This is a genomic window from Trinickia sp. LjRoot230 (assembly GCF_964253315.1).
Classification (GTDB): domain Bacteria; phylum Pseudomonadota; class Gammaproteobacteria; order Burkholderiales; family Burkholderiaceae; genus Trinickia.
This window is the reverse complement of the sequence record NZ_CAXUQX020000001.1, coordinates 1307948-1365618: the sequence shown is the minus strand read 5'-3', so window position 1 is coordinate 1365618 and position 57671 is coordinate 1307948. Positions and strand designations below refer to the sequence as shown.

39 protein-coding genes (2 of these 39 running past the window's edge) are annotated in these 57671 nt (G+C 62.8%); 11 read left to right on the top strand and 28 right to left on the bottom strand.

Annotated features, from left to right (window positions below):
• A protein-coding gene (ltrA, locus tag ACSQ20_RS06390; protein ID WP_436018321.1) for a group II intron reverse transcriptase/maturase crosses the window boundary here: on the bottom strand, positions 1 to 809 show its 5' portion. Its footprint begins 724 nt before the window's first position; 809 of the gene's 1533 nt are visible here — the first part of the coding sequence; its start codon is at positions 807 to 809; its stop codon lies off the left edge, out of view.
• 636 nt (positions 810 to 1445) lie between these two features.
• On the opposite strand from ltrA (ACSQ20_RS06390), the gene ACSQ20_RS06385 reads away from it, so the two are divergent.
• The gene (locus ACSQ20_RS06385; RefSeq protein WP_436018320.1) at positions 1446 to 2348 is read left to right on the top strand and encodes a helix-turn-helix transcriptional regulator; all 903 of its coding nucleotides are present in this window, start codon (positions 1446 to 1448) and stop codon (positions 2346 to 2348) included.
• 28 nt (positions 2349 to 2376) lie between these two features.
• Here ACSQ20_RS06385 and ACSQ20_RS06380 read toward each other — a convergent pair whose 3' ends face one another.
• Positions 2377 to 3168, bottom strand: coding sequence for a LuxR C-terminal-related transcriptional regulator (locus tag ACSQ20_RS06380; RefSeq protein WP_436022947.1), 792 nt, complete (start codon positions 3166 to 3168; stop codon positions 2377 to 2379).
• A 127-nt stretch (positions 3169 to 3295) separates the two neighbouring features.
• Here ACSQ20_RS06380 and ACSQ20_RS06375 point away from each other — a divergent pair, with 127 nt between their 5' ends.
• The 5 genes from ACSQ20_RS06375 (at position 3296) to tssF (ending at position 10892) form a co-directional block, all read left to right on the top strand.
• Positions 3296 to 4216, top strand: a complete 921-nt coding sequence (locus tag ACSQ20_RS06375) for an autoinducer binding domain-containing protein (protein WP_436018319.1) — start codon at positions 3296 to 3298, stop codon at positions 4214 to 4216.
• Positions 4217 to 4567: 351 nt separating this feature from the next.
• Positions 4568 to 6535 carry a TonB-dependent receptor plug domain-containing protein gene (locus ACSQ20_RS06370; protein WP_436018318.1) on the top strand — a complete coding sequence of 656 codons (1968 nt, stop codon included), beginning with the start codon at positions 4568 to 4570 and terminating at the stop codon, positions 6533 to 6535.
• A 10-nt stretch (positions 6536 to 6545) separates the two neighbouring features.
• Positions 6546 to 7070: a YfiR family protein gene (locus tag ACSQ20_RS06365; RefSeq protein ID WP_436018317.1), complete on the top strand. Its 525-nt coding sequence runs from the start codon at positions 6546 to 6548 to the stop codon at positions 7068 to 7070.
• The gene (locus ACSQ20_RS06360) at positions 7067 to 9019 is read left to right on the top strand and encodes a putative bifunctional diguanylate cyclase/phosphodiesterase (protein WP_436018316.1); all 1953 of its coding nucleotides are present in this window, start codon (positions 7067 to 7069) and stop codon (positions 9017 to 9019) included. The genes ACSQ20_RS06365 and ACSQ20_RS06360 overlap by 4 nt, the downstream gene beginning before the upstream one ends.
• Before the next feature lie 49 nt (positions 9020 to 9068).
• Positions 9069 to 10892 (top strand): type VI secretion system baseplate subunit TssF, encoded by a 1824-nt coding sequence (gene tssF / locus ACSQ20_RS06355; RefSeq protein ID WP_436018315.1) that lies wholly within the window; start codon positions 9069 to 9071, stop codon positions 10890 to 10892.
• A 32-nt stretch (positions 10893 to 10924) separates the two neighbouring features.
• Here the strand turns inward: tssF and ACSQ20_RS06350 are convergent, their stop codons facing one another.
• The 5 genes from ACSQ20_RS06350 to ACSQ20_RS06330 all read right to left on the bottom strand — a co-directional run bounded on the left by ACSQ20_RS06350 (position 10925) and on the right by ACSQ20_RS06330 (position 17358).
• On the bottom strand, positions 10925 to 11776 hold the full coding sequence (locus ACSQ20_RS06350; RefSeq protein ID WP_436018314.1) for a carbohydrate ABC transporter permease: 852 nt from the start codon (positions 11774 to 11776) through the stop codon (positions 10925 to 10927).
• A gap of 20 nt (positions 11777 to 11796) precedes the next feature.
• On the bottom strand, positions 11797 to 12777 hold the full coding sequence (locus ACSQ20_RS06345) for a carbohydrate ABC transporter permease (protein WP_436018313.1): 981 nt from the start codon (positions 12775 to 12777) through the stop codon (positions 11797 to 11799).
• A 75-nt stretch (positions 12778 to 12852) separates the two neighbouring features.
• On the bottom strand, positions 12853 to 14127 hold the full coding sequence (locus ACSQ20_RS06340) for an ABC transporter substrate-binding protein (RefSeq protein ID WP_436018312.1): 1275 nt from the start codon (positions 14125 to 14127) through the stop codon (positions 12853 to 12855).
• A gap of 76 nt (positions 14128 to 14203) precedes the next feature.
• A complete protein-coding gene (locus ACSQ20_RS06335) occupies positions 14204 to 16189 on the bottom strand; it encodes a beta-galactosidase (protein ID WP_436018311.1) in 1986 nt (661 codons plus the stop codon).
• Between the two features lie 11 nt (positions 16190 to 16200).
• Positions 16201 to 17358: an ABC transporter ATP-binding protein gene (locus ACSQ20_RS06330; protein WP_436018310.1), complete on the bottom strand. Its 1158-nt coding sequence runs from the start codon at positions 17356 to 17358 to the stop codon at positions 16201 to 16203.
• Positions 17359 to 17558: 200 nt separating this feature from the next.
• Between ACSQ20_RS06330 and ACSQ20_RS06325 the strand changes: the two genes are divergently transcribed.
• The gene (locus ACSQ20_RS06325) at positions 17559 to 18587 is read left to right on the top strand and encodes a LacI family DNA-binding transcriptional regulator (RefSeq protein ID WP_436018309.1); all 1029 of its coding nucleotides are present in this window, start codon (positions 17559 to 17561) and stop codon (positions 18585 to 18587) included.
• A 144-nt stretch (positions 18588 to 18731) separates the two neighbouring features.
• Here the strand turns inward: ACSQ20_RS06325 and ltrA (ACSQ20_RS06320) are convergent, their stop codons facing one another.
• Positions 18732 to 20072: a group II intron reverse transcriptase/maturase gene (ltrA, locus tag ACSQ20_RS06320; protein ID WP_436018308.1), complete on the bottom strand. Its 1341-nt coding sequence runs from the start codon at positions 20070 to 20072 to the stop codon at positions 18732 to 18734.
• A 569-nt stretch (positions 20073 to 20641) separates the two neighbouring features.
• Here ltrA (ACSQ20_RS06320) and ACSQ20_RS06315 point away from each other — a divergent pair.
• Together ACSQ20_RS06315 and ACSQ20_RS06310 are read left to right on the top strand one after the other, a co-directional pair.
• Positions 20642 to 21184 carry a low affinity iron permease family protein gene (locus ACSQ20_RS06315; RefSeq protein WP_436018307.1) on the top strand — a complete coding sequence of 181 codons (543 nt, stop codon included), beginning with the start codon at positions 20642 to 20644 and terminating at the stop codon, positions 21182 to 21184.
• A gap of 128 nt (positions 21185 to 21312) precedes the next feature.
• Positions 21313 to 21717, top strand: a complete 405-nt coding sequence (locus ACSQ20_RS06310) for a lysozyme inhibitor LprI family protein (protein WP_436018306.1) — start codon at positions 21313 to 21315, stop codon at positions 21715 to 21717.
• A gap of 38 nt (positions 21718 to 21755) precedes the next feature.
• Here ACSQ20_RS06310 and ACSQ20_RS06305 read toward each other — a convergent pair whose 3' ends face one another.
• From ACSQ20_RS06305 to ACSQ20_RS06280, 6 genes are read right to left on the bottom strand one after another with little or no spacing between them, the layout of a single operon-like run.
• Positions 21756 to 22694 (bottom strand): GNAT family N-acetyltransferase, encoded by a 939-nt coding sequence (locus ACSQ20_RS06305; protein WP_436018305.1) that lies wholly within the window; start codon positions 22692 to 22694, stop codon positions 21756 to 21758.
• Positions 22691 to 23536 (bottom strand): formyltransferase family protein, encoded by an 846-nt coding sequence (locus ACSQ20_RS06300; RefSeq protein WP_436018304.1) that lies wholly within the window; start codon positions 23534 to 23536, stop codon positions 22691 to 22693. Before ACSQ20_RS06300 ends, ACSQ20_RS06305 begins: the two co-directional genes overlap by 4 nt.
• A 32-nt stretch (positions 23537 to 23568) precedes the next feature.
• Complete coding sequence (locus ACSQ20_RS06295) at positions 23569 to 25785, bottom strand: TonB-dependent siderophore receptor (RefSeq protein ID WP_436018303.1); 2217 nt, start codon at positions 25783 to 25785, stop codon at positions 23569 to 23571.
• A gap of 41 nt (positions 25786 to 25826) precedes the next feature.
• Positions 25827 to 27239, bottom strand: a complete 1413-nt coding sequence (locus ACSQ20_RS06290) for a SidA/IucD/PvdA family monooxygenase (protein ID WP_436018302.1) — start codon at positions 27237 to 27239, stop codon at positions 25827 to 25829.
• A gap of 5 nt (positions 27240 to 27244) precedes the next feature.
• The gene (locus tag ACSQ20_RS06285) at positions 27245 to 32347 is read right to left on the bottom strand and encodes an amino acid adenylation domain-containing protein (protein ID WP_436018301.1); all 5103 of its coding nucleotides are present in this window, start codon (positions 32345 to 32347) and stop codon (positions 27245 to 27247) included.
• A gap of 10 nt (positions 32348 to 32357) precedes the next feature.
• The gene (locus ACSQ20_RS06280) at positions 32358 to 42185 is read right to left on the bottom strand and encodes an amino acid adenylation domain-containing protein (protein WP_436018300.1); all 9828 of its coding nucleotides are present in this window, start codon (positions 42183 to 42185) and stop codon (positions 32358 to 32360) included.
• Positions 42186 to 42409: 224 nt separating this feature from the next.
• Between ACSQ20_RS06280 and ACSQ20_RS06275 the strand changes: the two genes are divergently transcribed.
• Positions 42410 to 44182: a cyclic peptide export ABC transporter gene (locus tag ACSQ20_RS06275; protein WP_436018299.1), complete on the top strand. Its 1773-nt coding sequence runs from the start codon at positions 42410 to 42412 to the stop codon at positions 44180 to 44182.
• Positions 44183 to 44193: 11 nt separating this feature from the next.
• Here ACSQ20_RS06275 and ACSQ20_RS06270 read toward each other — a convergent pair whose 3' ends face one another.
• From ACSQ20_RS06270 to tauA, 12 genes are all read right to left on the bottom strand, one after another.
• Positions 44194 to 45159 carry an ABC transporter substrate-binding protein gene (locus ACSQ20_RS06270; RefSeq protein WP_436018298.1) on the bottom strand — a complete coding sequence of 322 codons (966 nt, stop codon included), beginning with the start codon at positions 45157 to 45159 and terminating at the stop codon, positions 44194 to 44196.
• Positions 45160 to 45209: 50 nt separating this feature from the next.
• Positions 45210 to 46100, bottom strand: coding sequence for a siderophore-iron reductase FhuF (gene fhuF / locus ACSQ20_RS06265; protein ID WP_436018297.1), 891 nt, complete (start codon positions 46098 to 46100; stop codon positions 45210 to 45212).
• A complete protein-coding gene (gene fhuB, locus ACSQ20_RS06260) occupies positions 46097 to 48184 on the bottom strand; it encodes a Fe(3+)-hydroxamate ABC transporter permease FhuB (RefSeq protein WP_436022945.1) in 2088 nt (695 codons plus the stop codon). Before fhuB ends, fhuF begins: the two co-directional genes overlap by 4 nt.
• Before the next feature lie 17 nt (positions 48185 to 48201).
• The gene (locus ACSQ20_RS06255; protein ID WP_436018296.1) at positions 48202 to 49050 is read right to left on the bottom strand and encodes an ABC transporter ATP-binding protein; all 849 of its coding nucleotides are present in this window, start codon (positions 49048 to 49050) and stop codon (positions 48202 to 48204) included.
• Positions 49047 to 50108: a TauD/TfdA family dioxygenase gene (locus ACSQ20_RS06250; protein WP_436018295.1), complete on the bottom strand. Its 1062-nt coding sequence runs from the start codon at positions 50106 to 50108 to the stop codon at positions 49047 to 49049. Before ACSQ20_RS06250 ends, ACSQ20_RS06255 begins: the two co-directional genes overlap by 4 nt.
• A 4-nt stretch (positions 50109 to 50112) precedes the next feature.
• Entirely contained in the window at positions 50113 to 50370 is a 258-nt protein-coding gene (locus tag ACSQ20_RS06245; RefSeq protein ID WP_436018294.1) for an MbtH family protein, read from the bottom strand.
• Between the two features lie 66 nt (positions 50371 to 50436).
• Complete coding sequence (locus ACSQ20_RS06240) at positions 50437 to 51093, bottom strand: RNA polymerase factor sigma-70 (protein ID WP_436018293.1); 657 nt, start codon at positions 51091 to 51093, stop codon at positions 50437 to 50439.
• A gap of 109 nt (positions 51094 to 51202) precedes the next feature.
• Positions 51203 to 52273 (bottom strand): hypothetical protein, encoded by a 1071-nt coding sequence (locus tag ACSQ20_RS06235; RefSeq protein WP_436018292.1) that lies wholly within the window; start codon positions 52271 to 52273, stop codon positions 51203 to 51205.
• A 152-nt stretch (positions 52274 to 52425) separates the two neighbouring features.
• On the bottom strand, positions 52426 to 52683 hold the full coding sequence (locus tag ACSQ20_RS06230; RefSeq protein ID WP_436018291.1) for a hypothetical protein: 258 nt from the start codon (positions 52681 to 52683) through the stop codon (positions 52426 to 52428).
• The gene (locus ACSQ20_RS06225) at positions 52683 to 53549 is read right to left on the bottom strand and encodes an ABC transporter permease subunit (RefSeq protein ID WP_436018290.1); all 867 of its coding nucleotides are present in this window, start codon (positions 53547 to 53549) and stop codon (positions 52683 to 52685) included. The genes ACSQ20_RS06230 and ACSQ20_RS06225 overlap by 1 nt, the downstream gene beginning before the upstream one ends.
• A 3-nt stretch (positions 53550 to 53552) precedes the next feature.
• Positions 53553 to 54335 carry a taurine ABC transporter ATP-binding protein gene (locus ACSQ20_RS06220; protein WP_436018289.1) on the bottom strand — a complete coding sequence of 261 codons (783 nt, stop codon included), beginning with the start codon at positions 54333 to 54335 and terminating at the stop codon, positions 53553 to 53555.
• A 26-nt stretch (positions 54336 to 54361) separates the two neighbouring features.
• Positions 54362 to 55369, bottom strand: coding sequence for a taurine ABC transporter substrate-binding protein (tauA, locus tag ACSQ20_RS06215; protein ID WP_436018288.1), 1008 nt, complete (start codon positions 55367 to 55369; stop codon positions 54362 to 54364).
• Between the two features lie 259 nt (positions 55370 to 55628).
• Between tauA and ACSQ20_RS06210 the strand changes: the two genes are divergently transcribed.
• The gene (locus ACSQ20_RS06210) at positions 55629 to 55862 is read left to right on the top strand and encodes a hypothetical protein (protein ID WP_436018287.1); all 234 of its coding nucleotides are present in this window, start codon (positions 55629 to 55631) and stop codon (positions 55860 to 55862) included.
• A gap of 52 nt (positions 55863 to 55914) precedes the next feature.
• On the opposite strand, the gene ACSQ20_RS06205 is transcribed toward ACSQ20_RS06210, so the two are convergent.
• Both ACSQ20_RS06205 and ACSQ20_RS06200 read right to left on the bottom strand, forming a co-directional pair.
• Entirely contained in the window at positions 55915 to 56658 is a 744-nt protein-coding gene (locus tag ACSQ20_RS06205; RefSeq protein ID WP_436018286.1) for an SDR family NAD(P)-dependent oxidoreductase, read from the bottom strand.
• A protein-coding gene (locus ACSQ20_RS06200) for an FAD-binding oxidoreductase (protein ID WP_436018285.1) crosses the window boundary here: on the bottom strand, positions 56655 to 57671 show its 3' portion. Its footprint extends 330 nt past the window's final position; 1017 of the gene's 1347 nt are visible here — the last part of the coding sequence; its start codon lies off the right edge, out of view; it ends in the stop codon at positions 56655 to 56657. Before ACSQ20_RS06200 ends, ACSQ20_RS06205 begins: the two co-directional genes overlap by 4 nt.

Genomic DNA, 57671 nt, shown 5'->3' with positions numbered 1-57671 from the left:
AGCAGCGGCGAGATGACAGACCCTTGCGGTGTCCCCTCGTCGGTGGGCTCGATCACCCCGTCTTCCATCGCTCCCGCCTTCAGCCATTTGCGGATCAGTCGAATCACGCGCTGGTCGCCTATGCGGTGCTCAACGAATCGGGTCAGCCAGTCGTGGTTGACCGTATCGAAGAACCTGCTGATGTCGGCGTCCAGTATCCAGCTCACGCTCGTGCGAGCGATTCCCGTTGCGAGTGCATCCAACGCATCGTGCTGGCTGCGTCGCGGACGAAAACCGTATGAGAAGCCCAGGAAGTCCGTCTCGTAGATCGCATTGAGGACCGCCACCAGCGCGCGCTGGACGATTTTGTCTTCCAGTGCGGCAATGCCCAGCGGTCGCTGTTTTCCATCCGCTTTCGGTATGTACCGCCTGCGACTGGGCAGCGCCCGATAAGCCTGCCGGTGGAGTCGGCCATGCAGGTCTTCGAGATTTCGATCCAGATCTAGCTCATAGTCGTGCCACGTCACGCCATCAACCCCGGCTGCCGCCTTCCGTTTCAGCCAGAAGAACGCCGTCGCCAGTAGGTCGAAGTCGATCAGGTGGAACAACGCCGTGAACCTCTCCTTCTTCCTTTGCCTTGCGGCTTGTCGCACACGGTCCAGCCTCTGGGACACGCTTATCCGGCTCTGCGTCCGGCGCATGCGCGACCAGCCCGTGTTCCCCTTGGCCCCGCCCCTTCGCTCCGCCGGCTCCGCGTCTGGTTGCCCGGATTTGTTCGCCAGCTTCTTCGCTACTATGGGCGAGTCCGACTTCTCCCATTCGTTCGTCATCGGCTTTGGCTCCTCACCTTCCCGATGCGGACCGCTCGACGACACCTCCGTCCGCGGCCAAATAGGAGATCTCCCGGTTCCCGCATAGAGATCGTACTGACATGCCAGGGTCTAAGACCGCGCCGAGTCCGCATGGCGCTTGCGATGGCGCGCCCCGCGGTATTGCCTTCCGCATACAGTAGTACGTCAGCACTCGGGAATGTATCCATTTCGTGGCTCGATGGCTGGCCTATCAGCACCCCTGTCAACGCTTCGCAGCCCGCCTCGCGGCTGACCACGCATGACTCGGGGACATCGTGAATCGCTAGTTCTTGCAATGTCGGGGACTTTCACCCCTTGATCTCTACCGGTCTCCCGGCGCACACTGTATAAAAATACAGTATCATCACAACCATGGTACGCGGCACACACCAGTCGTTTGTGCCGCCCACGGTATTCCGTAGATCTCTGGCAACTCATTCATCAGTCAGTGCCAATCACTACGAAATGCCGGGCTTTAAGTATCAGGCAGGCTCAATACAATTATTCCATTCAGCATGGCAAGTCTCTTGTTGGCGAGCCGTCTGAGCTCGCGCGTATCCGCGCGCTGTGCGGCTCGATGCCACAAGCGACGTGCCAGCAAAAAAGGAACTCCGCATGTCTTACCTGGATTTAGTGGAAGAGGGCGAAGATCTGCATTTACTCGCGCCGATCGCCGCGTCGAACGCCGCAGCACCCGCGCCCTGGCACCATACGCGCTGTAAGACGCGCTATATCGACGAAGCCGCGCTCGCGCCGCTCGTCCGAACCGAGGAGGTCGGCGACACCACATTTCTCGCCGCCGAGTTGAGCGCTGCGCGCACACCCGAAGAACGTATCCGGATGATTCGCGGCATCCTCCACATCGTCGGCTTCAAAGGGCTCGGCTATGCAGCCATCAAACTGAATGCCTACGGCCAGCCCGAGCGCGCCTATCTGCTGCGCGATTACCTGTCGTGCGACCTGTTGCCGAAAGCGCTGGAAGGCGGCTACTTTCTGCTCGACCCGCAGATGCGGCAGGCATTCGACTCCAGCCGGCTGCATGTCTGGGATATCCGCTCGCTCGTTCAAGCCTCCCGCAAGGAAGGCGTCGACGAGCCGCTACGGCGCCATTTCGACGGGTTGCGTGCGAACGGACTGTCGAGCGGGCTCGCATTCAGCTTGCCGATATCGCAAACGCCGCTGCGGGCACTGATCGTTTTCGCGGGTGCGCCCGAACACTGCGAATGGATTACCGACAGCGTGATCGCGCAGGCCATCGGGCTCGGCTTATCGCTTCATCAGCGGTGCTCGGCCTACGTCCAGGCAATGTGCCGGCGCGAAGGCGCAAATGGTTTGTCGGAGTTGCAGCAACGCATTCTGTCGGCAGTCATCGCCGGTATGCCCGATAAAGCGATTGCCGCCCGCTTTAACACGACCGTGCACAACGTCGATTACCACCTGCGGCAACTGCGCGAAAAGCTGGGCGCCCGCAACCGCAGCCAGCTCGCCTTTCTGGCAGGCAGGATGCAAGCAGTGTGATTGTTGTCGAAAACCGGTTCGCAGCCTCTCATCCGCTCCATCCCCAGCGCGCAGCACGGTAGACGAGCTGCGCGCGGTTTTCCACATTGAACATTTTTTGCAGCGCCTTCACGTGCGAACTCACCTTGTGCAGCGAAGTCGACATGGCGGTCGCGATCTCCTGATCGGAGAGGCCTTTCACTAGCCGCTGCAGCACCGCTGCCTGCTCGTTGGTGAGCACCATCTCGCGATTGCGCCGCGCGCATTCGTCGACGTATGGCTGAACCAATCGATGCACAGTGAGCGCGATGGTCAATGCGCCGCCCACGACGCGGTCGTTGATCCACCCCACCTCGTGCGTTTCGGCCGTCAAGTTGACGGCCACGCGCAAATCCTGTCGCGGTGCTGGCAGGCTCAACATCAACCCCGCGTTCATCGAACGGGATCGAAGGCTATTTGAAAGAATTCGCACCCGGGGATCGCCACTGTGCTCGGCGTGCGCCTCGATCTGCGTGGCTTGCCAGCGCGCAGGCAGCCCGTTCTGCCGTAAAGCGACAAACCGTGGATCGCTTTCGTACAGCCGGTGCTTCCAATAAAGGCGCGAAAAAGACACGTCGGCCAATTCGCTCATCGCGTGCGCACGCAAGACCCTTCGGCCGATCGTTTCAAACGCAACGTAATTGAGTGTGCGAAAACCCATCTGGCGCATGCGTTCGTGGCAGGCGAGCAACTCCGAACCAGGGCGCTCGATGTCGGTGGCCGCATCCATTTGGTGCAAGTATGCAAGCGCTTCCGTTTGCGAAAACCATATAAGTGCTGGAAATTCGTCCACATCTGTCATCAGGGTATCGCCTCTCATGCTGACCGCTTTTTCTGATTATGATTACAATATGTTACGTGCGCGAACCGTGGCTCCATCTCGCCGCCTTGCGTGGCGCGTAACGTGAATCTCGACCGGAGGCTCATCGATGCATCACGCCGCATTGCGCGAGGACGCGTCGCTGTTCGCGTCATCATATCGCTCGCCGGAAGGTAAGCAGTCCGAATTAACGCAACAGCAAGAAGAAGAACGCCCGATCGAAGTTGTCTGGTGCAACGATCCCAAGCAGGTCAGCGCCGCGGAGCGGCCGTGTCCGTCGCTCGGCATCGCTGCGTCCTTGGCAAGCGCGCGTAACGCGGCCGAACGCAATCGAATGGTCAACGGTCTGCTGCATTTGGTCGGCTTTTCGACCTTTGCCTATTTCGCGCTCGAAAGCGGCTCCGATCAAATCGAACGGCTCTTCTTGCACGAAGCGTTCGTACCGCCCACCTATCGTGGCGATTATGTACGTCGCGGCTATCACGAAATTGATCCGCGCACGCTGGGCGTGCGCCGCGTCAATGCACCGATGGTGTGGGACCTGCCGCATCTGCGTGAGCAAAACGCGGGAAGCATCGAAAGCGCCGGTGAATCGCCAACCCATCACGCGTTCGACGGTTTTCTCTCCACTATGCGCGAAGACGGCATGTGCAGCGGGCTCATGTTCGCCATGCCTATTCCAGGCACGCGTTTGAATGCGTTCATGAGCTTCACCGCGCCGCGCCGCAACCGTGACTGGATCACGCCGGCCACCGTCGAGCAATCGTTGTCGATTGCGTTGTCGGTGCACGCATTCGCGTCCCCGCAATTAACCGCCGCGTTGCGCGAGCGCGCGGCCGACGACTTGACACCCTTCGAGCGAGAGTTGTTGATCGGCATCGCGGAAGGAGCTTCCGACAAGGAGATCGGCCGCCGTCTCGACACGAGCGCGCATAACGTCGATTACCACTTGCGCAAGCTGCGCAAACGTTTTGGCGTCGGTAATCGCATCGAGTTGACCTACCTGACCTCGAAGCTCGAACTCATCTGATCAAAACGCCCTACCCGTGTGGACCAGTGCAGCGCATCATGCTGCGCTGCAGCGCGCCCACGCAATTATTCAGGACTCCGAAGCATCTCGCGATGTCGCAGTGATTGCCGGTGACTGGCGGTGAACGGCTGCAATCATGCAGGAATAGCCCCAATAAGCTCCCGATCAGCAACGCCTACCGCACTTCGTCATTACCCCGATTCTCAAGAACTACATGGAACTTGCCGATAAGCAGAGGCTGGCGCGCATCCACTCGTGGCCACTTTGTGAACCTGCCCCATGTATCCGGAACAAACCAGTCGCGGGCGCGTCCCGCACCTTCTTTGTTGTGCTTTGACCGTTGTGCCGCTTGTGATCGGCCCCAACGCACGTGCAGCCGCGCCTGCGCAATCTGGCCCCGACCCCTCAACCTGGTCGCCCGACACGCTGGCGTCGATGCCGCTGGAAGCGTTGATGGAAGTGAAGGTGGTCAGTACCGCCTCGCTTTTCGCTCAGCCGGTGTCGGATGCGCCGGCAGCCGTCGTCGTCTTGACGGCAGACGATATCCGCAACTACGGATGGCGCACGCTAGCCGACGCGCTCGGCTCGTTGCCAGGCCTTTATACGTCGAACGACCGCACCTACGCTTATCTCGGCGCCCGCGGTTTTCGCCGGCCGGGCGACTACAATAGCCGCTTCTTGCTGCTGATCGACGGCATGCGCATTAACGACGCCGTGTACGATCAGGCGCCGATAGGCAGCGACTTCCCGCTCGACTTGGATCTCGTCGAGCGCATCGAGTACGTGCCGGGCCCCGGTTCGGCCGTGTATGGCTCGAACGCGCTCTTCGGTGTCATCAACGTCATCACGAAGAAGGGTGCCGCGTTCAACGGCGCGCAAGTGGCGACGTCGGTGGGCAGCTTCGGCGAGAAACGAGGGCGCGCGACCTATGGCTGGCACGGCAGCAGTGGTGCCGACCTCGTGCTGTCGGCAACGTCGTACGTCCGCAGTGGCCAGGATCTTTACTACCGAGAGTTCGACACACCCGAGCAGAACAACGGCGTTGCCAAAGGGCTCGACTATGAGCGCGCGCAGTCTTTCTTTGGCAAATTCGCCTACCGCGATTTCACGTTCAGTGCAGGCCACGGCAATCGCACGAAGGGCGCGCCGGATGCACCGTACGGCGCCGACTTCAACACGCCGTTCAGCACGACCGATACGCATAGCTTCGTCAATGCGAGCTATCGCCATGCGGTGACGGACGGGCTCGAGGTTGCGTCCGAGGTGTTCTGGGAGCGCTACGACTATCGCAGCCCATCTTACTTCAGCTCGGTACTGAACATCGACGGCGACAAAGCGATCTGGTACGGTGCCGACGTTCATGCGACGTTGACCGCCATTGCACGCAACAAGATCGTTATCGGGATGAACGCCACCCGCGATGCAAGCCGCGATCAATACAACTTCAACGTCGATCCGTATCAGTCGTTACTCGATGATCATCACAGTGCCAATCTCTTCGGCATCTATGCAGAGGACGAAATACAACTCACTCGCCGCCTGACACTCAATGCAGGCGTTCGATTCGATAAGGAAAGCGTGTCGGGTCCGAATGTGAGCCCGCGTCTCGCACTGATTTTCAAGGCAACACCAAACGACACGTTCAAGCTCGTCTATGGGCGCTCGTATCGCGCGCCGAATGCATACGAGCTCTACTACGCCTATCCAGGCACCGACGGGCAAGCAGGTAACGCATCGCTTAAACCCGAACACATCACGACGACCGAGTTCATTTACGATCGGAAGGTGGGCAACTCTGGCCACGCGACTGTATCGCTGTTCCATAACGACGTACGCAACCTGATCACTGAGACGCTCGACGCGGCCGGCCTCTTTCAGTTTCAGAACATCGATCACGTCCAGGCAAATGGTGTGGAGCTGGCCTACGAGCAACAGTTCTCGAGCGGCGCTTCGGTTCGTGCAAGCTACTCCTGGCAAACCTCGCGCAACGTCGATACGGGCGCGGCGCTGCAAGATTCGCCAAGACACCTCGGCAAACTCAATGTGTTCGTGCCGGTCTTTCATCACAATGCGCGCGTGGGCGCGGAATTGCGCTGTGCGTCATCGCGCGTTGCGCAAGCAAACACTTCCGCAGCCGGCTATTGTCTAGGCAACGTGACGCTTGGCACCAATCGACTGATACCGCATGCCGATCTTTCGTTTTCAGTCTACAACGTGACCGACAAGCGTTACGCCGATCCAGCCGGTCCGGGGTTTACGCAGAATGTCATCGAGCAGCAAAGCCGGACATTCCTCGCCAAACTCGTCTACAGTTTCTGACGGTATAGGCATGAGACGAAGCCTATCCGCCGGCGCTGTCATCCTGGCCGCAGCCGCCAACCTGCACGGAACGGCGCATGCGCAGGTCGACCTTTTCTCGCTCGAAGCCGCGTATATCTTCAATTTCACCGCGTTCACCGAGTGGCCCGTCGCCCGCGCGCGTTCGTCCGCGCTGGTCGTCTGCGTGAACCCGAAAGCCGAAATCAGTGCGCCACTTGCCAAACTCGAAGGCCGAGCCGTGGCGACGCGCCACTGGCGCGTGCAGCCAATCGTCGATAACAACATCGACCTTACGTCCTGCGACGTGCTGGTCGTCGACGGCGACACGCAATACACGCCACCCGTCAAGGCCGCGCTTGCATCGGACTCGCCGCTGCTCGTCGTGCGCACACAAGAGGCAACGCCCGGCCCTTACGTGATCATGCTGGTTCGCCAAGGCGACCAGTTGCGGTTCGATATCGACAACACGGAAGCCTCTCGTCGCCACCTTGGCTTGAGCTCGAAACTCCTTCGCTTGGCAAGGAGCGTCACGTGATACGCAAGAAGCGCGAAACACCGAGCCCGACGCGGGAAATGGCGCGCATCAAGATGCTTCGCGTCGGCGTCGCGCTGTTGGTCGCGAGCCTCGTGTTGCTCGTTTATCAGGCAGCGACGCTCAGGGCGTCGTTGACCGACGATGCCAATATGCTCGCCGAGATGATCGCGGACAATTCCGCCGCGTCGGTCATGTTCAACGACAAAACTGCCGCGGGCGAAGTGCTGCATTCGCTGACCAATGTGCCTTACGTCGAGAGCGCGACAATTTATACGACCACCGGTGCGATGGTTGCGAGCTACCTCAAAGCCGGGTTGGATGACGCCGAGCGAGCCGACAGTTCACTCGCCAATGCGCGCGTCAAGACCGGGCCATGGTCGCTCAGAGATGTCGTGGCCGAATCGGCGATCGAGGTCAAAGGAAAATCGGTCGGCACTGTCGTGCTGGTCGCGGCGACCGGCGCCATGCTCGCTCAGTTGATGCACTACGCGGGCTTTTTGGCCGCCGCATCGCTGGCCGCGATCTGGCTCGCATTCGCCGTCACCTCGCGCATGGGTGCGCGCGTCGCGCAAGCCGAAAAGGAACTCGAATACCTGGCCGCAACCGATCCGCTCACGGGCTTGCCGAACCGGCGCGAATTCTACGACGAGCTCGACCGCCGATTACATCGCCCGCATCATGCGGACTCGCGCATGGCGCTCGTGCTCGTGGATCTCGATGATTTCAAGACCGTCAACGACACGCTTGGGCACGGCGCGGGCGACGAGTTGCTCAAGCGGGTGGCCAGCGCCTTGCGTCAGGCGGTCCGAACCACAGACGTCGTGAGCCGAATCGGCGGAGACGAGTTCGCCGTGTTGATCGAAATACGCGAAGAGAAAGCGGAAGCACGGTTGGCCGCCGAGCGTATTGCACGCACGTTGGCGCGACCTTTCAATTTGCCGCGCGCGAGCGTCGTCGCATCCGCCAGCGTGGGGGTCAGTGTGTTCCCCGACGATGCGACCGATGTGGCCTCGCTCGTCAGCAGCGCCGACATCGCCCTTTATGCCGCAAAAAGCCGCGGCAAGCACACAGCCGTCGAGTTCCACCCGAGCATGACGATCGCAGCGCGCCGGCGCGCGCGGCTAGAGGCCGAATTGCGCAAGGCCATCGATGCGGATGTGCTCGATCTCGTCTATCAACCACAGTTCGATTGCCGCACCGGCGCGATCATCGGTGCCGAGGCGCTCCTTCGCTGGGTGCATCCTGCGGATGGTGCGGTGTCGCCCGCCGAATTCATTCCGATTGCCGAAGATAGCGACCTGATCGTCACGCTCGGGCAGTGGGTATTGCGACGCGCATGCCGCGACGCTGCTCGCTGGAACGAGCATTCGGGATCGGGCATTTACGTGGCCGTCAATGTATCGGCATGTCAATTGCGGAAATCCGAATTCGATCGCGACGTGCAATCGGTACTCGAGCAAAGCGGCCTTTCCTCGCATCTGCTCGAACTCGAATTGACCGAAAGTCAATTGATGGCGAACATGTCCACCGGCGTCGAGTCGATGCTGCGCTTGCGCGCATTGGGCGTGAGGCTCGCACTCGACGACTTCGGCACAGGTTATTCGTCGCTCTCGTATCTTCAATCGTTCCCGGTCAATAGCCTCAAGATCGATCGCAGCTTCATTCATCCGTTACCGCATTCGGGTCAGCCGATCGTCACGGCCATTATTTCGATGGCGCACAGCTTCGGTATCGCGGTGGTGGCCGAAGGAGTGGAGGAGCCGACGCAACTGGCATGGCTCAGCGATGCGGGATGCGACATCGTGCAGGGGTTTCTGACGGGCCGCCCGATGTCGTTCGACCAGCTCATGCATCTGTTGGGCGATGCATTGGCGCATCCCGACGCGGGTGCAGATGCAGGCCCGGACCCCGATCCGAGCACCGGATTGGCGTCGGACTCGCTTTACTGATCGGATCGCAGATAATAGGCGCTTGACCGGCTATATCGACCCTCCGCACATGGAAGAACTGCTTCCGCATTACGAACGCGAGCTCGCCCTGTTGCGCCGTTCCTTGCAGGATTTCGCGGCGCGCTATCCGAAGATTGCCGCGCGGCTTGCCATTGCGGGCGAACATTCGGAAGATCCGCATGTCGAGCGAATGCTGCAATCGTTCGCGCTGCTGGCAGCCAGGATAGACGTCAAGCTCGAGGACGATTACCCGGATTTCACCGAAGCGCTGCTGGAAGTGCTTTATCCGCAGTATTTGCGTCCGTTCCCTTCCTGCTGCATCGCGCAGTTTCGTGCGCAAGCGCTGCACGACAAGCTGACAGCGCCCGTCACGATCGAGCGTGGCACGACGCTCGTCGCGAAAGCCGCGGACTGCCGTTTTCGTAGCGCGTATGACGTCACGCTCGCGCCGTTGTGCATCGCGCACGCGGGCTACATGACTTCGCCAGTCGCACCGACCGGCATCACACTGCCCACCGATACGAGCGGCCTGATCTCGCTTGCGATTGCGTCGACGAAGCCGCCCACCCGGCTCGACGCCGCCGCGCCAAGCGTGTTGCGCCTCTATCTGAACGGCACGCGCGAGACGGCGGCCGCACTGGCCGACGCACTCTTGCTGAGCGCGAGCGCCGCTTTCGTGGAAGCGGACGGTTCAGGCAAATGGAAACGGCTCGAGCAGTTGCCGATTACGGCAGTCGGCTTCGACGATGCGGACCCGCTGATGGCCGGGTTCGACGATACGCCCCCCGCGTTCCGTTTGCTGATGGAGCATTTTGCGTTTGCACAGAAATTCGACTTCGTCGATATCGACCTCTTAGCATTGCTGCGCGCAGCCGGCCCGTGCCAGCGCGTCACGTTGCACCTCGCGCTGCAAGGCGTTCATCAGGATGGCTGGCAAGCGCAACGGCTCGCCAAAATCGGCGCAGATGCATTCCAACCGTTCTGTACGCCCGTCGTCAATCTTTTCAAGCGCGAGCTGCTGCCGATCAAGATCAACCCCGAAGCACGCTCTTACCCATTGAGCAGCGCTGCGCCAGGTGGTTCGGAGTCCGAAGTATTTTCGATCGACGCCGTCTATACGGTAGAACCGGCGCCGGCGCGCAAGACGATGCTGCTGCCGCTTCATTCGCTGATGCATGGGGGTGCTGCCAAACCATCGGAACCATACTGGGTAGCCCGGCGTGATCGGTGGCACGTCGATCCGTCGAGCCGCTCGGCTGTGCAGCTCGCGTTCGTCGGGCTGGACGGCGCGCCTGTTGCTACCGCCTTCGGCCAGGTTGGTGTCGACGCGACCTACACCAATGCGGACCTGCCTGCGTCGCTGCCGATCGGCATGCCGGGCGGCGATCTGCAAATCGACGGTGGGGAATTTGGGCGCAACGTGGCGATGTTGTCACGGCCGACGCAAAGCGCGCGCCTGCCGCGCGGCAACGGCGCGCTGTGGCGCTTGATTGCGCATATGACGCCGCACGCGTTGCACCTGAGTCAACCCGGGCTCGATGCGTTCAAGCAGCTGTTCCGGCAATTCACGGTGCTGGCGCCATCGCAGACGCGGCATATCGACGGCATCAGTTCGCTCGACTACCGCACGACGATGCAGTGGCTCGCAATGGAACCCTCCCCTGCGTTCGTACGCGGCATCGAGCTTGCCATAACGGTCGACGAACACGCATTCGCCGCGTGCAGCCTGCATACGTTCGCGTCCGTGATGGAGCGCTTGTTCGCACCGTACGCGCCGGCAAACAGCTTCGTGCAAGTGGTGCTCGTTTCGAAGAACACCGGCGCCGAGATTCGACGTTGCCCGCCGCGCGAAGGCGTAACGCCATTGCTTTGAGTTTTGCGTGTTTGCTTCGTTGTACTAACTACTTACCCCTTGCTTGCACCGAACGTCAGGCCCACGACGAAGTGCCGCTGCATCGTGAAGAACATCACGACCGATGGCAGTGCCGCCAAAATCGACCCTGCGGAAACAAGGTTCCACGCGGTCGTCCACTGTCCTTTGAGCGCTGCCACGCCGACGGTGATAGGTGCTGCTTCATCGCCTTGCGTCAAGCATAAGGCCCAGAAATAGTCGTTCCAGACGAACGTAAAAACGAGGATGGCCACCGCGGCAAGGGCCGGCCGAATCAGCGGCAGCACGATTCGGAAAAAGACGGTCCACTCCCCCGCCCCCTCGACGCGCGCGGCTTCGATCAATTCGAACGGCAACTGCTTGATGAAGTTGCGCAAAAAGAGCGTGCAAAACCCGGTTTGAAACGCAATGTGAAACAGCACCAGTCCTTCGACGGAATTGAAGAGCCCAAAGCGTAATGTCAAGTCGCGCACCGGGATCATCAATACTTGCACCGGCACGAAGTTGCCTGCGACGAACGTCGCGAAAAGCAATGCATTGCCGCGAAAGCGATATGTCGCAAGTGCAAAGCCCGCCATCGACGCCAGCACGATCGCACCGATGACGGACGGCACCGTGATCAACACGCTGTTCCAAAAGTAATGGAGCATCGGTGAGGTCGTCAGCGCCTCGCGATAGTTGGCCAACAGCGAAAGATCGCGAGGCCAGCCCCAATAGTTGCCTTCACTGAGCTCGTTGGTCGAACGCACCGAAGTCAGCAATACCGCCAGCATCGGCAACATCCACACGACGAGCGCAATCGGAATCGAGATTTTGTAAAAGCGCCGCGACAGCGGTTTCCATTTATCGACAGGCAGCGGATACATGGCGATGCTCCTCCTACTTCCTACTGTTCGGCCCGCAACGTGCGCCGCAGTTGATAAACGATATAGACGAGCATGATCGCGAACAATACGACGGCAATCGATGCGGAGTAGCCGAGACGGTAATACTTGATGGCCTGGTCATACATGTAATACGCCAACACGGTCGAGCTTTCAAAAGGCCCGCCGCCTGTCATCACGGCAATCAGATCAAAGCTGCGTAGCGCACCGATGACGGTCACCACGACAGCCATGAACGTCGTGGGCCGCAATTGCGGCAACACGATATGCCAGAGCATCGACCAGCCGCGCGCGCCTTCCATTCTTGCCGCCTCAAGCTGCTCGCCGTTCAAGGTCGTGAGGCCGGTCAGGTAAAGGATCATGCAGTACGACGTCTGCACCCACAGCGCGGCAATCACAATGCCAAATGTTGCATAACGCGCATCCCCCAATACCGGAATGCCATGTCCGATCAGCATCGCAAGCAACCCGAAGGTCGGGTCGTAGAACCACGAGAACACAAGGCCGACGACAACGCCGGACAGCACAAAGGGCGCAAAAAAGAGCGACTTCACAATGCGCATGCCCGACAGGGACTGATTCAAATAAAGCGCGACCACCAAGCCGGCCGGTGGTGCAATCAAAAACAACATCAGCCAAATGAAATTGTTCTTTAACGCCGTATAGAAAGTCGGTGCCTGAAAAAGCTCAATGTAATTGGCCAGGCCGACGAAGACTTTGTCGGTCATGCCGTCCCAGTTGAAAAAACTGAGCCATATCGTCGAGGCGATTGGCCAGATCACGTAGACACCGAACATTACGCACGCCGGGGCGAGAAAGAGCAACGCTGCACGCCGCTGGCGTCGCGCGGCAGGCGTGGCGGGTCTGCGCCGGCCGTCGGCCCGCCGCCTGCGTCCGTGAGCCGGTGGTGGGGTGGCCGGTACCGGGAAGTGCGCGCCGTCGGCGGCGGCGCGCAAATGCTCTCGAGTGGCTGACTGCGACACGACAATTCTCCGTTGCACGGCCAGCAGCGGCCCTATCCCTGTCACCTTTCGGTCTTTCGGGCCGCCGCCGCAACCTCACTTCTTGTAGATCCGCTTGCGCGTTTGCTCGAGTTGCGCGAGCACTTCGTCGATCTTCGTGGGATCGGACATGAAGCGCTGCATCCCCTTCATGCCTTCGTCAGCCATCTCCTTGGTCATGTCCCGATCGTAAAACTGCGCAATGCCGCCTTTCGTATTCGACAAGATCTGAAAGCCGATTTTCGAAATCGGATCTTCAGGCTCCGGCGACTTGCTGTTCGCCGACAACGAGCCCAAGCCCGCGGCCAGCTTCGCGCCGATTGCCGGCGTCTCGACGAACGCGAGGAACGCGTGCGCCTCGGCCTTGTGCTTCGCCCGCGATGGGATGTGAAGCGATTCGACCGGTCCATCCTCGGCAGTGGGAACCTTCGCATCGATGATCGGAAACTGGAAGTAGCTCATCTGCGGCTTCACGTTCGGTGGAAATCCCGCACTGATGAACGTGCCCATCAACATCATCGCGGCCTTGCCCTGGAACAGGAACGGCTGCGCGGCGTCGAGATCGTACGACAACGCGTTGTCGATGAAATAATGATCGTCGATCAGTTGCTGCCAGGTCGTATAAACCTTCTTCACGCGTGCATCGGTATAGGGCACCTCGCCCGCCATCAACTTCTGGTGGAACGCGTTGCCATTCAAACGCAAATCGAGATAATCGAACCAACCGGCCAGCGTCCATGCATCGCGCCCGCCCACCGCGATCGGCGCAATACCGGCCGCTTTCAGCTTGCGGCAAGCATCAAGGAATTCCGGCCACGTCTTGGGTTCGGATGCGATGCCTGCCTTTTCGAACAGGTCCTTGCGATAGAACATGCCCCAGGAGTAATAGACGGTGGGCGCGGCATATTGCTTGCCATGGTACGACGACGCTTCCTTGGTCGACGCATACATCTGGTCCCAGCCGTTTTTCGCCCAATCGCCGCTCAAGTCTTCGAGCAGCCCGCGTCGCGCGTAATAAGCCATCCGTTCGCCGTCGTGCCAGTTCACGATGTCGGGTGCCACCGTCGTCAGCCAGCCGGGCAGCTGCACCTTATAGGCCTCTTCGTCGACGAACGCCGCCTTCACGTCGATGTCGGGATGCGCCTGCTTGAACTCGTCGAGCGTCGATTGCCAGACAGCCCGCTGACTCGCGCCCTTGAACGCGATATTGATATCGAGCGTGCCGGCCTGTGCATCGTTAGCCCACCATGATGCGGTTGTCGCGGCCGCGATCATGGCCGCTGCAACGCCGACGCGGAAATTGAAACGAAGGCGAACCCGGGGATGCTTCATGCACGTCTCCTTGCTGTTATGGTCATCGTCGTCACTGCTTGCATTGCGTTGGACTGTCGCGGCACGGCACGGCACGTCAAGTAGAGCGATAGGCGCATATGCCTTGCGGCTCGACCTGCGGCTGGCCGATCACGAACGCCGCTCGGTCAACCCCTTCGATCAGATGCGCACGTTCGCCGTAATTGAAGACATAAGTCAAGCCGCCGCGTCGGCTGATTCGCACACCTTCGGGCAACAACCCCGCCGCCAAGCCCGCCCGCTTGGCGATCTCGGCAATGAGACGCGTGGTCAATGCTTCGTCGAAGAGGCTGGCAAAGTAATGCAGGCCGCCGCGTTGCACACAGGCAGGGTGCCCGTCGTCGAACGCGGCAAGCACCTCATGTTCGACGCCCGGCTGCAGTTCGATCAAGTCGCGCCAATGGCGCCCGTAGCCGTCTTGCCCGGCGTTCGATTCGTCGCCCGACAACCTGACGGTAACAGTCACGTTGGGCCGCAACGACTCGGCGCGCCACACACGCAGCGACAAGCTTTCGGCAAATGGCCCGGGCGGCAGGTTGGCCGGGATCTGCAAGTCCGCCGTCTTCGAGCCCGTACGCGGCCCCAGCACCACTTGCGCGCCCGAGCTCGCCAGACGCGCGGGCAAGTCGTGCGGCACAACCGGCAGCGGCGGTACGACAATCATGCGATAGCCATCGAGCGGCGCGTCGGCCGGCACGACATCGACGTCGAGGCCAAGCGCGCGCAACGCGCAATAGTATTCGAACGCGAAGCGAGGATAGTGAAAGTCCGCGCCTTGCGGGTGGACCTCGAACAACCATTTGGCCGGGTAGTCGTACACCAGCGCGACCGATGATTTTACGTCGGCCGTGGCATCGGCCTTTGCCGCCAGCACAGTCTGAATCTCGTCGGAGACCTGCCCCGCTTCGGTGCCGCCAAGATCGAGCCGGTTATCGGGCGTATGCAGACCCGCGTGCATTTGCTCTTGTGCAAACGGGGCTTGCCTCCATCGGAAATACGACACGCAGCCCGCGCCATGTGCAAACGCTTCCCAACTCCATAACCGCACCATGCCCGGCAGCGGCGACGGATTCCAATGCGCCCAATTGACAGGGCCGGGCTGTTGCTCCATCACCCAAAACGGCAACTTCGACATGCCGCGGTAGACGTCATGGTTGAACGACGCGAAGTCGGGATGGCCCGTGCGCAGCCAGCGCGCCTTCACCTCGGGTGCGAACCACAGTTCTTCGAGCGCGCCGAGCGGATAGCTGTCCCATGTCGCGATATCGAGATCAGCTGCTACGTCGTAGTGATCGAACTCGGTAAACAGCTGCATGAAGTTGTGCGCGATCGGGCGGCCCGGCGAATGCGCGCGAATGATGTCCGCCTGCATCCGATTGAAGCGCACCACTTCGTCCGATGCAAAGCGTCGATAGTCGAGGCGATGCGACGGATTCGCTTCGGTCACGGTGCCAACCGGCGCATCGATTTCCTCGAAGCCGCGATACTCCATGCTCCAAAAAACGTTGCCCCACGCGCGATTGAGTGCATCGATCGTGCCGTAGCGCGCACGTAGCCAGGCGCGAAAGCGGGCCAATGCCGCCAGCGAATAGCTCACAACCGTCTGATGACAACCGAACTCGTTATCGGTTTGCCAGAACGCGACGGCAGGATGCGCACCGTAGCGCTTGGCCACGGCGGTGCAAATGCGCTGCGCGGCCTCGAAATACGTGGGCGAGGAGAAATCGTAGTGGCGGCGCGAGCCGAAGCCGCGCGCACGCCCGTCGGGGCCGACCGGCAAGATGTCCGGGTGGTGGTCGATCAACCACTTCGGCGGCGTGGCCGTCGGTGTGCACATGACGATTCGGAGTCCTGAACGATCGAGCACGTCGATAGCGCGATCGAGCCAGCCCCAATCGAATTCGCCCGGCGTCGGTTCGATGCGGCTCCAAGCGAATTCGGCAATGCGCACGCGCTCGATGCCGAGCGCCTTCATGCGCAGTGCATCGCCTTCCCACATCGACTCCGGCCAATGCTCCGGGTAATAGCAAACGCCAAGATGCATCCCGCTCTCCTTCACGCGTAATGGTCGATTGATCGAAGCGGCGCGACGGCGAAGCCGTCCTCCGTAAATAGATGGCATGCCGATGCGGATGCGCCGCAGGCGATCCGCTCGCCCCGGTTCACACTCGCGTCGCCGGCGACTTTGGCGATCAATGCAGCGCCGTTTGGCGCATCGAGATGGACGTACGTCTGCTCGCCGAGCCGCTCGGTCAGCACGATCTCGCGGTTCAGCACAAGCCCGAGCGAGCCGCGCTCGACATCGGGCGTCACCAAAGTAAGATGCTCGGGCCGCACGCCCACTGTCACCGGCTGAGCGACTTGCAGCGAAGCCGCTTGCACCGCCAGCCGCACGCGCTCGCCCGTCTGATCGATCAACGCGGCAACGCCGTCGGCATCGATGTGTTCGATCGTGGCAGGCAGAAAATTCATGCGCGGCGAGCCGATGAAGCCGGCGACGAACCGACTCGCCGGCCGGTAATAGAGTTCGAGCGGTGCACCGGCTTGCGCGATGCTGCCGTAACGCTCGGTGTCCTTGCCGGTATGCAGCAGCACGATCTTGTCGGCCAACGTCATTGCCTCGGTTTGATCGTGCGTGACGTAGACGACACTCGCGTTCGCAAACTGTCGATGCAAACGTGCAATTTCGACGCGCGTCTGTCCGCGCAATGTGGCATCGAGGTTGGACAGCGGCTCGTCGAACAAGAACACGCCCGGTTCGCGCACGATCGCGCGCCCGATAGCCACGCGTTGACGCTGGCCACCCGAAAGCGCCTTCGGCTGCCGTTCGAGCAGCGCTTCGAGCTGAAGAATGCGCGCCGCCTCGTGCACGCGTCGGACGATTTCCGCTTTCGGCGTCTTGGCGAGCTTGAGACCGAATGCCATGTTTTCGAACACGGTCATATGCGGGAACAGCGCATAGCTCTGGAACACCATGGCCACACCGCGCTCGGCCGCGGGCACATCGTTGACGAGACGCGAGCCGATATGCACTTCACCCGCCGTTACATCTTCGAGGCCGGCGATCATCCTCAGCAAGGTGGATTTGCCGCAGCCGGATGGCCCGAGAAATACGCAGAACTCGTTTGTGCCGATGTCGAGATCGACGTCGCGAATGACAGGTGCCGCGTCGCCATACGCCTTCTCGATGCCCTTCAACGTAATGCTCGCCATGCCGTCGACTCCGTGCTTTAATCGGTCGAAGTCGGGTGATTAAGCGCTTAATCAGGCCTGCAAAGCCGAAAAGTCGGGCGGCTTTGCGCGGCGCCGGGTGTAGCGCCTGTCTCCGAAATCGTTGGTCTGTTCGCGGCCATGGTGCCGTCACTTCGGTCAGGCGGCAAACTTTGAATAACCATCCCAAATATTGAATCAGTATGGCCACCATCAATGAAGTCGCGTTGATGGCCGGCGTGACGCCAGCCACCGTGTCGAATGTGCTGCGCAAGCGCGGCCGCGTCGGCGCGCTGACGCGTCAGCGCGTGCAGGACGCGATCGACGCGCTCGGCTATCGCCCTCACCTCGCGGCGCGCGCGCTCGCCGAAGGACGCGCGCCGACGCTCGCGTTGATGGTGTCCAGCATCGCCAATCCGTTTTATCCCGAGTTCGCGCTGGCAGTGGAGCGCGAGGCGCGCGAAAGCGGTCATTTCGTCATCATCTGTAACACGAACGAGGACCCGGCGATGGGCCGCGCCTATCTCGAGCAGATCGCCGGTACGCTATCGGAAGGTGTACTGGTCACGAACGCCAATCTCGACTTCGCCGATCTCGCCGACACTGAAGCGCGCGGCACGCCCGTCGTCCTGTGCATGTGGGAGCGGCCCGAGGATGGGCCGGGGCTGCCCTGCGTGGCTGTCGACTTCGCGTTGGCCGGGCGGCTCGCCGCGTCGCATTTGATCGCGCTCGGGCACCGCCGCATCGGCGCGATCGTCGGCAGCAAGGCGTCGGGCATTCACCGGCCGCGTTACGAGGGGTTTGTTGCGGCGCTGCACGAAGCGGGGCTCGAAGTGAATGCCGGCGATGTCCTCCACGCGCCCGATACGCTTCAAGGCGGTTACGCGGCCGCGCGTGCGATGCTTGGCGCCAACCCGCATCTCACTGCGATTTTCGCCACGAACGATTTGCCTGCGTTGGGCGCCATTCATGCCGCCGCCGACCTCGGCTTTAACGTGCCGAATGACGTGTCGATTACCGGCATCACCGACATCCAACTCGCGCGCGAGTCGCGCCCCGCGCTTACCACCGTTGCTGTCCCGACGGCCGAAGCCGCGCAATTGGCCGTCGCGCTGCTGCGCGAGCTGATCGCGGCGGACCCGCGTCCCGCAGATGCAACCCCGACCATCTGCAAAACCTCCGCGCCGCAGCTCATCGTGCGTGGCTCCAGTGCGCCACCGCGGCTCTCGTGACCTCTCTGTTAGCGACCGCGGGTCGCTAAGGCCGTTCGCACGGGCGGCATGCTCTTTGCTCTACCTGCCAATGCAATGCGCCCGACAGTCGGAGTAGGAATGTCAGCCACCCAACACCCCCTCCACAGATCCGTACGTGCGGAATTACCGCATACGGCTCCTGCCTTGGGTCGTAACGATCAGACGTTGGCTCGGGTACGGGTGGCAGATGTGAGCGAGAGGGAGCCAGTGCGCTGCGAGGCGAGTCATTCGCGCCCAGGTGAGGCTACGGGGCTGACTGCGGCGACGCAAGGTGCGATACCACAGCCGGGTCAAATGATGGCGGAACTGACCGATGCGCGTGCCGTTACGGGGCACCCCGAAGTAGCGCGTATGTCCGTTCACCACCGCCCGCAGGTAACGTCCCTGTTCCGCGATGGACCGGTGCATACGCCGGCGCAGTTCCTCCTTCACCGCCTCAAGCTTGGCTCGCATGCGCTTCGCGCTTGTGAGCCGCAACACCGCGAATCCACCTTTACGGGTCTTCCCGCAGCAATGCGTGAAGCCCAGGAACTCGAAGGTCTGCGGCTTGCCTGCCCCCCTGCGGCTGGAGTTCTTTCGGGCGAACCGCCCGAACTCGATCAGCCGCGTCTTGCTCTCGTGCAGTTTCAAACCGAAGTGGGCCAGTCGTTCGGTCACCTCGCGCTGGAAGCGCTCGGCATCCCTCAGGTGCTGGAACCCCGCGACCCAATCGTCGGCATACCGCACGACGATCACTTCGCCCTCGGCGTGACGCGCACGCCACTGCTTCACCCACAGATCGAATGCATAGTGCAGGTAGATGTTCGACAACAGCGGCGAGATGCTTCCGCCCTGAACTGTACCTACCTCGCTGCGCGTCAACCTGCCCTCTTCCAGCACACCAGCGTGCAGCCATTTCTTGATGAGCCGCACCACCCGTGTGTCAGCCACCCGGTGCTCGATGAATCTGATCAGCCAGTCGTGATCGATTGTGTCGTAGAACTTGCTGATGTCGGCATCGAGTATCCAGTTCACCCGCCGTCTTTCTACACCCACGCTCACGGCATCCAGCGCGTTGTGCGCGCTTTTGCCGGGACGAAAGCCGTAGCTGAACCCAACGAAGTCCTGCTCGTAGATTGCGTTGAGCACCTCGACTGTGGCGAGTTGGACCAGCTTGTCCTCCAGCGCCGGCACGCCCAGCGGGCGTTTGCTCCCGTCGGCCTTGTCGATGTACACGCGCCTCACAGGCTGGGGCCGGTAAGCCCCTCGGGCCAGCCGCGCCGAGAGATCCAGAAGCCGGGCTTCAAGGTCCTCTCCGTACGACTGCCACGTCTGGCCGTCCACCCCGGCAGCCGCCTTACGCTCCAACGCAAAGTAGGCTCCCCGCAGACGTTCGACCGCGTAGATGTGTTGCATGAGGGTGGTGAACTTCGCACCCGGTCGGCCTTTGGCCGTCTGTCGTATGCCGTCGAGCGCCGTTCCCATGTCATAGGTCCGCATCGATCTGCGGGACATGTGCGCCGCAACAGCATTGCCCTTGGCCTGCCGCCTTCCCTCCACCGCCTCCGCCGTCGTGGGAGTTTCACCCTCGACCTTGTTCGGCGGCTTCCCAGGTACTACGCAGCAGTCCGACTTCCCACGCCCGTGGCTCATCGTCGTACGCCCTCAGGCTTCACGATGCGCACTGCGGCCGACGCTTCCCAGCGAGACGCAGTAGAGCGCGGGACCTCCCGGTTCCCATGCAAAGTGTATCCGCGCGTGCGCGGGGTCTCTGACCGCGCGGGGTCCGAGGCTGCCTCGCCCATGCGGCAGCCCCAGTGTGGCCTTCGGCACTTCTCCACTGCCTCGGCACCCCGGTCAACCCGTAGCTCTCGCCACGGGGCATCTATTTCGCGGCTCAATACCCGGCCCGCGCGTACCCCTGTCAACGCTTCGCCTGCACCCTTACGGGTACACACGCATGACTCGGGGCCGCCGTGGCTGGCTAGGCCTTCAACGTATGACTCTTTCATTCACAACACTTTGCCGGTTTTTACCGGCGCACGGAGAATCAGATGTGTGCGTCCAAAAACCATGAAGCATCAGCCGACGACAAATACGAGAATGTACCCACGTCGTCACTGCCCGCCTATCCGAGCCGGCATCCGATTACGCGTGCTTTCGATACCTTCGCCGCCGCGGTCACACGGTGGGCCGGCTCGCCTATCGCGTTCGGAACGGCGGTGCTCGTCGTCGTTGTCTGGGCGCTCACTGGGCCGTTGTTCAATTACTCCGACGCCTGGCAGTTGATCATCAATACCGGCACGACGGTCGTCACGTTCCTGATGGTGTTCCTGATCCAGCAAAGTCAGAACAAAGACAGCGTCGCCATTCATCTGAAGCTCAATGAGCTGGTCGCGGCCAATCGCGCGGCCAACGATGAATTGATCGGCATCGAGGATGTCGCCGAAGAAGACTTACGAAGAATTGCCGAGGCTTATCTTTGCCTCGCGAAGCGGGCCAACGCGACGCGGCAGGAACGCTCGGAGGTCGAGCGCTCCATCGCCGAAGCGAAGGAAAAGCCGGCTGTTTCAGAAAATAATAAACACGAGCATTAGGGCTGGTAATCAAAGTCGAGCAGCGAAGTATCCGGAAGACCCTACGAAATTCGAACGACACGTTATGCCTGAGCACTGGCAGCATGCGCAGTTGCACGTTTGCAGCTATTAACGGATGGGGACGGACGATGAAAAGAACGGCTAGTTTGTTGATGCTGATGATCCTTGCCGTGCCGATCGCGTCGGCGCAAAAGAAAGGCGATCCGATCGAGGCTCAGCTCGATGCATGTCTCGGCGCGCCAGCGGGGCAGACGACGGCGGGCATGATCGACTGTTCACACAAAGCGTACCTTGCGTACGACAAACGCATGAACGACGTGTATCAGCGGATCATGCACAACGCCGATCCGCAATCGCGCACGCTGATCCGCAACGCCCAACGTCAGTGGCTGGCCTATCGCGAAGCGCAGCGTCAAGCCGATAACGGTCCATGGCGAGCCGACCGGGGGTCGATCGCGAGCGTCGATATCGAGGCACTCAATGTGGACGCAATCCGTGCGCGGATCGCTGAATTAAACTACTACGCTCCGTAATGTGTCGGCGATAACTTCCTCACATTTTCATCGCCAGGTCATAGGCCAAATTCGTTGAAAAACGTCTCGCGATCGATGACCGTGAGCGCAGCGCGTTTGTGCGGAAAATCGAATTCCTTCAGGGTACGAAAGCCCAACCGATGCATATAGGCGATATGGCGGACATGATCCACGCGCGGCTCGCCCACGAGCCGCTGCGTGCGCGGCTCGTCGACGAACATATAGTGCAATACGCCGCTCCACCAGGCTTTGAGTTTGCCCGCGCTTTGAAAACGCGCGTCGCCAATCAGCAAATGCAGGCCCCGGTCGAAGTCATGCGCATCGTAAAACGGCGCGATGCGGTCTTCCTTCGCCCAGTAAAACTCGAAATAGCCGAACGGCTTGCCATCAAAACAACCTAGTGTCGGCAGCGTGTGCGGATCGTCACGCCGTTCGCTAAGGTAGGCAGCGTGCTCGTCGCGTGTGCCCTTCTGTTCCCAGAAGTGGGCGACACGGTCGAGGTTCATCCATCCGCTGAAAACATCGACGTCGGCACCAACGTTCGGCTCGGCCGTGCGCAAGCTGAACGTCATGCCGATCTGCGGAAAGAATCGCTCGTAGATCACCCCTTTCGGATCGGGCGAACGCACCGGGTGACGCCGCTCGCCCGTCACCGTATAGCGCAACGGCATGCCGGCCGACGAAGGACCTCGCATCCACGGCTGCGGATGCTGCCAGAACGTGGCATGAGATGTCGTCAACAACAGGTGCTCGCCGATGCGCTCGGCGCGATCGCACACCCCTTCGCGAATCGCATGCGTGACCCATGCTTCGGTGTCGTCGTGACAGCCGAAGGCCTGGAGCGCAATGGCAAGCGTCACCTGCTCGCGTCCGGCTCGCGCGCAAAACAACTCCGCTAGTATCGGCAAAAGCGCTATGCTCGGCTGCGCAGCGGAATCATCCGATAACGTTCGATCGGCAGCAACACTTTCTGTCATCGAATCCCCTCTTTTGCGAAGCTTTCCGCAACGATCGAGAGCCCCCGGTCGAGCGCCGGGAAAAGGCTCCGGTTAAAGTTGTTCCAGCGCAATTCGAGAATCGTGTCGCACGGGTTGATTGGGGTGGCAAGCACATCGGCAATGACCTCGCCCGAATCGATTCCATTGTCGACGTAGTGAAACGACGCGCCGGTCATGTCGACAAGCGGCACTGGACACGTTTGCCGCGTGTGCCAATCGACGACCTTTTCGCCGCGCGCGCCGTAAAGCGCATCAAGCGTCGCGTAGGCGCCGCGACGCTCGTAGCGCGAGCCCAAGCGTGTAATGCCGGGATGGATATTCGCAATGCGCCGGTAAAACGTCGCGCCGGGCCGCACGAGTTCATCGAGAATCACGAGCAGCCCGTCAAGCACGACGAAGTCCGCTTCAAGCGCGACAAGTTTCTCGGCAAGCCGCGTCTCGAATGCGCGCTTACCTGCCGCGCGTGTGTGCGCGTCGCCTGCGCTGCATCGATACGCCGACGGCACCGAATGCATCAGCGTATCGAGCGGCTTGCCTTGCACGATAAGCCCCGGCGGCACGATCCACGGCCTGCCCGGTCCGCGCGAAAAGCCGTAATCGCGCAGCTTTGCGTGGTCCTTCGGCGAGCCTTCGTCATCGTCGTAAATGATGCCCGCGAGCGACCAGACATCGCCAAGCGCCGTTTCGTTCAAACGTTGAACCAAGTGCTCGAGCGGCGACTTCATGTATCGAAACGAACCCTTGTATTCGATCTGCTGACCGGCTCGGTCAGCTGCGGCATTGCGCAGCGACAGAATGTAGACGAGATTTTTCTTCGACATGGCGTATGGGGTATCGAGTATCGTGTATGCCCTTACCAGTTGTATTTCGCGCTCGCGATAACGGCACGCGGGTTGCCGTAGAAACACGCGGCCGCAGTTTGGCAACCCGTTACGAAGCGCCGGTTGAATACGTTTTGCGCATTGATTGCAAAGCGCCAATTGCGCGTTTCGTAGTGAAGCGAAGCGTCATAGACGGTGTAGCTCGGAATGTAGAGCGAGTTGTCGGCCGCGCCGGCGAGCCCGCTCTGATAACGGATACCGGCTCCAACGCCAAAGCCCGCAAGCGGCCCCACATGCCACGTCCAATCGCCCCACAGCGATGCCATTTGCCGCGGCAGCGGAATCGACACGGGCCACTTATCGAGCGTGACGTCGTTCGCTTTTACGTTCTTCACGTCCTGATAGACATAGGCGGCGATTACCGAGAGATTGCGCGTGATCTGACCAACGGCGCTCGCCTCGACGCCGCGCGAGCGAACCTTGCCCGTTTGCACGAATGTCGTCCCGGTTGCGTCGGCGAGGTTGTTCGTGACGACGTTGGTCTGGTCGATCTGATAGACGGCCGCGTTCAACATCAGGTTCTTGCCCGCGGGCTGCCAGCGCAAGCCTGCTTCGATCTGACGACCCTTCGTCGGCTTCGCGATGCTGCCGTCTGCCATGTTCACGCCGAATACCGGGTTAAACGACGTCGAATAGCTGACGTAAGGCGACAAGCCGTAGTCGCCCAGATAAGTCAGCCCGACGCGACCGGTGAACGCATGATCGTTTTGCCCGAGCGCGGTGCCCGCAACCAGATCCCTTTGATGCGTGTTGCTCCAATCCTCGCGGCCGCCCAGCGTCAGCACCCACCGCCGCCATTTGATCTGGTCTTGCGCATAGACGCCGAATGCATCCATCGTCGCCCTCGTATTAGTCTGGCCGAACGACGACGGGCTGCTGAAAATCGCGCTGGTGACCGGCGTATAGACAGGGTGATACAAGTTGAGGCTCGGCCCCTGCGCGAGCCATTCGCTATCGGTGGTGTTCTGCCGGTTGTACTCGAAGCCGAGCAGTACCGTGTGTTCGAGCGGCCCCGTGCCGAATTGCGCTTGCGCCTGATTGTCGATATCGAAGCGGCTGTAGCTAGGCTGGAAAAGACCGGCGAAGCGCTGCAGCGTTTGTTGGCTCGGGTCGGTCGAATCCAGCCCGGCGCCCCACACCGCGGCGTTATCGAGCGACAAACGCATCCAGCGCGTGTTCTGCCGGAACGTCCACACCGGGTCGGGCTTGTATTCGAAGCGATAGCCCAGCGACCATTGCTTCTTCCTGTAGTACGAGAACGTCGGGTCGCCGGTGTAGAGGTTCTCCGAAACTGGACCGTTGATATTGGGCAGCACCGTGCCCTCGGCGGGCAGGAAGTTGTTCGACTGGTCACCTCGGTCTTGCAAGTAGCTCGCGTAAAGCGTCAGCGACGTGCTTGCATTCGGCTGCCACGTCAACGATGGCGCAAATGCGACGCGGTCCTCGCCATGCGGCCCCGTCTGCGAATTACCATCGCGGGCGACACCCACGACGCGGTAAGACAGCGTGCCGTCGCGGTCGATCTTGTCTCCGAGGTCGAAGGCGATTTGCTTGCGCGCATAGTTGCCGAGCTGCACCTCCATTTCGCGCACCCGCTCGCCGTTCGCAAGCTTGCTCTGGATGTCGACGATCGCGCCAGGGTCGCCCTGGCCATAGAGCACCGATGTCGGCCCGCGCAAGATCGCCATGCTGTCGATCATGTACGAATCGACGCGCCAGCTCGCCAAGTTAAGCGTGTTGGGCACCGCGAGCCCGTCGACGAATACGCTCGGCGTGAAACCGCGCAGCGCCGAATACCAATCGGAGCGGACGTCGGACCCGTACGACGAGAATCCCGGGATGTAGCGCAGTGCCTCGTTGATACTCGTCGCGCCCGTTTGCTCGATCTGCTGCGCCGTGACGACGTTGATGGTCTGCGGAATTTCGACGATCGGCGTATCGGTCTTGGTGCCGCTCGTGCTTCGCTTCGCCACGAGACCGACGATACCGTCGTCATGTGCCGGCGATGCGTTGACGCTCACCGTTGGCAGGACGCCGGCCGGTGCGGCGTCGCTAGATGTTGGTGTTGTTGATTGTGCCGATTGCGTTGGTTGTGATTGTTGTGCCTGCGCATAGCCGGCTGCTGCGTAAAATGCCACGGCTGCCGCGGCTGCTATTGCACGCCGCTGCGTGCCCGATACCCGCTCCATCTTCGCTCCAGTTGCAATGCGGTCCACTGACCGCGTGCTTCTCAAAGGGCAACAGCCATTCGTCCGTCACCCACCCCGTTGTTTTTTGTTTGTGCGATTTGTGTCGTTTGTGTCGTTTGATCCATGCGGTTTGTTCGTTCGCCGCGTGCGCGCGTGTGTCCTTCTCGAAGCGCGGTGGCGATCTCGTCCGAGCGCCGCGCCAGTACTGACAGCAACGTATCGGACAACCCATGACTGTCTTCGCAGCAGCCTTGTAAGTAGATCCGCGGCTTGAAGTGCGCCGGCGTCGAAAGCCGGTAGTCACGCCCAACCTCGTGCGCTGCGAGCGCATCGCCAAGGTGTTGGGCAAGCCCTGCAAGCAACGTGCGATGCGGGTCACGCCGATAACCGGTCGCCAACACGAGCGCGTCGAAGCGCTCGGCGCTGCGCCGCCCGCTCAGGGTGTCGCGCATCGTCAATTCGATCTGACCGCCCGCCGTGCGCTGCGCTGCTTCGATCACCGAATGGGCACACAACCGGTGCCGCGCCTCGCCCTCGATGCGTTGCAAATAGAGCATTTCGTATATCTGCTCGATGAGCGGGCGATCCACCACCGCGTAATTGGTGTCGCGGAAATCGGCAAGCAGCGCATCGCGGCGCTCTCTCGGTTGACCGTAAAAGACATCAGTGAACGCCGGGCTAAAAATCTCGTTGACGAACGGGCTGTCGTCGGCAGGTTTGAGCGCGCCCGCGCGCATGACGAGCGTTGCATCGACGTGCTCGAAGCGGCGGGTGAGATCGGTGAACACTTCCGCTGCGCTCTGTCCGCTGCCGATCACGGCCACGCGGCGCCGTTTGTCATCTGTCGGCGCGCCTGCCAGACGGTCGATCGAATGCAAGTAGTTCGACGAATGAACAATGCCGGCTTCGCCGAGCGAAGCGAACATCTCAGGCACATGGGGAGCGCCTCCCAAGCCGAGCGATAACGCTCGCGTCACGCGATGCCATTCGCGTCCCGCTTCGTCCGCCGAATGGACGCGCAGCGCATTGATTTGACTCGAACCGCCAGCCGCCATCACAGGCTCGATTGCCGCCACGCGCTCGCCGTAGTGAACTCGTTCATCGAAGCTGCTCGCGACCCAGCGGAGGTAGTCGTGAAACTCCACGCGCGTCGGGAAAAAGTTCTTCAGATTGACGAAGTCGGCAAGACGACCGCGCTCGAACAAGTAGTTGATAAACGTAAAGCGGCTTTTGGGATCGCGTAGAGTCGCGAGGTCCTTCAGAAACGAAATCTGCATCCTGCAATCGTCGAGCAACATGCCGCGATGCCAGCCGAACTCAAGCTGGCGTTCGATGAAGCAATGTGTGAGCGGTGCTTCGCCTTGCTGCTCTTGCTCCGCAAGGCGCACGGCCAGCGCGAGATTCGATGGCCCGAAGCCGACGCCGATCAGGTCGAATACGGTGTCTCTTTGCATGATTGCTATCCCTTTTCTGTGTAAGCCGACATGGCAGAGATGTCGGCTGAAGAAAGATGTTGCGCGAGCGGGTCTGTCGTCGATGCTTGCGAACCAGTCGCCACCGTCCGAACGGCCAGCAGGCCGCCCAGGCCTGTGAAATGCGGAACGGCGAAGATATCGGCGATCGTCAGCGCATAGCCCGCTGCGCGCAACGCATCGACAAAGCGCACGACATCGCACGAGGTCGCGCCCGCATCGAAGAGGTCGACGTGGCGAGCGGGCGCGGGGCGTTCGAACGTTTCAGCCCAGATGCGTGAGAGCGCGGCGGCGATCTCAACAGCGGGACCATGCGGCACCCGTTGGCGAACGCTCCGCTCGGACGTGTACCGCGCGCGCTCAAACGCGGCGTGCACGGTGCCGATGGCCCTGTGCGGCTCATTCACGAATTCGCGCACCGCGCGAAGGTAACCGTCGGTCAATGCCTCGACGAAGCTCCCATCGACCAGTTCGCACGCGTATGAGAACGCTCCGCTCACGCGTCCATCGGCATGCTCGACGATGTCCAGTTCCAGCTCGAAGACGACCCGGTGGCGAACGTCGTTGAATGCTTCGATCGACACGCCAGCCCACTCACGTTCGGCAGCACCCGTTGGCCGCAAGTAGTTGAACATCACGCGAAAGAGCGGGTTGCCATGCGCCGCACGTCGCGCGCGGACGGCAGTGACCACGTCCGCAAACGGAACATCCGCATGCGCGTAAGCCGAAAGCGCGGCGTCGCGGACAGTCGAAAGAATGGCGGCTGGCGATTCGCCATCGGTCAGCCGCGTGCGCACGACTACGGCGTTGATGAAGAGTCCGAGTGCTTCGCGTGCCGCGGTATTCGTTGACTCTCGCGTCGAGGCGAGTACGCCAATAGGCTGATCCGTCGCACCGGTCGCCCGATAAAGCACGACGTTCAACGCGGCGTGCAGCAGCATCGGCAACGTCGCGCTTGCCGCATGCGCCGCGGCTTTCGCTCGACGCACGAGCGTCTCGTCGAATTCGAATGCGATCCGGCCGGCGAGCCACTGCGGCGGCGTGACGCGGCCCGATGCGGGAGCCGGCAAGATGAGATCCGGCAGGTTATCGAGCGTGTCGCGCCAAAACGCGAGCTGTGCGGGATGTTGCGCGTCTAGCGATGTCGGGTTCGGTTCGACGATTGCCGGAGCATCGTTGTCGGATCGTACGTGCTCGATCTGCTCGATCTGCTCGATGTAAGCGCTGCGCACCTGATCGAGCCAGAGTTCGATCGAGGTGCCATCCGAAACGATGTGATGCACGACCAACGACAGCACATGATCGTCCGCTGCCAAGCGCAGCAGCCGCGCGCGCCACAGCGGCGCCGCATGGCCCAGATCGAATGGCGTAAGCGCGTCTTCGTCGGTCAGCGTGACGGCACGCGCTTCTCGCGTCGCCTCCGACGCCGCGTCGCTTTCGGACAGATCGACAACCGGCAATGCCACGGGCACAGCGCCGTCGATGCGCTGCCGCGGCAACTTGCCGTCACGCTCGATCAGCCGTGAGCGCAATGCCGGATGGCGCGCCGCAACGCGTGCAAAAGCGATGCGCAGCGCGTTCGGATCGAGCGGGCCGCACATGCGCAGCGCCACCGGGATGTTGTATGCGGCACTTGCCGGTTCCGCGCGCCAGAGGAACCATAAAGCGCATTGCGCGGCCGATGGCGGCAGCAAACCATCTTCCTCGGCATCCGGCGCAGGCATCGATATTGATGAAGATGCCGATGCTGCCTGCACGCGCGGCGACATCGTGACCCGTTGAGCGTACTGTGCGAGCGTCGGCGCTTCAAAAAGCGCCCTCACCGGCACCTCGTGCGCCAGGCGCTCGGCCACGCGGGTGGCAACACGCACAGCGGCGAGCGAATGGCCGCCAAGCGTGAAGAAATGATCGGATCGCCCAATAGGCGACACGCCGAGCACCTCATGCCAGATCTTCGCGAGTGCGGTTTCGAGTCCGGCAGCCGGCGCCTGATAGACGCGTTGATGACGAACCGGCTCGGGCAATGCGGCACGGTCGACCTTGCTGTTCGCGTTGCGCGGAAGCGCATCGAGCACAACGATATGCGCCGGCACCATGTAATCGGGCAGCGTGCGCCGCAAGTGCGCGTCGAACTCGGCCACATCAGCAAGCTCGGCGCGCTCGGCAAACGCCGCGCGGCTGCGCGCCTGCTCGCTCAGTTCGACATAGGCGACGAGCGCCGCGTGCGCGCCTGTGCCACGCACGACGGCAACTGCCTCGCGCACGTCCTCGTGCGCCGCGAGCTGAGCTTCGATCTCGCCCAACTCGATGCGAAGCCCCCGCAGTTTGACCTGATGATCGACGCGTCCGATGAAATCGAATACGCCGTCCGCGCGCCGCCGCACCAGATCGCCAGTGCGATAAAGCCGCGCGCCAGAGGCGCCGAACGGGTCGGGCACGAAGCGCTCGGCCGTCAGCGCCGGACGATCGAGATACCCGCGCGCCACCCCCACGCCCTCGCCGCCAAGGTAAAGTTCGCCGATCACGCCGACGGGTAGCGGCGCAAGACGCGCGTCGAGCACATGCGCCGTGCGCGCGCCAACCAGGTTGCCGATCGGCAGATAGGCGCATTCGCCAAGCTTCTTTAGCGGATCATCGGGATTGAACATCCACAGCATCGGCGTGATGACGGTTTCGGTCGGACCGTAGCCGTTCACGATGCGCGCGTTCGGAAACGCGCGGCGCAACAATGCGAACGCTTCGCGCGAAGTGGCCTCGCCGCCAACGGTCAGCGAACGCAAGCTCGGCGGCGCGCCATGTTCGAGCGCCCATTCCGCGAGTTGTGTCGCGCAACCGGGCGGCGCGTAGGTCATCGTCACCGCTTCGCGCGTCATCATCCGGCAGGTCTGCACCGGCGGCCACAACGTGTCGGCCGTCACCGCGACGGCAGCGCCCGACATGTACTGCGAAAACCACCCTTCGTGCGCGCCGTCGAAATTGACGGATTGAAACAGCAGGAACACGTCGGTCTCGCGCGTACCGTAGCGTTCCGCAATGGCCGCGCAATGGCGCGCAAACGAACCATGATCGACAACGACCCCTTTCGGCTTGCCCGTCGAGCCCGAGGTGTAGATCACATAAGCCGCTTGTTGCGGTGCGACGACGGGCAATGCGATAGGCGCCGCGGGGCGCGCGGCTTGCGGGACTTCGTCGTCCACGCACCATACGTGCATGGCCGGCGTCAGCGCAAGCGCCGGCAGACTGGCTCGGTCGGTCAGCACATAGTCGATGCGAGCATCGTCGATGACCTGCGCCAGACGCGCGCGCGGATGGGCAGGATCGAGCGGCACGAACGCGCCGCCCGATTTGAGTGCGGCAATCAACGCGACGAACAGATCGACCGAGCGCGTCAACGCCACACCGATACGCGTTTCAGCGCGCACGCCCGCCGCAACGAGGCACTCGGCGAGCCGCGTGGCCCGCCCATCGACTTCACCGCGTGTAAGCGCGCGTTCGCAATCGATCACACCGCGTGCGCCGGGTTTTTCGCGTGCGAACGCTGCGATCCGTTCGTGCACCGGCTCGAACGCTGGCACTACGGCGGGCGCATTGTCATTCCACCGGACGAGTTCGCGGCGCTCCACTTCGGGCACCCACTGCAGTTCGTCCATGCGCGTGTCGGGTGCATTCGTCGCGTGGCTCACCAGTTCGATGAAACGACGCGCGAACCGCTCCACGGCATCGGCCTCGAACAGATCGACGGCATAGACGAAGTCGGCATCGATCGAGCCGTCGTCGCGCTCTTCGAACGCCGCGGTCAAATCGAATTTGGCGAACGGTGCGCCCGAAGGCAGTTCCGTCACGTGTACATCCGCCGATGTCGGCAGCGCACGGCGCGCGCGATATGCGGCCATGACCTGAAAGATCGGATGGTGGCTCGCGCTGCGCACGATATCGAGCGAATCGACCACCTCTTCGAACGGCACGTCCTGATGCGCTTGTGCGTCGACGAGGCTGCGCTGCGTCTCGGTCAACAGCGACGCGAAAGTGTCGGTTGTCCGCACCTGCAATGCAAGCGTCAACGTGTTGACGAAGAAGCCAATCAGGCCGGACGTCTCGGCGCGCTCACGATTCGCGCTCGGCATGCCGATCTGGATCGCGCGTTCGTCGCTCATGCGTGCGAGCAGTAAAGCGAGCGCCGCTGTCAGCACCGCGAAAGGCGTCGCGCGATGCGTGCTCGCAAGCGTTCGAACGCGCGCGGCAAGCGGCGCATCGAGCGCGATCCGGTGACGCGCACCCTGCGCGCTGCGTCGCGCGGGGCGTGGTGCAGCGCCCGGCAACATCAGCACGTCCTGGCACGCGGCGAGCCGAGCGCGCCAGTATGCAAGTTGGCGCTCGCGCACCCCCGCGTCGAGCCAATGCCGTTGCCAAAGCGCATAGTCGGCGTATTGGATCGGCAGCGGCGCCAATGAAACGGCTTCATTTTTTGTGTAAGCGCGGTAAAACGCGGCAAGCTCGATCAACATCACATCGGCGGACCAGCCGTCGGTGACGATGTGATGCACTGTGAGGGCCAGCCAGTGTGTATCGGCATCAAGGCGAATCAGATGCGCGCGCAAAAGCGGCGCACAAGACAAATCGAACGGCTGCATCTCGGCTGCCTGTGCCACTTCGCGGGCGCGCGCCTCACGCGCCTGCACAGGCAGCCCGCTCAGGTCTGTGATCTGCCAAGGACATTGCAGCGGTGAATGCACGGTTTGCCAGACGCCCTCCGCGCTTTCGAAAAACGTCGTGCGCAACGCCTCGTGCCGTGCGATCAGCGCATCGCATGAAAGACGCAGCGCGTTGGCATCGAGTGGCCCGTCGAGCTGCAACCGCTCGGTGATGTGATAGGCGGCGGGTTCGTCCATGATCCGCGCGTGTAGCCACACGCGCGTTTGCGCAAAGGAAGCCGGAACCGGCGTGCCGCGGTCCGCACGAGGCGGAATTGGCAGCATGCCGAAATCGATGCCCGCCGCATCGAGCTTTTGCAAAAACACCTTGCGTTGCGTCACGGGCAACTGCGCGAACCGCGTGGCCAGCGAGTGCAAGTCGGGATTGTGCGTCGTCATGCGGAGTGCCTCATTGCGTTTCCAGTTCGCCAAGCAGCGCATCGATCGCACTTGCCGCGTCGGCGGCATCGCCGCGCGCGGCCAATGCAAGATCGATCGCGGCCGCGCAGCGTGCCAACGTGCGCTCGTCGAACAGCGTGCGCAGCGGTAGCGATATCGCCCAGTGCAGATTCGTCTGCGCATTCGCCTGCGTTGCAAGCAACGAATGTCCGCCAAGCGCGAAGAAGTCGTCGTCGCGTCCGAATGCGTCCACCTTCAGCACCTGTTGCCAGATTGCCGCCAGCTCACGCTCGGTCGCGGTACTCGGCGCCGTCTCACTCGATGTCTTCGCTGCCGGCGCAGGCAACGCGTGCCGATCGCATTTGCCGTTGGGCGTCAGCGGCAGTGCTTCGAGTTCGATCAGCCGGGCCGGCACCATATAGGCCGGCAGTTGCGCGCGCAACGTCTCGATCAGCGTTGTCTCATTCGGCAACGGTTGCGCGCCACGCACGACGTAGCCAATCAATTGCTCATTGCGCACGGCCACAACCGCATCGCGCACGCCCGGCGCGCCGCGCAGCAGCGTTTCGATTTCGCCGAGCTCGATACGCTGTCCGCGCAGTTTCACCTGCGTATCGACGCGGCCCAGGTAGTCGAGCGCGCCGTCCGGGCGGCGTCGCGCGAGATCGCCCGTGCGATACAGCCGCGCACCTGGCGCGCCAAACGGATCGGGCACAAAACGGTCGGCCGTCATGGCGAACCGGCCCAGATAGCCGCGCGCGAGACCAGCGCCCCCCAGATAAAGCTCGCCGATCGCACCGACCGGCACAGGCTGCCAAGCAGTATCGAGTACATGCAACTGCACGTTTGCGATTGCCCGGCCGATCGGCACCGACGTGCCCATGCTGTCGCCCGGCGTGCAGTGCCAATGCGATACGTCGATTGCCGCTTCGGTCGGGCCGTACAAGTTGTGGAGCTGCGCGTGCGGCAACTGTCGCGCTGTGCGAGCGACGAGGTCCGGCGTCAGCGCCTCGCCGCTTGCCACGATCTGCTCGACGCTCGCACAGCGCGGCTCGTCGCCGGCATCGGCCAAGTACGCGAGGAACGCGGCGAGCATCGACGGCACGAAATGCAGCGTCGTCACGCCGTGCGCCTCGATCGCGGCAACGAGACGCGCCGGATCACGGTGCTCGCCCGGCGCGGCGATCGCGAGCTTCGCGCCGACCGACAGCGGCCACATGAACTCCCATACCGAAACATCGAAGCTAAACGGCGTCTTGTGCAGAACGACGTCGTCGCGCGTCAGGCGATACGCGTCCTGCATCCAGGCGATGCGGTTGGCAAGCGCGCCGTGCGTGTTGCCTGCGCCTTTCGGCTTGCCGGTTGAGCCCGAGGTGTAAATCAGATAGGCCAGTTGTTCGTCATGGATGGGAATGTCGATATCGACATCGTGGGTGACGACACTCGCCATCAGATCGGCCACCGTGATGATCCGCACGTTTTCGCACGATGCGCACGCCGACTCGGCACGCGCACGCAGCGGCGCTTGTGTCAGCACGACGGCAGGCTTGGCATCCGCAAGCATGTAGGCCACGCGCTCGTCCGGATAGTCCGGGTCCACCGGCAGCCATGCAGCGCCCGCCTTGAGCACGCCGAGGATCGCTATCACCATGTCGAACGAACGCTCGACGAATAGCGCGACGGGCGTATCGGGCGTGACGCCCGCGGCAACGAGCGATGCGGCCAAGCGCATCGCGCAGTTGTCGAGCTCGCCATAGCGCATCTGCCGCATCACGCCTTGTGCGTCGGCGAATTCCAGCGCGATGGCGTCCGGCGTCGCCCGCGCGGCACGCTCGAACTGGCGGTGCAGCGGCATGCGCGCTACGTCGTCCCAGCTGCGCGCGCTCGCGTTGCAGCGCGCCGCCATCGCGATATCTTCAGGCGCCGCAATCGAAATCGCGCCGAGCCGCACATCGGAGTCGCTCGCCAACGCGTCGAGGCAGGCCGCGAAGGCGCGATGCAATGCGACCACACGCGACTCGTCGATGCGTGCCGCGTCGTAGCCATAGTCGATCGTCATCCCCGTTGCCGATTCGATCACGAGCGTCAACGCGAAATCGGTTGCTTCGATGCTGCGCAGGTCGCGTATCTTCAACGCTTCACTCGCATCGCTGGACCCTGTTTCATCGACGGGGTAGTTTTCGAACACAATGAGTGTGTCGAACAGCGCGCCGCCGCTCTGTCGCGCCCAGCGTTGAATCTCGTAAAGTGGCGTATGGGCGTGTTCGGCTGCAGCGGCGCTCTCGCTTTGCAGTTCACGCAGCCATTGCGCGGCGCGGCGCTGCGGCAGCGGCGCAGTAATCACGGGCAGCGTGTTGATGAATAGGCCTAGCACGGTGTCGATGTCGGCTAGCGCGTGTGGGCGGCCCGCCACGGTTGCGCCAAATGCGACCGACGAACGATGCGTGATACGCTGCAACGCAAGCGCCCACGCGCCCTGCACCAACGTGTTCATCGTGATCTTGAGATGGCGTGCGGTCATGGTCATGCGCGCCGTCAGCGCCGCGTCGAGCGACGCGCGCCAGACGCGTTGTCGAGCGTGTGCGTGCCCTGCAAAGGCCGCGTCACGCTCCGCGACGAGCGTGGGCTCGTCCAGATGCGCGAGACGCCGCTGCCAATACGCACGGTCGCTTTCGACGTCGCGTGTACCGAGCCATGCGATAAAGTCGCGATAGCGTGTCTTGACCGGCGCGGCAAACGCGCGCAGACGCGACGGCGGCTCGCGATACTCGCGCAATACCTCAGCAAGCAAACGCGCTGTGCTCCAGCCGTCGAGCAGCAAGTGATGACGCGTCCATACGAGACGCCATTCGTCGTCGCTCAGCCGAATCAGCGACAAGCGCATCAGTGGCGGCATCTGTAAGTCGAAGCCGCGTGCGCGATCGTCGGCAAGCCAGGTGTCGAGCGAAGGTGGCGTCTGGCCGATGTCGTGGCGCCAATCGAGCACGATCACCGGCAGCTGCGCACGCCTGTGCACGATCTGCATCGGTGCCGCTTCGTCAGACAAGAAACTGGTGCGCAGAATATCGTGACGAGCAACGGCCGCCTCGAACGCCGCGCACAGGCGCTCGATATCGGGCGCGACGAGCGTTGCCACGAGTTGACTCACATACGTCGCACGCTCCGGCGCCATCAGCGAGTGAAACAAAATGCCTTGCTGCATCGGTGCGAGCGGATAGACGTCGTCGATCGTTCGCCAATCAAGCGCCGTACGGTCAAGCACATCCTGCGTGAGGCCCGCTGAGCGCGCCAGTGGGTAATCTGCCGGTGTCGCACCGCTACCACCGCCTCGCTGCCCGACACGCGCCACGCAGGCCGCTGTCATCTCGCGGAGCACGGCTTCGAAACGCGCCGACAATGCGTCGATGGTCGCTCGCTCAAATTGCGTCGTCCCGTAGACCCATCGCAGTTTGAGTGTGCGTGCGCCATCGCCATGGCCATCGCCATCGAGCCATGCGTGGATTGCCAGTGCATTCGCAAGCGGGCCACGCGGATCGCGCTCACAGCCGGCACCTCCGAAGTGCGGCAGCAGCACGCCATCGCGCGGTGTGTCGAGCTGACCGAGGTAGTTGAATGTCACGTGCGGGCGCGTCAGCGCGGCGAGCTTCGTGCGGATCGCAGGCTCGCCCGCGTGGAGCAGAACGCCGAATCCGAGGCCCTTGTTCGGAACCGCGCGTAACGCGTCCTTCACTGCGGCGAGCGTGTCTGCGAGCGCACGCTCGATCGGCAACACGACCGGATAGTGGCTCGTGAGCCAGCCAATGGTGTGGCTAGCGTCAATATCGTCGAATAAGGCTTCGCGTCCGTGGCCTTCCAGTTCGATTGGATAGACGCCGCGCTCTGGCTCAGCCGCATCGTGATTGCCCGATCGTTCGCTTAGCGCAGCCGCTAACGCCGCAATCAGCAAGTCGATCGCTTGCGTACGATAGGCGACATTGGCGTCGGTCAGCACCGTGCGGGTCAGCGCCGCATCGAGCGTCTGATCGACGACAGCCGCATCGGCGTTGGTCGCCCGCGCATCGGGATGATCGAGCCGAACGTCTGCGTTCGGCGCTTCCTGCTTCGCCCAATAGGCCGCTTCGACCGGCAGCGGCGAAGCGGCATCGGACGCGGCAAGCGATAGCCGAGCAGCCCATTGGTCGGCGCGCACGCCGGTGGGCCCGAGACGAATGCTGCGCCGCTCGCACGCGGCACGATAACCCGCATCGAGATCGTCGAGCAAAATTCGCCATGACACCCCATCGACAATCAAGTGGTGTATCGCGAGGTATAGCCGAGTGCAGCCGTCCGGGAGCGTCGCGACCAACGCGCACGCGAGCGGCCCGAGAGCGAGGTCGAGCGTGCATTGCAGCGCATCGAATTGCGCGATCGCATCGGCTTCGTCGCGTGCGGTGGTTAATGCCAACGGCAACGTCTCGAATGCACGCGGCGCGTAGACAAGCGTCCACGGGCCGCGTTCGCCCCGCTGAACGAAGCGCTGCCGGAATGCGTCGTGATGCGTGAGCAGCGCTTCGAACGCGCGCGCAAATGCCTCGATATCGAGCGGTGCGCGCGTGTCGAATGTCACCGACTGATTCCAATGACCGCGTTGAGCAATGTCCAGCGCGAAAAACCGGTGTTGCGCAGGCGTGAGTGCCGACGCTTTAACGCCGGCCGCAATCGCGGGCGCGACATTCGATGCGGGGCCTTGCGTCATCGTCATCGTCACCGTCGCGAGACGTGCGAGTTGCGCCACGGTCGGTGCGTCGAACAGCTGCTTCGGCGTCAAGCTGATTCCGCGCTTGCGCGAACGGGCAATCACTTGCAAGATGAGGATGGAGTCCCCGCCAAGCTCGAAGAAATTGTCGTCGCGGCCGACGTGAGGTGTTTTGAGGACGTCGGCCCATACCGCGGCGAGGGCCACTTCGACCGAGCCGAGCGGCGCGTCGGCAGCCGTCGTGTGGCTCACCGAGCCAGCGGCGGCAGCCTCCGTAGTAGCGGCAGTAGCGGCATGCGCCCGCAACGCCGCGCGATCGACCTTGCCGTTGGCCGTAACGGGCAACGCAGCCAGCACGGTCACCGTCGCCGGCACCATATGTTCCGGCAGGCGCAATGAGAGCGCGTCGCGCAACGCGGCATGCTCGATGCGAGCGTCGCGATGCGCGCTCACAAACGCGGCGAGTCGCAACCGGCCCTCGTGCTCGAACGCCAGTGTTTCGGCCTGAGCCACGCCGTCAATCGCGCGTAGCGCGGCACTCACCTCGCCCGGCTCCACGCGATAACCGCGTATCTTCACCTGGTCATCGAAACGGCCGAGAAACGCGATGCGCCGGTCAGCCAGCAACCGCACACGGTCGCCCGTGCGATAAAGGCGCTCTCCGTACGCATCAGGATGCGGCACGAATCGCACAGCCGTTGCAGCGGCAAGGCCGAGATAGCCACGTGCCACGCCGGTCCCGCCCAAATAGAGTTCACCCGTTGCACCGGGCGGCACGAGCGCGCCATACGCATCGAGCACGCATGCATATGCGTTCGGCAGCGGCATGCCAAGCGGCACACTGTCGCCTGTACGCATCAACCCAAATGCGCTCGCATCGCAGGTGAGTGCTCCGACGGTTGCTTCGGTCGGCCCATAGTGATTGATGACACGACAACCCGACTTGAGCGCAGTAACGCGCTCGACCAACGTCGACTGCAACACTTCGCCGCCCATCACGAGCGCATGCTCGGGCAACACGTCAGCCGCGTGCTGCGCTTCGAGTAACGCGTGAAGGTGACTGGGCACGATTTTGAGGATGCCGACCGCACGCGTGCGCATCTCGTGTGCGAAGCGATCGGGATCGAACGCGCACGAGGCCGGCAACAAATGCAACGTTCGGCCCGAACACAATGCACCAAACAGCGTCGTGTGGCCGAGATCGGCGGCTACGGTCGAGACCATCGCCATCGACGCATCGGGTAAGAACGCCAACTCGTCGAGCATGCCTTCAACATAATCCGCCAGCGCCCGATGCGAGACGACGACGCCTTTTGGCACACCGGTCGACCCGGACGTATAGATTAGATAGGCCGCCTGCTCGGGCGTCAGGCGGGCGCGCCGAAATTCGGTGCTGGCGAGCGCCGCATCGTTTGCTATCGCATCTATGCTGAGCGTTTGCGCACGCATGGACGTCGTTGCAGGTGCCTCGCCTGCAACGAGGATCCACTCGGCGCCGCAGGCATCGACGGCAGCAGCAAGACGCTCGGCTGGTGCGGAAGGATCGAGCGGCACGGCGTACGCGCCCGACTTGAGCACGCCGAGCAGCGCAACGACGAATGCGGCCGAGCGCTCGATGCACACCGCCACCGGACACTCCGCCGCGGCGCCGCGCTGACGCAACGCCAGTGCCACGCGGTCCGACGCATCGTCGAGCGCGGCAAACGTGAGTGTCGTCTCGGCATCTGCATCGACGAGTGCGACGCGATGCGGCGTCGCGCTCGCATGTGTCGCGAATGCGGCGAGCACGTCAGCATGCGCAAGCGGCAAACGGCGACCCTCGCGTGCGGCCCGATGCGCTGCGCTATCCGCGCAATCGAGTGCCGTCACCGGCTGCTGCGGATCGCGCACGCCATCGGCCACGAGCGACGCGAAACTCGCGAGCCACGCGTTCGCCGTCGCTGTGTCGATGCAGTCCCGCGCGTAGGCGGCCACGAGTTCGATGCTTTCGCCGACTTCGCCGATTTCGCCATCGGTAAAGTCGAGCGCGAAGTCGAATCGTGCCGCAAAGTCCGGCCCAGGCAACGCCACCGCCGTCAGCCCGCCTGGCAACGCCGATACGAGCCGCGCTTCGAATTGCTGCGCAAATTTCACGCGCAGCCACGGCGCCCCATGCGGCACCTGCGGCTTGGCTGCGTCGAGCACCTGATCGAACGGCAGGTCCTCATGCGCGTAGGCTTCGAGCGCCGTGGCGCGCACCGCATCGAGCAATGTGCTGAAAGGCGCAAGCGGCTCGACGCGTGCACGCAGTGCAAGCGTGTTCAGAAAAAGGCCGATGATCGGCGCGGTCTCGGGCCGCCGGCGATCGGCAATCGGTGTCGCCACGACGATATCGGTTTGGCCGGTCAAGCGATAAAGCCACGCGTCGAAAGCGGCCAGCAAGACCGTAAACGTCGACGCTTGCGTACGCCGGGCGAGTGCGCGCACAGCCGCCGACGTTTGCACTGACAACCGCAGCGTCGTGCGCTCGCCGCGCCAATCGCGGGCTGGCTCGGGCGATCGATCGTACGCCAGCGCCAGCGGCCCCGGCGCGCCGGCAAGCTTGGCGCGCCAGTATGCGCGTTGACGCTGCCCTTGCTCGCCGGCGACAAACGCGCGCTGCCATTCGGCGTAGTCGGCGTATTGGATCGGGAGCGGTGATCGCGTGGCATCGCTGCCGTCGACCAACGCGGCATACGCTGCTGCCAATTCTTCGAATACGATCCGCGAACTCCAACCGTCGGTGACCGCGTGATGCGCACACAGCATCAAACGATGGCGGTTTGCGGCGAAAGCGACGAGCGTGGCTCGCACGAGAGGGCCTTGCGACAGGTCGAACGGTTCGGCAGCATGTGCTTCAGCCAGCGCCGCGGCGTGGGCCTCCTGCGCCTGTTCGCTTGCGTTTTCATCGAGCTGCACGCGCTGCACGGGTACCGGAAGTTCGGCATGAATGCGCTGCATGACGATGCCGTCATCGCGCTCGATCAGTGTCGTGCGCCATGCCTCGTGCCGCGCGATCACGCAATCGAGTGCGCGCTGTAACGCAACAGCGTCCAGCGGCCCGCACAGTTCCCAGTGCGCGGCAATATGGTAGGCATCGCCGGCATCGCGCGTGCGTGCCAACGCCCAAAAGCGCTGCTGCGCGAACGAGGCAGCCCGATCGACGAAAGGCGCATCGGGCGATGAAGCAAGCGAAGATGATGACGGCGACGACGCGTGTATCGACATCATCGCGTGCGCATCGTTTTCGATTTCGCTGCCATCGATTAACGCGGCGAGCGCACGAAGCGAAGGGTCGTTGAACAACGCATCGAGCCGCAGATTCACGCGCCATTCGATCCTGATCGCGGCTTGCAACTGCATTGCCGCAAGCGAATCGACGCCGAGCGAAAAGAGCCGATCGTTGAGCCCGACCGGCACCGTCTCGCGCAAGATCCGCTGCCACAGTTGAGCGAGTCGACACTCTGTGTCGGTTTCCGGGGCAAGATAATCTTCACGCGCCGCCGCAACAGGCAACGCGGTGACGCGCTGCCGCAACGCGTCGCGATCAAGCTTGCCATTCAACGAGTACGGCAGTTGCTCGAAGCGCAGGTAGCGATGTGGCAGCCACGCATCGGGCAAGCGCGCTGCAAGCCATGCTTTCAGCGACGCATCGTCGAACAGCGAGTCCTCCATCGCGACGCAGGCGATCAACCGTGTGCGGTCCCCGGCCACATCAGCATGCACAGCCGCATCGCGCACGCTCGGATGCGCGCGCAGACAAGCCGCGACCTCACCCGGCTCGACACGCACGCCGCGCACCTGGACCTGGTCGTCGATGCGGCCAAGGTAGTCGAAGGCCGCATCGGCGCGTTCGCGCGCAATGTCGCCGGTGCGATAGACGCGTGTGCCGGGTGCGCCTTGCGGATCGGGAACGAAGCGCTCGGCAGTCAATGCCGGGCGCCCGTCGTAGCCGCGCGCGAGGCACAATCCGCCCAGCAGTAACTCGCCAGCTTCACCCGGCTTCACTGCACCGTCGATGCGCGCGACGCGCGGCCCAATCGGCCACCCGATCGGCAACGACGCATACGGATCGTTCGTCGGCACATGCGCTGCGGCGCCTGGCTCGACAGGCCAAAGCATCGGAGACATCACCGCCTCGGTCGGCCCATAGCCGTTCACCAGACGCACTGCGCCGAATACGCGCTGCACATCGACGAAAGCGGCCTGCGAGAGCGCCTCGCCGCCAAACGCCAGCACACGCAACGACGGCGGCACGCCCGCGCGCTGCGCCACCGCTGCGAACTCGCGCAGATAGGCCGGCGGGAACGCGGCAATGGTGGCTTGCGTGCGAACAATCAGCGCATGTGCCGCATCGGGCGGAAACGGCGCGGGCGGCGCGATAACCACACTCGTGCCCACGGAGAGCGGCGCGAGCCAGCATTCGTGCGCGGCATCGAAGTTGATCGACGCGAAATGCAACAGACGATCGGTCGATGTGACCGGCAGCATCGCGGCGAGCGCCTCGCAGTGTGCCGCCAGCGCGCCGTGCTCGACGACGACCGCTTTCGGCGTGCCCGTCGAGCCCGACGTGTAGATCATGTAGGCGGCAGCGCGCGGATGAACCTCCACGCCATCGTGACAAGCACGCGGGTTGAAAGCGGGCGCCGCATCGTCTTGCGACACGGTGAAGCATTGCTCGAAGCGAGCGCGTGTCGCTTCATCGGCATGTCGATCGACGATACCGTGCACAAGTCCGGCATCGCGCGCAATCCAATCGAGACGCGCCGACGGATGACGCGGATCGAGCGGGACAAAAACGCCGCCCGCCTTCAACACGGCCAACAACGCAACGAAGAGCTCGCACGAGCGCTCAACGCACACGCCAACACGCACCTCGGTGCCCACGCCCGCTTCACGTAGCTGCGCGGCGAGCTGTGCCGCGCGCGCATCGAGCTCGCCGCGCGTGAGCGTGACGTGCGCCTCGCCGTGCATCGTGAGGCTCATGGGCGTCGTTGGCATTGGCATAGCGAACGCAGGCACTTGAGGCGACAAGCGTGCGAGCGCGCGAATTCGATGATGCAACGCGGACTGAAAACTCGTCATTTGCGTGAGGTCCTTCGGATCTGGCCAGATTCGGCCATGTCGGCTATGTCTGCCTTAATGCGGGATCGCAATAAGGCGGCTTCACTGGTGAGACGATTCGCAAACGCAAATTTTTACGATTTTTGGTTTTGACGATCGGCGGACTTAAATTTCGGGACCGCGCAAACGTCTAGCAAAGAGAACCGCACCACGCCGCCTTCTCACTGACGAACGACAAATAGCCGATGACCGACGACGAACACCACGGCGCCCCCGCCGCCTCCCCGCTTAGTTCCGCGCGAACCACCGCCGTGCGTTTGATCGCCGCGCTGCTCGGCCGGTCGTGGGGCGCGTTTGCGCTCGCGCTGACGGCTTGTGTATTGAACGGCGTCGCAAGCGTGCTGCTGGTCGCGACGCTCAACCGAGCGCTGTCGCAGTCACAACCTGCCGACAGCAACCTCGTATGGCGCTTCGCGTTGTGCGCGGTGATCGCGCTCGTCACGCGCGTGCTCTCAGGCGTCCTGTTCGCGCGCTTGTCGCAAGACACGATGGCGCAGTTGCGCGAACGCGTTGCCCGCCACGTGGCAGCCGCGCAGTTGCGCGACGTGGAGCGCATCGGCGCCGCGCCCGTGCAGTCGGTCCTGACGGACGACGCCACCAACGTATCGATGCTTTTTTTCGCGCTGCCCAACATCGTCATGCACGGCTCGATCGTGTTCGGCTGTCTCGGCTACCTCGCGTGGCTGTCGTGGCCCGTCTTCGCGCTTGCGCTGGCGGCGATCGTCGCAGGCTCGCTCGGCTACTACACGGGCGACAAGCGCGCCATTTCGGCCCTCGAAGCGGCTGGCCACGCGCAAGACAAGCTGTTCGGCTATCTCGGCGCGCTGTTCTCCGGCGCGAAGGAACTGAAGCTGCACGAGGTGCGGGCGCGACAATTCGTCGACGGCCATTTGCGCGGGGCGATCGACGAGGTGCGCGAGCACCGCCGGCGCGCGTTCGGCTCTTATGCGTTCGGCGTCGGCTGGATCATCTTCGTCTTTTACGTTTTTCTCGGAGCGGCCGCGTTTTGGCCGGCACTCGCTGTAGGTGGCAGCACGGCGACGGCCGGCTACCTGGTGGTGTTCCTGTTCATGCTCGTGCCGCTCGACGGCTTGCTCAACAACTTGCCGACCGTCAATGCGGCCCGCGTCTCGCTTGAGCGCATCGAGCACGTGATGGCCGAATTCGGAGAAATGCGGGCGGAGCCGGCGCCGTCGGAACAAGCATCCCGGGCGCCATTCGGCACCGTGACGCTGCGCGGCGTCACGCACGCGTATTTTCACGAACGCGACGAACGTATGTTCCGGATGGGGCCCATTGATCTGCGCTTCAATCCGGGCGAACTGACCTTTATCGTCGGCGGCAACGGCAGCGGCAAGACGACGCTCGCGAAAGTGCTCGTCGGTCTCTACGAGCCGGAGTCCGGGGTGATCGAAGTCGACGGCCAGCCCGTCGATGCCACTGCGCGCACAGCCTATCGCCAGCATTTCACTGCGGTCTTCGGCGATTTCCACCTCTTCGACGCGCTGCTCGGTATCGTCGACGCCAACGCGCCGTCGCGCGCCGAAACCGATGCACGGGCCAACGCGCTGGTGGCGAAGTTGGCGCTCGATCACAAAGTGCGCGTCGTCGACGGCGCGTTTTCGACGCGCGCCTTGTCGACCGGGCAGCGCAAGCGGCTTGCGCTCGTCGTCGCGTACCTTGAAGATCGCCCTTTCTATCTGTTTGACGAATGGGCTGCCGACCAGGACCCTGCGTTCAAGGCCGTGTTCTACGAACAGTTGCTGCCCGAGTTGCGTGCGCGCGGCAAGACGGTTGTCGTCATCACACATGACGACCGCTACTTCGCGGTGGCCGACCGCGTGCTCAAGCTCGAAAACGGGAACGTCGTGAGCCAGACGCGCGGTGCGTTGGCGCCGCTGGCAAACATGACGACCACGGCGAATCACGGCACGCCGAGCGACGGAACCAACGGTTGAGCAATGCCACGCTATCGCGCAGGTGCGGGTAGCGTCAGCAGTGTGTCGGTGATCGTGCCGGCAAGCCGCAGCGCCGACATCGGCCCGCCGAAGCCCCAAATATTGCGCTCGACGAGTGCCACGCGCCCTTCCCTCAGCGCCGGCACGAAACGCCAGACCGGTGAGTCGAGCTTCGCCTCGAGCCGTCCTCCGGCATCAGTGGCACTGACGAACAGCACCGCCATATTCGGTTCATGCAGCAGATCTTGCGAGCTCACGTACTGCGTGCCTTCGCGCGTCGGCTCGGGGGGCCAAAGCACGAGGCCAAGCGCGCGTGCCAGGCCCGCCGCGGTGCTGTTGCCGACATAGGCCCAGTACCGGTCGGTCAGACCCAACTCCTGCAATAGCGCAAAACGCGCGCCGCTGCGGCCCGCGCGGGCGAGCCGCTCGGCGTCGCGCGCAAGCCCCGCGTCGAGTTGCGCCAGCACTTCACGTGCTTTGTCGGTGTGCGCGCTCAGGCAGCCGATTGTCTGAAAGATCGTCCGGGTCCAGTCGAGCTGCGTGAGCGGCAAGCCGTCCTTGACCACGTTGGGGCTGAACTGGAACAGCACGGTCGGCGCGATTCGATCGAGCGCCGCGAAAATCGGCGCATGTCGAAAACCGACGCCGATGATCAGATCGGGTCGCACCGACGCAATCGCCTCCAAGCTCGGCTCTTGGCGCGTGCCTACGTCGGGCACATGCAGGAAGCGCGCGTCGTCGTAGCCGAGCCATTTCGCGTACGAGGCTTTGTCGACCATGCCTGCCGGTGTCACGTCGAGTGCCGCGAGGCCCTCCGCAAACATGAATTCGAGCACCACGACGCGCTTCGGCCGCTCGGGCATGGATCGGCTGAATTGAGAGACAGTCGGGTTGGCTCCCAGCGGTGTGCATGCCGATGCTGACGCCGATGCATCGCGGGGCGCGAGTGGCTCGGCCCACACGGGCGCGCTGCACATCAGCGCGGCGCATGTCAGCGCAATGAAATCGAACCTGAGACGACGTCGTGCTATTCGAGCGCATTGCCGCAACGCACTGCGTTTTGCAGCGCGAGTGTTTCGTCGTTCATCGTCAGCAGCAGCGGACAGCTTCCACACAGTTGCGTTTCTCCGGGAATTTCATAGCGCACGCAGCACACACGACGCGCACGAAACGGGTTCGGCAGCAGCATCGAGCGCGGATGGACTTCGCGAAGCGGCGCGTACAGCGGATTGGGCGCTCCGTTGCCATAGCATCCGTTCACGCTGAAGAGCCAAGCCGCCTCTTCATTCGCATCGTTCGCATCATTCGCATCGGCGGCACATTGCGTGAACAAGTAATCGAGCAGATTGCCGACATTGCTCCACAGCACGCGCGGCGCGATGCGCGTCATCGCACAAAGCGTTTCGATGACTTCGCGCAAATGTTCGACGAACGGCCGATAGCGGTTAATGCGACGCGTATCGGGTGGGCCAAACGCATCGTCCGCAAAGTAGAGCGCGGTCGGCATGCCATCTTCAAGACGAAGGTGCGTCCGCGCGAGTGACATGTCGAGCGGGCAACGCAGCCCCCATGCCGCGACAACCGCGGCCGGCGCGACGAGCCCGAAGTAATACTTGCTCCATTGCGAAAGCAACGCGCGGACGTGTTTTTCAGGATCGCCGCCATAGATAAGCACCATCGCGTCGAGCAATACGCGGCGATGGTGCGCGAGCGCCGTCAAAGGAATCACGACCGATTGACACTGCGTATGCTCGCTCGCATGCCGACACGGAGCAGGCATGCCGAGCCACACCTGTTCGACATACGGTGCCAGCGCAGCAGGCGCGAGCGCGACGAAGTTTTGCGCACTCCTCGCAGGTTCCCTTCCGACGACCAGGTCTGCTAAAGGCAGCCTGTCGGCGCTGGCTGCCTGATTCATCGCCGGCCACCTTGCTTATCGCGGCGCGCCTCGCGCAGTAGCAGCGTCAGCAAATAAGGCGCACCGATCAGCACGGTGAGCACGCCAGCAGGGATTTCTCGCGGCGCGAGCAGCGTGCGCGCAGCGACATCGGCGGCAGCCAGCAGCAACGCGCCACATAAGGCGGCCATCGACAAGCGCGCGCGGTGGCTGCGTGCGCCCAGCATCGCAGCGAGGTGCGGCGCCATCAAACCGATGAAACCGATTGGCCCGACAGCCGCGACCGCAGCACAAGCCGCGAACGTCGCGATGCCGAGCGCCACCGGTCGCAAGACGGCAATCGGCAAACCGAGCGCGCCCGCTTGGTCGTCGCCGAGCGCAAGCAGATCGAGTGGCCGCGCCAATAGCGCCAAAGCCGGCACCGCCGCCAGACACCACGGCACCAGCATCGCGACCTCACCCCAACTGCGGCCGTAGGTGCCGCCCACGAGCCAAACGACGAAACGCGCCGGCTGCACGCTTTGCTCGATGATCAACCATTGCGCGAGCGTAGTCCAGAGCGTACCCAGCGCGATGCCGGTGAGTGCCACCGCCAGCGGCGCGAAACGATGGCGCCGGTTCAGCAGCAGCGTCAGCGCAAGTGTGGCACCGCCGCTCGCGAGCGCGGCGCCGGCAAGCGGCACGTGCCCGGCGAGCGGCCACGCCGTCAGGACGATCAACGTGGCAAGCGCCGCGCCTTGCGTGACGCCGAGCACCTCCGGCCCGCCGAGCGGGTTTCTCGTAACGCTTTGCATCAGCACACCGCTCGCCGCCAGCAGCGCTCCCGCAAGTAGCGCGCAGATCAGGCGCGGCAGGCGCAGTTCGAGCAGCATGCGTGCTACGTCGTCTTGCGCGTTGAGTGCCGCGATCCAGCGCGACGGCGCGATGAAGGTCGGCCCGAGCGAGGCACCGGCGAACAAAAGCGCGCCGAAGCCAACGGCCGCCATCGCAACGAGCACCGGCCGCGGCACCCCACCACGCGAAAACGAAAACGAAAACGAAAGTGAAAGCGAAACGAGCGAGCGCCCCGGCCGCATGACGCCATCGCCTGCAATCGCGCGTGCGTCGCCCCCCGTCATTGCACCGCGTTGAATCATCGCGAGCAGCAAAGGCGTGCCGATCAGCGCGATCGCAACGCCTGTCGACAGCGTCGTATCGACGCCGAGCGCCAGGACGGCGCTATCGGTCGCCAGCACGAGGCAAGCGCCGGCGAGCGCGGAAAGCGGCATCAGCGCGCCAAGCCTCGAAGCCTTTGCGCCGCGCAATTGCCGCAACAGATTGGGTGCGACGAGCCCGACATACGAAAGCGGTCCGGCCACGCTCACGGCGACACTCGCGAACGCCACCGCCACGATCAGCGCGCCGAGGCGCGCCGCATCGACGCGCACCCCGACGGCCACCGCTGCCTCGTCGCCGAGCGCGAGCGGTTCGAGCGGGCGAAGCACGAAGGGCAGCGCGATGAGCGGCGCGACGAGCCAACCGGCGGCGGCCTTGAGCCCGTCCGCGCCCGGCTGATAGAGACTGCCGTTTGCCCACAGCGCGGCACCTGCGATGCTTTGCTCGTTGAATGCGAGCAGCACCGTCGTGAGCGCCGAGAACAGCAACATACAAACGCTGCCAGCCAGCAGCAGGCGCAACGGCGTAGCGCGCCAACCGCCGGCCGCCGCCGCAACGCATGCCGCCGCACCGAGCCCGCAGCAGAAAAGAAGCGGCACCGGCGCCACGCCGGTGAGGCTCGGCACCGTCATCGCCGCGATCAGACCGAGTTGAGCGCCACCCGTGATGCCGAGCAAATCAGGCGAGGCGAGCGGATTGCGCGTGAGCGCTTGAAAGAGCGCGCCAGCAAGGCCGAGACATCCGCCCGCGACGATGGCGGCAACGACTCTCGGCAAGCCGAGATCGAATAGCAAGACACGCACGAGTGTCGGCTGATGGACTTCGCTCGTAGGCACCAACGCCAGCAGATCACGCATCTGCGGCCAAAGCCGCAGCGTGGCCATGACCAACAGCAATACGACGAGCGCCGCACCGATCGGCGCCACCCGGTTGGGCGCGGCCACCCGCATAGGCGTTGCGAAGCTCGTCACGCCGCGAGCCCCGCCGCGGCCGCTTGTTCGCCCCGTTGATCGACCCGATGCGCGGGCACGCATAGCGGCGCACCCGTTTGCGGATGTGCGATGCGCAGCATCGGCACACCGAACGTCGCTTCGAGCAGCGACGGCTCGATGATCGCATCGGGCGAGCCCTGCGCAACGATGCGCCCAGCCCGCATCAATACGATTTCGTCGCTGTAGGCAGCGGCTTGATTCAAGTCGTGCAGCACCCAGACGATAGTGAGCCCGCGCTCTCGGTTCAGCCGTCGCAACTCGGTGAGGATGTCGATCTGATGATGGATGTCCAAATAGGTGGTCGGCTCATCCAACAGGATGATGGATGCTTGCTGCGCGAGCGCCATCGCGATCCACGCGCGCTGCCGCTCGCCTCCCGACAGCGCGGCCACATCGTGCCCGGCCAACGCCGCCAGGCCGCTTGCGGCCAACGCATCATCGACGGTCGCTCGGTCGTTGGCCGACATACCGCGCAGCCATCCGCCATAGGCATAGCGCCCGTATTCGACGAGCTGCCGCACGCTCAGGCCCGCGGGGATTTGATTGAACTGCGCTAGCATCGTCAACGTACGCGCGAACTCGCGCCGCCGATATTCAGCGAGCGACTTGCCCGCCACCCTCACCTCGCCCGAGCGCATCGCCTGCAGCCCGGCAAGCGTGCGCAACAGCGTGCTCTTGCCGCATCCGTTCGCACCGCAAAGCGCGCTCACGCGGCCAGCCCGGATGTTCAGATCGAGCGAATCGAGCACGAGCCGATCCCGATAGCCGACCGACAGCGCTCGCGCCGCAAGCGCAAACGTCGAGCGATTGACTACGGCGCTCATGGAACGGCGCACACGGCATGGCCTTGCGGTGTCGTCGCTTGCGGGTCGCGATAGCTTTGTGCCATCGCGACCACGACTGTGCGCGGCCCTTCGAATGGTTCGCGAGCGTGGGCGCTTAGCATGTTGTCGAGCATCAGCACATCGCCTTGCGCCCATGGAAAGACGATACGCTCTCGATCGAGCACGCCGCGGATGTCGTCGAGCGCCGTCGTCTCCAGTGGTGTGCCGTCGCCGTAGTAGACGTTGCGCGGCAGATTGTCGATGCCAACCGCATCGACGAGTGCGTCCCGCATTTCCTCGTCGAGCGCGGATAAATGAAACAGATGGGCTTGATTGAACCACACCCGTTCGCCGGTGCGCGGATGCACCGCGACTGCCTGACAACGCTCGCGCGTGCGCAGCAGCAACTCGCCATCGGCGCATTCGCGCCATTCGCAGGCAATGCCGCGCGCCGCGCAATAGCGCTCGACCGCGCGCGGATCGTCGGTTCCGAACGCTTGCTGCCACGGCAAATCCAAACCCTGCCCGAAATTGCGCACGTACAACAATTCGCGTTCGGCGAAGCGCGCGACGAGCGCAGGATCGAGCGCGCGATAGATCGCGCGGCTATCCGCAATCGGCGTTGCACCGCCCGAACGCGCGGCCGTGGCGCAGTGAAACCAGATTCGCATCGGCCATTCCTTTGTGTAGGACTGTTCGTTGTGAAGCGGAATCGAGCGATGAGGCGGATATTCGGTTGACGTATAGACAGCACCCTCAACTTGCGTACGCGGCGTCGACGCGAATTCATACCCGATCAGCGGATCGCCGAACGACTGCGCGAAGCGCTGAAAAGCGTCGATCGACGGGATGCGAAAACCGCTGAAGAGCACGCCGCCGGCGCGCTCGATGCATGTGTTCGCGGCCTCGCGAAGCGCGATGGCGGCGGCATCGAGCCCAATCGCACCTGCGCCCGCCCGCGCGGACACGATAGTCGGCAAGCCGGGCTCGATGCGCAGGTCTTCGAGTTCGCAGTGGATGTCGATTTCGGTAGCAGGATGCGGCAATGGCAACGGCATAGCGTCAGTCCTCAGCCGATGCACCGTTTTCGGCGGCTTCCATATGGCGTCGCAAGCTGGCGGGGCGCATGTCGGTCCAGACCATTTCGATATGGGCAAGACAGGCGTCCTTCGGGCCGCTCACACCGACTTCGCGCCAGCCTGCGGGGACGGCGCGGAACGTCGGCCAGATCGAATATTGTTCTTCGTCGTTGATGACGACCGTATATTGCAGATCGTCGGCCTCGGCATCGGGCAGGAGTTCGGTGGCATGCGGATTCATGGCGTTATCGCAGTATCGAAGCGGTGGAATCAGTAGCGGGAAGTGGCAACAACTTTATGCCCTTGCTCAGTTGACGTTTGAAGCCCGGCTTTTTTTAGTCGGGCGACGCGTGCTAACGCAAGGCGGCTTGGTACCGCCTGCGAGTACACATTCGGCGCAATGCTGCGCGGCATCGCGCACCATGAAATGCACCAGCGTTTGCGACACATTGAGCGCACGCGCCGCTTCTTGCAGCGTTTGCTCGCGCAGCCTCACACGCTCGAACGCATGGCGGGTGCGCTCGGGCAGCGCGTTGAGTGCGTCGAACGCGCGATGCAGCGCCTCGCGCGTGAGCAGGGCCGATTCCGGCGTGGGCGCGGACGAAGCCACCTCCAACCCCTCCTCTTCGCCCGCATGCCAAATGTTTTCGAGCGTTTGCCGACGACATGCGTCGATCGACGCATTGCGGACCATGCGCGCGACATAGGCCGCGGGCTGCCTGATGGCGTCCTGATTCGGAAACGCTGTCAGCTTCACGAAAACGTCATGCACAACGTCCTCGGCGCGGCTCACGCAGCCCACGAACGAACGCGCGAGATTAACGAGCGCCCGCCGGTGCTCGATCAACACGTCGAGCAGCAGGCCACCGCAGCGCTCGCCGTTGACCGATGCGGGTGTCGATCTCGGTGCCGATGTTGCCTGCTGGCGCTCAACGCCTGACGTCCATCCCGCTACCTGTGCCATCGATTCGCCTCCGATACCGATCATGTCGAAGCCGAAATTTAACGTAAACGCGAATCATTCTCAATATTATTCCGAAAAATAATTGTAAGGATCGGGCGTCGCCGCGCGGCTAGGCTCGCCTGGATAGTGGGCGCCGTCGAACCCATTCGGCGAAAGCCTCGTCCTCGAAGCGGTAGTCGCCGAGCGAAACCCTTGTCACCACATTGAGCGCCTGCAGCCGTCGCAACGCGTGCGCGGCGGTATTCTTGGTGGCAGTCTTGCCCAGTAATTCCGACAGCCGGGCGAGCCCCGCCCCGCCGTGAATATCGGATTCCCCGCGCGCCAGCAGCGTGACGACGGCCCGATCGGCCGGATTCATGTCGTGCCATTGCTTGGCGAAATGCTCATCGGAAAACACGGAAGCCTTCGTGTTCGCGAGCGCCGCTTCCACGCCTTCAACTTGGTAGAGCATGTACCGTTCGACGAATCGCTTGAAAAACTCCGGCGTGCGATGGAGTTCGTCGAAAGCATGCTTACCCTGCGCGAGCGTGAGCCGATGGCGCGCCATGCTGTTCACGAGCTTGATGGTGAATGCGACGAAATCGTCTCCCAGCAGCGGGAATGGCTCCAACGAAGCCCAGTTGTAGAACGGCTGCGACGCGCGCGCGAACATCTCTCGCAAGGTCGTCTCGGAGCTGCCTGCGAAGATCACTTTGATGCGTTCCTTGCGGATATCGAGCGCCGCCCGCAGTGCGTGTGCGAAGTCGGTGTGGTCCGCGCGCGCGAGCACCTGCGCTTCGTCGATGACTAGCAGCAACGGTTTTTTTTGCCGATCCAGCTGCTTGAGCACTTGGCGAAGCGCGATTGCGCTATCGACGGCGGCGGGCGCCAGTTGCGCTTCGATGGCCCCTTCGGCGCCCGGGATCCTGGCGCTTGCCTTGACTGTCCGAACCGGGCGCCCGATTCGGGAGAGCACGCCTTTTACACCTTGCGGCTCGAGTGCGTCGGCAAGCGCTGCAACGAGGACGGCATCGGGCTCCGAACGGTTATCCCAGAGATTGGTGTATGCAACGAGATACCCGTGCGCAATCGCTGCGGGCAGCAGGTCGCGACGCAAGAACTCGGTCTTGCCCATGCGCCGGCGGGCAAACAGTCCGCGCGCGGACGACAGCTTCAGGTCGAAGGCTTGGAGATAGCCCAAAGCCAACTCGGGACGTGGAAAGTGCCACGGGTCCGGCTTGGAGGTTTCAAGGAGTATCATTCGTTTTGATAAGTATCAAATCCAATGATACCAAATGATACTGTCTATGGCAGCATCATCAAAATGAAAGCGCACGCCCGATCGCTGCGGCGTCAGTTCGGTGGAATATCCGGTGGCACGATGAACAAGCCGGCGGTGTATTCCATATTGAAGTAGCCGCAGCGTGCGTAAGCCGCGATCTGTTCGAGTCGCTCAGACAATGCGGCGCCATGATGCGCGACAAGCCGCTTGCGGTCGTCCGGTTCGACCCATTCGGATGTAAGCGGCGCGTGCTTCGACCGTTGCTTGTTCAAGCCGCGCGCGAGATACCGCACTCCTGCTCGAAACACCGTCGTTGCCAGCGTGCCCATCACTGCGTCGTCTGCCAGGGCGTGAGGCGCTTTTGCAGCCACCGCAAACCGATCTCTAGTGTCAATGCAACCGCGCCGATCACGAGGATGCCTGCAAGTACAACATCGGTGACCAGGAATCGGGACGCCGAATAAACCATGAATCCCAGGCCGCGCGTCGCGGCGATCAGTTCGGCGGCCACAAGAGTGGACCAGCCGGCGCCGAGTGCGATCCGCACACCCGTAAGGATGTCCGGCAGCGCGTTGGGCAGCACAACATAGCGAAGCAGTTTAAAGCGAGTCGCCCCTAATGACGCGGCCGCCTGCAACCGGCTTTTTGACACGCGACTCGCACCTGATGCCGTGGCGATCGCGAGCGGCGCAAAGATCGTCAGATAGATCAACAGCACTTTGGAAAGCTCGCCGATGCCAAACCAAATCACCATCAACGGCAGATAAGCGAGCGGCGGAATCGGTCGATAAAATTCGATCAGCGGATCCAGCGCGCCGCGGGCGATACGATTCGTCGCGATGAGCAAGCCCGCGGGAATCGCCGTCATAACGGCAAGGACGAACGCAATCGCAATGCGTGACAAACTGGCAAACAGATGCTGGAAGAGCGTCGCGTCATCGAAGCCGTCAGTGTTCAGCAGCACCAGTTTGCGCACGACGGCTTCCGGCGTCGGCAACAATACCGCGGGCAACCACTGCAGGTGGCCGACGACCCACCAACCCGAGAACAGCAGCGACACGACGACGATCGTCGCCGCGTGGCCAATATCGACGCGAGGCAAGCGTCGCCGCGCAGCGATGGCAATGCCAGGCGTTTCATTTGCGCCGGCTTTCGTTGGCGCCGGAATGCGCAGCGTCTGTTCAGTCGATGGCACGTGTCAGGCCTCCTCGGTCTCGCGAATGAGTTGATCGAGCAATGAAAGGCGAATCTCCACAAACGTGGGATCGGTCTTGATCGAGTGAGTCGGTTCGCCTGCGGCATAGCGGCGCGCGAAGTCGAGCTTGTGCCTTGCGACTACGCGGCCCGGCCTCGGAGACAGAATCAGCAGTTCGGTAGCAAGCATGACGGCCTCCTCGATACTGTGCGTAATCAGGAAAACGCCCTTCTTCGTTTTGTGCCACACGTCGAGCAGCAGCGTCTGCATATGCTCACGGGTGAGCGCATCGAGCGCACCCAGTGGCTCGTCCATCAGCAGGAACGCCGGATCGGCGGCAAGCGCCCGTGCCAGTCCGACACGTTGACGCATGCCGCCTGAAATCTCGTCGATGCGGTGATGCTCGAAGCCTTTCAGCTTGACGAGCTGAAGAACTTCCTCGGCGCGCGCGTGACGTGCGGAGCGGCCGATATCCTGCATGCGCAGACCGAAACTGACGTTATCGATCACGTTGAGCCACGGCATCAGTGCGTCGTCCTGGAATACAACGCCGCGGTTCGCATCGGGGCCGACAATCGACACATCGTCAATGGTGACGCGGCCCGACGTCGGCAAAAGAAACCCGGCGAGCAGTGATAAAAGCGTGCTCTTGCCGCAGCCGGAGGCGCCGAGCGCCACGACGATTTCGCCGCTGTGCACCGATACCGAGACATCTTGCAGCGCAGTGAGTTGGCCGCGCGGCGTATCGTAAATAACACTTGCGTGTCGCGCACTGAGTTCAGCCATGTCTTGCTCCGAGACCCGACGCCATGTTATTTCGATGCCGACGCCTGAATGTATCGCGCCGTGATCGAAGTGCTGTAGTCAGGCAGAACCTGGTCGATCTTCTTCTGTTCCTTCAGAAAGCGCGCCGTCGCTGCAACCGCCTTTGCCGTGCCGCCGCCAAGCAGCGCGCCGGATGCCTGCTCGGTTGCACCGGGATAGACATTGCCTGCGAGCAGTTGCGGTACGTCGGCCACCGTGGCGCCGCTCAACTTCGAAATTGCCGCTGCTTGCGGCGAGGCAGCTGTCCATGACTTTCCGTTGGCCCGATAGTCCGAAATTGCTTGCAATGTCACGGCCACGAACTTCTGGACGAAGTCTGGATGCGCTTGTGAGAAATCCTTGCGTACTGCCCACAAGTCGAACGTCGGCGAGCCCCACTGACCGACTTGCGTCGAGTCCACGAGCACCTTGCCGCTCTGCTTCGCTTTGCCAAGCGCTGGGTCCCACGTATAGGCCGCATCGATATCTCCACGCGACCATGCAGCGACGATTTCGGTCGGACCGAGGTTGACGATATGCAGCTGCTTCGCGTCGATATTCCAGTGCTTGAGCGCGGCTAGCAGACTGTAGTGGCTCGTCGATACAAACGGCGTCGCAATCGTCTTGCCAACGAGGTCTTGCTGTTTGTCGACGTGAGCGCCATTGCGAACGACCAGTGCTTCCGAAGCGCCGGTCAACGCATTGAGAACGACCGCTTCGATCGGCACGCCGCGGCTGATGGCGGCAGCAAATGGGCTGGAGCCGACGTCCCCGATTTGGATGTCGCCGGACGCCAGCGCCGCGACGACGTCTGCGCCAGTATCGAAGCGCCGCCAGTTGATGGTCCAGCCGGTGGCCTTTTCATACGCGGCGCTCGCCTGCGCGAGCTTGGCCGGATCGGCGCCGTATTGGTACGCGATGTTGACGGTTTCAGCTTGGACAACCGTGCCGTGGAGAAGTGTCAGCGCTAGCGCGGCAACAGCTACGAACGATGAGAATGGGTGTTTGAGTTTCATGAGCGCTTAAGCCTGGCACGAAGAAGCGATTGGTGGATTTGTCCCCCAGATTAGCGGCTTCGGCCGGCGCGATGAAACAAGCAAATCAGCGTTAGATATGCAAAGTTCTGCGAAAGAAGCTTGAAGATTTCAGCCAGTTTCATGCGGTTCGATAGGTATCAAAACCGGCGATACCAAATGATACTTACTTCACGCGTCAGCGCATCTCATGGAGCCACCAGCGCTGTCGCTCGCGCACTTTCCGAGAGAAGGACACATCATGGAGCGCTACAAAAACCTAAACGGGGACTCCGGAGTCGCTTCCTATGAAATCGGCGACGACTTCATATGGGTGGTCTTTTCTGATGGCGTGCGCTATCAGTACACCTACGCGCGGACGGGCAAAGAGAACGTCGAACGTATGAAGCGGCTCGCCGTGGACGGACGCGGACTTAGCAGCTTCATCGCGAGAAATCCGGCGCTCAGAAATGGGTACGCGGAAAAGCGACCATAGCGGATGTTGGTGATATCGCGTTCGTCCGTTTCGCGCTCCGCTCGGGAAGTGCTCAGGCGAGCCCGCCGTCGGCGTCGATGACCTGACCGCTGATCCAGGCGGCGTCAGCCGACACCATGAATGCAACGACGCGTGCAATATCGTCGGGCTCACCGATGCGGCCAAGCGCGGTATTTCTTATCAACGCTTCCCGGTCCTCCGTGGAAAGCACGCGCGCCAGCATTGCCGTATCGACGATCCCCGGCGCGATGGCGTTGACGGTGATGCCGCGTGGCCCGAGTTCAGCGGCCTGACAACGTGCAACGGCCTCGAGTGCCGCTTTGGTCGCCGCGTAGATCGAGCACCCGGGGGCAATCCTTCTCGCGAGTCCCGAACCGACATAGACGATACGTCCTCCCGAGCGCAAATGCTGCGCCGCCACCTGCGTCGCGATCAGCGGGCCGCGAAGGTTCACGTTGAAATGCTCGTCGATGTGGGCGACGTCGATATCCGAAAGCGGCCGCTTGTCGTAGATAGCAGCGTTATTGATCAAAACGTCCAACTGCCCCGCCTCGCGTATCACCGCTGCCACCAGATCGCGAATCTGCCCGGGCTCGCGCAGATCGGCAGGTAACGCGCGCGCGACTCCGCCCGCGGCCTCGATGCGCGCCACGACCGAGCGGGCCTCGGCCTCGAACGCCGCATCGCGATAGTGAACGAAAACTCGCATGCCGTCAGCAGCCAGACGCGTCGCGATCGCCGCGCCGATCCCGCGCGATGCGCCCGTTACGATAGCCACTCTCGTCGCTCGCGTCATGGCGCATCCTTGGCGTCGAGATTTCGGTTGGCACGAAACAGGTTATCGGAATCGTAGCGCCGCTTGAGGCTGAGCAACCGCGCATAGCCTGGCCCATAAGCTGCCGGGATGCGATGGTCCTCGTCATCGTCGAGATAGTTCACGTATGCTCCTTCAATCGCAAATGGCCGAACCGCATCGCCGAGGTCGCGCACCCATCGAATATGCTGCGACGCTGGCTCGCTCTGCCTGAACCCGGCCACGGCAAGGAACGAATAGTGCGCGGCGCGGCCGCGAAACGCCGTCGCTTCGGCAGGCACACGCGCGATGGCCCCCCCCAGATGTTCGATGAACACCTTCGTCAACGGCGCCGTAATCCGTTTGCAGTGTTCGAGTATGGCCGTCATGAGTTCGTCATCGAGCGCCGACAGATAGTGCGAGCGCAAGTGATAGCGGCCGCCGACCGGCGTGCTGCTGTCGTGCACTGCCTGCAGCCCGGCCACGCTCATCGCCTTTACCGAGGTCCTCCACGGTATGCCGAGGCGGTCCAGCGGCGCCAGCACCCGGTCTGCGTCGCCCGTATTGCCGCTGAAACAGATGCCGATGCCAGCCGCGTGTGTGCCGTCTTCGCCCCCCATGTAGTAAAAGTGCGTCGTGAGCGTATCGGGCGCATTGATCGTCAGCATCTTGTAGACTTCGAGCACCTCTCGCGCACGCTCGGCAGGATAGACGAGCACACCCGCCCATACGCGGGGAATCGTATGCAGGTGCAGCGTCAGCGAAGTCACGACACCGAAATTCGAGCCGGCGCCGCGCATGGCCCAAAAGAGATCAGGATCGGCGTCGGCCGTCACGGTGCGCATCTCACCGTCGGCCGTGACCAGATCGAGCGCCGCGATGTTGTCGCAGCCTGCGCCGCAGCGGCGCATGAGCCACCCGAACCCGCCATGCAAGACGAACCCCGCCACGCCGACCGTGGCAACGGAGGCACCGGTCGTCGCCAGTCCATACGGCTCGACGGCGTCGCAGAGCTC

What these genes read in the sequence shown, in the direction of transcription:
- ACSQ20_RS06385 (WP_436018320.1), top strand. Translation starts at nt 1,446, where the DNA reads ATGTCTTACCTGGATTTAGTGGAAGAGGGCGAAGATCTGCATTTACTC.
- ACSQ20_RS06380 (WP_436022947.1), bottom strand. Translation starts at nt 3,168, where the DNA reads ATGACAGATGTGGACGAATTTCCAGCACTTATATGGTTTTCGCAAACG.
- ACSQ20_RS06375 (WP_436018319.1), top strand. Translation starts at nt 3,296, where the DNA reads ATGCATCACGCCGCATTGCGCGAGGACGCGTCGCTGTTCGCGTCATCA.
- ACSQ20_RS06365 (WP_436018317.1), top strand. Translation starts at nt 6,546, where the DNA reads ATGAGACGAAGCCTATCCGCCGGCGCTGTCATCCTGGCCGCAGCCGCC.
- tssF (WP_436018315.1), top strand. Translation starts at nt 9,069, where the DNA reads ATGGAAGAACTGCTTCCGCATTACGAACGCGAGCTCGCCCTGTTGCGC.
- ACSQ20_RS06350 (WP_436018314.1), bottom strand. Translation starts at nt 11,776, where the DNA reads ATGTATCCGCTGCCTGTCGATAAATGGAAACCGCTGTCGCGGCGCTTT.
- ACSQ20_RS06340 (WP_436018312.1), bottom strand. Translation starts at nt 14,127, where the DNA reads ATGAAGCATCCCCGGGTTCGCCTTCGTTTCAATTTCCGCGTCGGCGTT.
- ACSQ20_RS06335 (WP_436018311.1), bottom strand. Translation starts at nt 16,189, where the DNA reads ATGCATCTTGGCGTTTGCTATTACCCGGAGCATTGGCCGGAGTCGATG.
- ACSQ20_RS06330 (WP_436018310.1), bottom strand. Translation starts at nt 17,358, where the DNA reads ATGGCGAGCATTACGTTGAAGGGCATCGAGAAGGCGTATGGCGACGCG.
- ACSQ20_RS06325 (WP_436018309.1), top strand. Translation starts at nt 17,559, where the DNA reads ATGGCCACCATCAATGAAGTCGCGTTGATGGCCGGCGTGACGCCAGCC.
- ltrA (WP_436018308.1), bottom strand. Translation starts at nt 20,072, where the DNA reads ATGGGAACGGCGCTCGACGGCATACGACAGACGGCCAAAGGCCGACCG.
- ACSQ20_RS06315 (WP_436018307.1), top strand. Translation starts at nt 20,642, where the DNA reads ATGTGTGCGTCCAAAAACCATGAAGCATCAGCCGACGACAAATACGAG.
- ACSQ20_RS06310 (WP_436018306.1), top strand. Translation starts at nt 21,313, where the DNA reads ATGAAAAGAACGGCTAGTTTGTTGATGCTGATGATCCTTGCCGTGCCG.
- ACSQ20_RS06305 (WP_436018305.1), bottom strand. Translation starts at nt 22,694, where the DNA reads ATGACAGAAAGTGTTGCTGCCGATCGAACGTTATCGGATGATTCCGCT.
- ACSQ20_RS06300 (WP_436018304.1), bottom strand. Translation starts at nt 23,536, where the DNA reads ATGTCGAAGAAAAATCTCGTCTACATTCTGTCGCTGCGCAATGCCGCA.
- ACSQ20_RS06295 (WP_436018303.1), bottom strand. Translation starts at nt 25,785, where the DNA reads ATGGAGCGGGTATCGGGCACGCAGCGGCGTGCAATAGCAGCCGCGGCA.
- ACSQ20_RS06290 (WP_436018302.1), bottom strand. Translation starts at nt 27,239, where the DNA reads ATGCAAAGAGACACCGTATTCGACCTGATCGGCGTCGGCTTCGGGCCA.
- ACSQ20_RS06285 (WP_436018301.1), bottom strand. Translation starts at nt 32,347, where the DNA reads ATGACGACGCACAATCCCGACTTGCACTCGCTGGCCACGCGGTTCGCG.
- ACSQ20_RS06280 (WP_436018300.1), bottom strand. Translation starts at nt 42,185, where the DNA reads ATGACGAGTTTTCAGTCCGCGTTGCATCATCGAATTCGCGCGCTCGCA.
- ACSQ20_RS06275 (WP_436018299.1), top strand. Translation starts at nt 42,410, where the DNA reads ATGACCGACGACGAACACCACGGCGCCCCCGCCGCCTCCCCGCTTAGT.
- ACSQ20_RS06270 (WP_436018298.1), bottom strand. Translation starts at nt 45,159, where the DNA reads ATGTGCAGCGCGCCCGTGTGGGCCGAGCCACTCGCGCCCCGCGATGCA.
- fhuF (WP_436018297.1), bottom strand. Translation starts at nt 46,100, where the DNA reads ATGAATCAGGCAGCCAGCGCCGACAGGCTGCCTTTAGCAGACCTGGTC.
- fhuB (WP_436022945.1), bottom strand. Translation starts at nt 48,184, where the DNA reads ATGCGGGTGGCCGCGCCCAACCGGGTGGCGCCGATCGGTGCGGCGCTC.
- ACSQ20_RS06255 (WP_436018296.1), bottom strand. Translation starts at nt 49,050, where the DNA reads ATGAGCGCCGTAGTCAATCGCTCGACGTTTGCGCTTGCGGCGCGAGCG.
- ACSQ20_RS06250 (WP_436018295.1), bottom strand. Translation starts at nt 50,108, where the DNA reads ATGCCGTTGCCATTGCCGCATCCTGCTACCGAAATCGACATCCACTGC.
- ACSQ20_RS06245 (WP_436018294.1), bottom strand. Translation starts at nt 50,370, where the DNA reads ATGAATCCGCATGCCACCGAACTCCTGCCCGATGCCGAGGCCGACGAT.
- ACSQ20_RS06240 (WP_436018293.1), bottom strand. Translation starts at nt 51,093, where the DNA reads ATGGCACAGGTAGCGGGATGGACGTCAGGCGTTGAGCGCCAGCAGGCA.
- ACSQ20_RS06230 (WP_436018291.1), bottom strand. Translation starts at nt 52,683, where the DNA reads ATGGGCACGCTGGCAACGACGGTGTTTCGAGCAGGAGTGCGGTATCTC.
- ACSQ20_RS06220 (WP_436018289.1), bottom strand. Translation starts at nt 54,335, where the DNA reads ATGGCTGAACTCAGTGCGCGACACGCAAGTGTTATTTACGATACGCCG.
- tauA (WP_436018288.1), bottom strand. Translation starts at nt 55,369, where the DNA reads ATGAAACTCAAACACCCATTCTCATCGTTCGTAGCTGTTGCCGCGCTA.
- ACSQ20_RS06210 (WP_436018287.1), top strand. Translation starts at nt 55,629, where the DNA reads ATGGAGCGCTACAAAAACCTAAACGGGGACTCCGGAGTCGCTTCCTAT.
- ACSQ20_RS06205 (WP_436018286.1), bottom strand. Translation starts at nt 56,658, where the DNA reads ATGACGCGAGCGACGAGAGTGGCTATCGTAACGGGCGCATCGCGCGGG.